The following is a 57,671-nucleotide window of genomic DNA, read 5'->3' on the forward strand; positions in this document are numbered from 1 at the left end:
ATTGGCGGGAAATGGAAAATGGTTATCATGTATTGGTTAGTAGAGGTGAAGGTAGCACGCTATAATGAGTTACAACGCATGATCGGATCAATCTCTTACAAAACCTTGAGTGTACAGCTAAAAGAGCTTGAAACAGATGGCCTGATTACCCGTAAAGAATACCCACAAATTCCCCCGAAGGTAGAGTACTCGCTTTCTGATAAAGGTTGGTCACTGTATCCTCTGATGGAAGCTATGTGTGAGTGGGGTGAAAAAAATAGAGCGATACTTAGATCATGATAAACTCGCTATACACAAAATTAAAGTCAATAATAAAGAAGTCTATTTATTCAATAAAAAATCGAACATTTTGTAAAAAAATAGGTCAAAAAATAATCATTAGCCACTGTTATTTTTAATCGACTTATCTAGATGAAAACACGCCCACTTAAGCTTAACCGACTATTAAAAAAGAAAATTCCCTTCAATTGGTATTATCTGGTCTGGTGGCTAGGCGCTATCTTGATAGGGCTTGTTGCCTTTTTGTTGTCGAGAGGGGCCATCTTTTCATTTGAGCTTTTTTCATCCATTACACAACAATACCCTTGGTGGCCTTTTATTGGTATTCCCATTGGTGGGATATTTTTAACATGGTTTATGAAAAAAGTGGGCGCAGGGACGGAGGGCAGTGGCATTCAACAAACCATCGCTGCTTTAAGAGTGACACAACACCCCGAACAGGTGCATTGGTTTGTTAACTTAAAATTAGCCACTGCTAAATTTTTTGCTTTAATTATAGGTATTGGTTCTGGCTTTGTGATCGGTTTAGAAGGACCAACGGTACAAATTGGTGCTAGCATCATGTACTCTTTTCGGCGTTTTTTACCCTTTGATAATGCCATTCTTCGCCGCCAATTGATTATGATGGGCGGTGCAGCGGGCATTGCTGCCGCATTCAATGCCCCCATGGCAGGTATTATGTTCGCTTTTGAAGAAATGTGGAAGAATGTTGAGTCTAAAACAGCCGCCCGCATTGTACTCGCTATTATCTTAGCAGGGTTAACTGCACATTTTTGCAATGGCAAAGAAACCTACTTTGGCAGTGTCAATGCTTTTATGGATATTAGTCCCAAAGTACTGCCTATCTTGCTACTTGTGGTTATTTTTGGTGGGCTTGTGGGTGGTTTATTTTCATGGCTAGTTGTTAAAGCAAGTCTTTGGCTCCCTGCAAGTGTTGTTTGTTTTAAGAAAAATCATCCCTATTACTTTGTGACTGTCTGCGGTTTACTATTAGCAATGTGTGGACTATTCGCCCCTATTTTTGGTAGTGGTGCGGAGATGACCAATCAATTGCTTCACAACCAAGTAGTTCTCCCTTGGTATTACATGCCGTTTAAATTTATGGCTTTTTTACTGTCTTCTTTAGCGGGTGTTCCAGGGGGGATTTTCTCACCCTCCCTTTCATTGGGGGCGGCAGTAGGCAATTGTTTTACAGGGCTTGTTGATCCCCAATGGCAAAGTCTACTTCTTGCATTGAGTATGATTGCTGTATTATCAGGTGTCACTCGTGCACCCCTCACAGCAACCTTTATCATTATTGAAATGACTAACGGTCATTCGATGATTTTCTCAGCCTTAATTGCCGCTTATCTAGCCAGCAATACTGCCAGAGTATTTCATGTGAGCTTTTATCACGACCTTGCACATAGGGCCATCAAAAATATGCCAAAAACTCTAGTGGCACAAGTGATTAAACATTAAGCAGGTACTATGTGCTTAACGTGGCGATATAGCGTTCACTGAGTTTATTAAGGAAGCTAAAAAGCTTCTGATTCATCTCATCATAGCTATGTGTGCGTAACTTCTCGGCGCTTTCGACAAACTTAAACTCAGCAGCGCGGCTGAGATCATTTTGTGAATGGGCAATAAGTTGCTCAACCACCTCATGAGTAAGCTCCATATGGCATTGGAAACCAAAGGCAAGAGGAGCATAAGCCACAATTTGACGAGGACACCCTTCACTGTATGCAATCACTTCTGCTTCTGGGGTTAGCCCCGGCATATCGTTATGCCAGTGACCGACAGACAGAGGAGATTCAAAATGTGAGAATAATGCATGAGCCTTGCCTGCCTCCGTGAGAGTAATAGGGAATTTACCGATTTCCTTTTCTGGGCTGTGCTCGAACGTCGCTCCTAGCGCCTCGCCTAAAAGTTGTGAGCCTAGACAAATACCGATCACTACTTTGCCAGCATTCACTGCTGTAGCAATGATAGCTTGCTCTGCTTTGGTGTTAAAATGAGGGCATTCTGCTTGGCTGGTCGCGGGGCATTGGGGCCCACCCATCACGATTAAAAAGTCGAAGGGGGCAATTGATTGGGGTAGACTATCTCCTTGGTATAAGCGAGAGTAGGTGATGTGATGTCCCTCGTTTTTTGCCCATGTCTCATAAGCACCGGGCGCTTCAAAACTTTCATGGATGATAAAGTGTATGTGCATCTTAATACTCCTAAGTTCGTCAAGGTAGGGGATATGTTTATTTTACAGTGGCATTCTATACTCAATAACTCCTGGATTATCAGCTACCCAATCGTATAAGCGGTGAGCGGTAGTATTGGTTTGTTGAGTGTGCCAGTATAACTGGGCACTGTCATGTTTTTTAGCGTCTTGCGCTAAAAAATCGATTAATTGTTTGCCAATATGTTTTCCTCGTGCTTCTAGGGCAACAAATAAATCCTCTAAATAGCAATAATCCGTCATCGCCCATGTTGATCGATGATACAAGAAATGCACAAACCCTAACATCTTATTACCTTCTCTCGCCACGGCACAATAGATTTGCTCTTTAGTATCAAAAAAGCTTGCCCATGTGGTTTGGGTAATCGCATCAGATAAATCTACCTGATAAAAAGCTTGATAACTTTGCCAATGAGGTAGCCATTGTTGATACTCATCTTCTTTAATAAAATCTACTTGAACAGCTGATGTTTGTGGCTCATAAACAATCTCCCAATGAATAATTTAAACTACTTGGCGTAAAGTTTAAGCTATTCTTATGGCCTTTATTAAGATACACTTTTTAACTATTGATAGGTACCACTTTGAGTATTGAATGAAAAATAAACAATCGACCTTTCCCACGATTATTATCAAATCAGGTGTTATTAAAGACCAGGTCTACTTCGCCATTAAAGATGCTATCTTAGAGGGGCGTTTAAAAGCAGGCGCGAGAATCCCTTCCAGTCGTGGGCTTGCAGAAATGTTATCTGTTTCAAGAAACTCTGTCTTAGCAGGGCTCGAGCGATTATTTGATGAGGGCTATCTTATTTCAAAGGTTGGCTCGGGGACTTACGTTACAGCGCTTATTCCAGATGAGTTTGTGGTTGTTCCCAATGGGTCTAGCAAAGCTTGTAACGACAGGGTCTCTAGGCTAACTATTAGTCCAGCGATGGAAGCTGTTCATTCATTATGGCAAAAAACTCAGCCTCAACTGGGACGTCATAAGCTCTTTAATGTGGGAGTGGGGTGTGTTGATCTATTCCCCCATGAAATCTGGGGGCGCTTGTTGGGTAGAGCATGGCGACAAACTAGAAAATCTTTAGGTAGTGTCGGGGATCCTAAAGGATACCTCCCTTTACGCAAAAATATCAGTGATTATGTTCGCTCTGTACGAGGCATTAACTGTTCAGCAGAGCAGGTGATTATCGTCAATGGCACACAGCAGGCCATGAACCTTGTTGCTCAAGTGCTATTAACCAAAGGCGATAAAGTGTGGCTAGATAACCCCGGCTATGATGGTGCTTTGAGTGTATTTACCGTTGCAGGAGCAAATGTTCAAAGCATTCCTAATGATGAGGACGGCATGGATATTGAACAAGGCAAACAGATCTGCCCCGACCCCAAACTGATTTTTATTACCCCCTCACATCAATTTCCGATGGGAGGAATGTTAAGTCTGCCTCGTCGCCTGTCCTTACTAGATTGGGTGGCAGAAAAAGAAGTTTGGATTTTGGAGGATGACTATAACAGTGAGTTTAGGTATACCACACATCCTATCCAAGCACTGCAGGGGCTGGATAAATATCAGCGGGTTATCTATGCAGGAACCTTTTCAAAAATGATGTTTCCCGAGTTTAGACTAGGATTTTTAATTGTTCCCCCCCAGTTAACCGAGTTTTTTACCGTGGCCAAATATTATGCGGATACATGTAGTGCTTTCTTAGACCAAGCCACCTTGGCATTATTTATTGCTGAAGGGCATTATGCCAGACATATACGGCGCGTTCGTGCAGCTTGCCTTCAGCGTCAAAAAGTACTGATTGCCGCCATACAACGTTATCTCCCCGATAAATTATCAATACATGCGGCTGACTCGGGTATTCATCTCCTTTGTTGGTTACGGGGTAGCCTAGCTGAGGCGGACGCTATCACCAAATGCCGTGAGGCAGGGTTAGGCGTACAACCGTTATCACGCTATTGCCAACAACCGATCGATCGACAAGGGCTTTTATTAGGCTATGCTGCTCATACAGAGCAACAAATAATTGAGGGAGTTAAGCAACTGGCCACTATTTTATAGCGGCCATTACTAAATCAAGTAGCAGGGCGGTCAAACCATTTATTAACGGTAGGCGCTTGATAATGGCGCATTTTCACTAATAGCTTAAGGGGTTCAGCCTCATTAATTAATAGCTGGCGGTGTTCAGGCTTCATAAACTGTGCTGCGATGACACTGTCTAAAAACTGAATAAGTGGGTCATAAAACCCTTTAATATTAAGCACGCCCGTGGGTTTATGATGAAAACCCAATTGTGACCATGTCAGCATCTCAAACAACTCTTCAAACGTACCGATACCACCGGGTAAAGCAATAAAACCATCACTTAACTCTGCCATTTTAGCCTTTCGTGCATGCATTGACTCTACCACCAATAACTGGCTTAACCCTTGATGTGTCATTGCTGATTTTTCAGCTAAACGCTCAGGGATAATTCCAATCACTTCACCACCGGCAGCCAGTGCTGCATCCGCCACAATCCCCATCAGCCCTGCTGTGGTGCCTCCGTAAACGAGGGCAATGTTGGCTTTGGCCAGTGTTTGCCCCAAAAGCGTTGCTTGCTCAGCATAAACAGGGTCATTCCCCTTATTTGATCCACAAAATATACAAATACGTTTCATTATTTTTCTCTTTTGATAAGAGCTGCTTATACTTGAACTGTAAGATCTGGCGTAGTCTCTTTGTTGAGAGGTAGACTATCTATTTATCTTCTAGATCAATAGCTCATAAAAATCATGGGTAATTGCTCTGCCACCATACATTTCTTTTTGTGCAATTAATCCATTATTCAAAATGGTTCCATTATTTTCAGTTGATATACCAAAGCTAAAGTATTTTTTATTGACATAATGATGATTAATTAAGTAGTCCATGACTAGCTCGAGAGCCATTACATCTCTACCTTGTGGTGTGGTAGTAATGTATTGTGTATGTGCGACTAAGGGCGTTTCATAAATGATTGTACCTGCCATTAATTCATTATTGATAAAGCCGCCAAACATTTTTATGTTATCTGGAAAGCTTTCAGCAAGTCGTTTTATTTCATCGGCTGAGTGAGTCGCTTTGGTGTTGTATTTTTGTTCAAGAATTTGGTTTTCACACTCGATAAAAAGCTGAAAATTATTGAATTGCTTTACCTCAACATTGGCTTGTTTGGCTTTGCTTATGCCCCATCTCTTTCCTTTTGAAAACTTTATTTTTTCAGGCAAGTAGACCACTGTTGCTACATCTCGCCTAATAAGATTCGCCTCATTAATAAATAAAGCGTAGAGATCTTCGTCAGAAGGATAGGCGTGGTAGATGGAGGGTATACACTTGTAGATTAGCTTATGAATATTTTTTTCTTTGAAAAATGATTTCATAGATTCAAAGCAAGCTAACATCTTAGCAGTTGTCATTTTTTTATTGGTAAGGATGCCGCCAAAGCTAAGCCCAGCATGGCTTGATGCTTGGTTTTCATTGTAAGAGCAGGGCATGACAGCGATTAATGTTGTATCTTCATAAAACATTAAAGAGATATCGTTAAATCTATCTGCATGATAGTCCATATAGTCACGCTGAAGCATAAACGTGGCATTTTTTGAGGATTGAACAAAGTTATCCCAATCACTTTTGTGAGGTGTTGAATATTGTTGTACGGTTATAGTCATGCTCATTTATTCTCTAAAAGCTCCGCGTATCCAAAGCCTGTTTCTCCCATTCCATTACCGTCATAAAACATATAGGTTTTATTTTGTGCTTTTATTATGACTGGATAGCAAGCCATTTCACCATCCCACCCTGATTCAGAAGGTTGTAGCGCCGATTTGTGATCCATTCTTTCCCAGTGAGTACCATCGCTAGATTCAGCATAGCCTGCTTTATACTCTTTTTCATAAGTATCAGACGTATAGCGCATTTCATACCCATGATCAATTTTTCTGACTCTGGGTCTGCCAATTCTATATTCTTGCTCATTAGGAAGAATACAAGAAACCCCTACATTATCGTTAAAGTTAATACCATCATCAGATTCGGTATAGCGGATATCATATTTAGGATAGAGAACATTATTAATTACTTGCCAATCATTACCAACAGAGTACCAAATTTTAAAAGTATTACCTTCCTTCAAAACAGAATGAATAGCCCTTATATAAAGGGCATTATCAGCTCTGTCCATAATGGGGCATTTACTGTAGCGATTAAATGTTTGCCCATTGTCCACACTAATAGCAAGCCCTGAAAAAGCAAGAAACTTGACTTTGTGAACTAGCTGAAAGCCGACATAATACATATATACTTTATTATCGACCCTAATAACATCGCCCAATATGACGTCGCTATCGTCAAATGCACCTTTTTCACCCAGATCTAGCACTGGTTTTTCTGATATAGCGATGATGTTTTTAGGATTTTTGGCATCGACATCAACATAACCAATTCTACCCGCGCCATTGTTATCCCGGATTGAACCATATACTCTGATGACATCGTCATTAAGTAGAAAAGGATTGGGTGTAAGAAAGCCCTTAACATCCCACCCATGAATACCTTGAGGGCAATAAATAAGCCCCTTTTTTTCCCACTTCATCTATGATTCCTTAACTTTACAAAACTTTTTAGCTGATAATTTTGAGGGCTGTGCAGGATTGCCAGTGTAAATAGTGTTCTCATCAGTATTTTTATTAATAACAGCACCCATACCAATAAAATTGTCTTTAGCGAGTGTTGTATTATCTGCTATTGCGCTATTCACACCTAAAAAGCTGTATTCACCAACGGTGCAGAATCCTGAAATCACAACATGTGATGTGATGAAGCAATGGTCTAATATCTTTGAGCGATGCCCAATATGGTTACCGCTCCATAAAATGACATTGTTCCCAACCTCAACAAAAGGCTGTAATGTATTATTTTCAAGGATAAAACAATTCTCCCCAATTTTTACATTATGCCAAACAAAGGCTTTAGAACTAACATAAGAGGCCAGTTGGTAACCTTTTTCTTTGAGTGATAAGTATAACTTAGTTCTATCTCGATTAAGCCTTCCAGAAGATAGCGCTACAAACGCAGTAAATTTATTAGGAGGATAATGAGTTTGAATCTCTTCAAGGCGACAGACAGGCAAATCGTAAAATGTAGGTTGTGTATAGTAAGCACCTTCGACAGCAAAAGCTACAACCTCATATTCACTGTCATGAGTAAAGTACTCATAGGCAAGGCACGCAGTTTCCCCCATACCAATTATAATTAGTTTTTTACGCTCACTCATAGGCCTATCCTTAAAGTAAAAAGCAATGACTTCATCATGTTATTATATAAGCTTTACTGTATAAATCAAATTTTACCCAGTACCGTTTACTCTAAAAAATCAAGAAATACAAGGGCTATACGAGCTTAATTAACTATACTGATGCCAAATATTTTTACATGAGCAATAGACCATTATGACATTTAAAAAAGTTGTGTTGTCTGTTAATATAGCTTAGTAAATACAGCAATATAGGTTGCTTTTAACTCGATGGAAATAAAATTTTTACCTCTACAAATGCATGGTGATGAACGGGGATCTTTGATAGCTTTAGAAGAAGGACATAATATCCCTTTTTCTATTAAGCGCGTTTATTATTTATTTGATACCACATCCGGTGTACGTAGGGGCTTGCATGCACATAAGGAATTAAAACAAGTAGTGGTGGCAGTGCGCGGCTCCTGTTTTTTTTTATTGGATGACGGCTCTGAACGTGTCAGCGTAATGCTCGATAACCCCGCCCAAGGTCTGCTAATTGACTCTTGTATTTGGCGAGAAATGTACGATTTTTCTGAAGACTGCGTTCTCATGGTGCTAGCCAATAGCCTTTATGATGAAAGCGATTACATCAGAAATTATGATGAGTTTCTTCGTGTTTATGGTGTTGAAAAAAAATAACTGCAAACGTTATAACGATAACGTAAGGATGTTAAACCACTATGATTCCTTTTCTTGATTTAAAAAAAATCAACCAACAATACCAACAAGACTTAAAAGAAGCTTGTTCACGAGTTATCGACTCAGGTTGGTACTTACTAGGCAAGGAAATACAACAGTTTGAGCAACAATTTGCAGCTTACTGTGGCGTTAAACACGCTATTGGTGTTGCTAATGGGCTAGATGCCCTCATTCTAGTGCTACAAGCATGGAAAGAGCAGGGGAAATTGACCGATGGCGACGAAATCATCGTTCCTGCCAACACCTACATTGCCTCTATTCTAGCTATTACAGAAAACAACCTAACTCCCGTATTGGTCGAACCGAACCTTGCAACATACAACCTCGATATTGAAAGTATCAAAAAGGCCATTACTCCACAGACTAAAGTTATTCTGGCAGTTCATCTCTATGGGCAACTTGCCCCGATGGAAGAAATTATTCCTCTTGCTGAAGAACATAATCTGCTCGTGCTTGAAGACAGTGCCCAAGCCCATGGTGCACAAATAAATGGCAAAAAAGCAGGTAGTTTTGGTGATGCATCAGGTTTTAGCTTCTACCCAGGTAAAAACCTAGGTGCATTAGGTGATGCAGGCGCTGTAACAACCAACGATGACGAACTAGCCAACACCCTACGTGCTCTAAGAAATTACGGGTCACAAGAAAAATACAAAAATATCTACCAAGGTAGCAACAGTCGTTTAGATGAAATACAAGCTGCGATGTTAAGCGTTAAACTCAAGTACCTAAACCAAGAAATAGAGCAACGCCAAAGAGTAGCACAAAAATACCTAACACAAATTAATAACTCCGCGATTACATTACCTTTTGTGCGTATTCCAACCGCTCATGTATGGCATCTTTTTGTGATTCGTAGCAAACACCGAGATAACTTAAAAGAATACCTACATAAACAAGGTGTAGAAACATTGATCCACTACCCAATTCCCCCTCACAAACAACAATGCTATAGTCAGTGGAATCATCTTTCACTACCTATTACTGAACAAATACACCGTGAAGTATTATCACTTCCTATCAGCCCTGTTCTTGCTGAGCAAGACATAAAAATGATTGTTGAGAAAGTTAATGAATTTACCGCAAACTAATTTAATCACTTTCTGTTGTCTTGGCTATAACCATAGTAAATTTTTAAAAGAATGCCTAGATTCGATTGTTAACATCGGCTACGAAAATGTTGAAGTAGTTGTTGTGGATGATGGCTCAAAAGACAACAGCGTTGAACTACTCGAAGAAATAAAAAAAGACTTTCCCTATCCGCTAGAGATAATAGCTCAAGCTAACACTGGGAAAATTGGTTGGAATATCAATAACGCGATCAGAAAAGCTAAAGGGCAACTGATTAGCTTTACCTCGCTAGATGATACATTTAATGCCGACGCTATGCGGACTGAAATTAACGAAATGAATGCAAATCCCGATATGGGGTTTATAGCTTCAACCAAAGCGATTTTTATTGATGACAAAGGAATGGTCGATACTAGCCGGCTTGACCTTGTATCACATGAACTAAATAACCCCACTATTGATGATCTCCTTGAGCTAGAATATCGTGAGTTCGGAGCTTTCTACATACAAGGCTCAGTTATTAGAAAAGACATCATCAATGCCATTGGTGGTTATGACGAAGACATGATAGGTGACGATATTATACTCAGAACCAAAATATTCAAATACATGCAGCGGCATCCAGAGCTCACATTCAAAGTGATTAAAGAAGGTAACGTATTCTATCGTATGCATGAAACCAACATCCATAAAAACTTAACAAGACAAATTGAAACTGTTATCGAATACCTTGATCGTTATTGGCCTGAAAGACCTAATCCAGAAATATTGATTAACTGGATGAACTACACCATTGGAAAACAAAGCTTTGAAGAGTACATGCCCCTTTTTGCAATAAATGAACGGGCAGCATCACTACTAAAAGAACAACGTATCCAACAAAAAATTAAATCCAATATTATTAAAAATGAAACTACTTTTTTTCAACGTTTTATTTTTAACAAACGAAAGAAACAACGTAAAACACGAGTGACACTGCTAGGCTTTATCAAGTTTTCCTACCAACGTGCTAAAAAAGAAAAACGTAAACAACAACAAAGTGTTCACTATACACAATACAAATAAAACACAAAGCCATAAAAAAACCATATATTTCTTATGGCTTTTCAACTAGTAAGATATTTTTCGAAACAATCTTACGCTTTTAATAAAAAAATAATCTGCTACTATAAATTCACATAATTAATTTATATGTTTTATTTTATAAGGTAATTTTTAAAAATGAAAAAGACTTTCCCTGTGTTATTAGCATTGGCATTTGCAAGTACAGCTCTTTATGCACAAGAAACTAACACACCAACGCTAAAAGATCAGATCAAGCAGCAACAACAAACAACTAAAGATCGTGTAGCGAGCGAACAAAAAAACACTAAAGAAGAGTGGAAAAAACAACACGAAGAAAGCAAAAAGAACCTTGAAGCTAAAAAGCAAGAGGCTGCTAACAAACGTAGCGAAAACAAAGAAGAATGGAACAAAAAACGTGAAGATGCTAAAAGCAAGTTAGAAGCTAAAAAGCATGAAGCGGAAAATAAGCCAACTAAAACTAAAGAAGAGTGGGCAAAACAACGCGAAGACAGCAAAAAGAACTTTGAAGCTAAAAAACAAGAAGCTGCTAACAAACGTGCAGAAAACAAAGAAGCGTGGAATAAAAAACACGAAGAAACTAAAAGCAAATTAGCTCAAGATAAAAAAGATCTTCAAGCTAAAAAAGCTGAACATGAAAGCAATTTACAAAAGTTTAAGCAACAACAAGCAGATAAATAATTTTTTAAGTTTGTAGTAGGTTAAGTAGCTGGAATAATAAATTTTTAATAGACTTGGTATTATTTTGGCTACTTAACTTTTTTTTATTAAATGGACTAATTTTTAAACCTACCGCTTACCGCGTGTTTAACCACTCAAATACCAAACTACTCAAATTACCACTCCCTAAAACCCCTCCATACCATTGCAATAGCAAATAACTTGCCTGTGCATCGCCTTGCTGTGCCCCTTGTAGCAACCAAGCGACTGCTAAGTCAGAACCAATGCCTGATTGGTAAAAGCTTGCCATATAACTTACCCCTACCAAATCGGCCTCGCTGATTGTACGTGGTTTTAATGCCTCATCTAACCAAAACTGTCCTAACTTAAGATTAGGGGCAGAGTTTTTACCTGAAAAGTACCACAAACTTAACTGCAACTGTGCTGTTCTATTACCACGCTCTGCTGCACGGGAGTAATACGCTACTGCCGTATCATAATGCCCTTGACTAAACGACTCATCCGCCTGCGCAATCATCTCATCGGGGGTTAACATTGCTAGCGTATAACAGGGTAGACACACCCCTAACAAAAAAACAAAACGTTTTATCATTGCTCTAATAACCCTATTCGTTAATATTGCAATCATTGTAAAAGAGCCATGCTTGAAAAACAAATAACCAAATAGTGAAAAAGTATTGGCTTTACTGCATAAAAAGCCAATCAAAGAAATTACTTACGAGCAGTGTTAGAGGCTCTTAACCTTTCGGCAACGGGGTTAAATTCCTCCAACATACACAACGCATCATTTAATAAAAAGGCAGACACAGAAGACACCGCACGCAAACTGTCGGCTTCACTGCTACCATACTCATGAATTGAATCCAATAACTGTAATACAGCTTTTAACCTCTCCGTGGCACAGCGATACAACGCATCAGGCGAAGCATTCGCATTATAATAAATTACCCGATCATAACCACATTGAGAAACAAGATTAAACGGAACAAAACAACTTGTCTGCTCAAGTAAAGCGCTTAAACCTGATGGTTGACTGCTTTCTGGATTAGATTTCGTTGTTCGAGATTGTTTAATTGATTTAGGTATTCTAGCCATTTGACCACTCCTGTACGTTTCCTTAGAAGAAAACCTCCCCTCAAAATTAGGGAGGCGGAACTGTGCACAGGTTGGCAGACCGAGAACCAGCGGAATCGGCACACTCCGAAGAGTGTCCCGTACACAGCCCGCCATAAAATACAGGCGAAGCTACGCAAGCCCATGCTATAGATTTTGCTACAGCCCCACTATTGTATAGGCAGGTCGTTTAATTGGAAAGGGGTTTGTTATGTTGACTGTTTAATCGGTAGGTTTGATAATGCAGATAGTTTTTTATTCAGTACAAGGGAGTGAATATGCAGTTAAAAGGTTTTGGTTTTGCAGGCTATAGAAGCTTTGGTAATGAACTAGCCCTAATTGCACCGTTAAAAAAAATAAACTTTATTATTGGTCAAAATAATTCGGGTAAATCGAACATTATTAAATTCCTACATGAGCAAACGGGAACTTTAATAAAAAATATAGATAATGAATATAAAACAACTTTTCGTAGTGAACTTCATGATAAATTTGAGAATACTTATTTAGAAGAAGATTACCCATTACAAAAAGAGGGCATAGAATATAAACTGGCTTTTCCAGTAACATTTGATGAGTTTAAAGAAAAGGTTTTTTCTATTCAGCGTGTCTTCGATAGGTTACATAATCAAGTAAGAAATAATGATCAAGAATTAGTCTATTTTGAAGATTTACTAAAAAGGCTATTTGATATTGTTTTTCCTATCTATCATTCTTTAATTTGGTCAGTTTTCAATGATGGTTTAGTAAAGAAACCGAAATTTATATATCCTAATTATGAAACTATTAAAGATTCTTTCGAACAGCGAGAATGGAGTAGTTTAATAAATTGGGTATTAGGTAAAACTTATGATCAAATAAATAAAGAATTGTTAATGGCGCTTTGTAAAAACTTAGCCTATTACCCTGTGAATGCTCAATGGCCCACTATTAAATTAATTCTTGCAATTAGACAAGTCGCTTTAATTGAACAAGAAAAAGAAGATGATTTTAGTGGCTTAGGTTTAATCAATAAGTTGGCTAAGATTCAAAATCCTCATTATACCCAACAACAAGATAAGCATAAATTTGAAGCGATTAATCGATTTGCACAAACGGTGTTAGAGAATACAAGTGCCCGCATAGAAATACCTTATGCCCGAGATATGATTTTGGTACATATGGATGATAAAACCTTACCGCTTGAATCGCTCGGCACAGGTGTACATGAGGTGGTTATTATTGCAGCAGCAGCTACGATGCTTGATGAAACCGTACTCTGTATTGAAGAACCCGAATTACATCTACACCCTGTATTACAACGTAAATTAGTTCGTTACTTAGCTGAAAAGACGAGTAACCAATATTTATTCACAACCCATTCGGCTCATCTGTTGGATGCAGTAGAGGATGCTAGTATTTTTCATGTAACGTTAAAAGAGGGGCAATCCCATGTGGAGGTGATTACCACCGATCGCCAAAAAACAGAGATTTGTAAAAGCCTTGGCTATAAAGCCTCTGATCTATTACAAACAAACTGTATTATTTGGGTAGAAGGCCCATCGGACAGAACTTATATTAATTATTGGATTAAGGGCAAACGTTCTGATTTAATCGAAGGTATTCATTACAGCATTATGTTTTATGGCGGGCGTTTAGCTAGCCATTTGTGTGGTAGTTTTCAAGATGAACAAGAAGAAGCACTAGAAGAATTAATTAGTTTGAAAAGCTTAAATACTCATGCGGTTATTGTCATGGATAGTGATAAGAGTTCCGAGGATGATGAAATTAATCTCACTAAACAACGTCTATGTGATGAGTTTAATCAGGGTAATGGTTTTGCATGGATTACCAAAGGCCGAGAAATAGAAAACTATTTAGACCATGATAAAGTAGAGCAATGTGTTTTAGCCGTACATCCACAATCAGCCGAATCGTTAGAAAGCAAAGGTGATTGGAGTAATTTGCTTAAATATATACCTAAACAGAAAAAGAAAGCAGATGCACCTACACCTACAGCAGACAAAGTAAAGGTGGCAGAGATGTATATATCGCGTAATAAGGCTGATTACAGTAAGCTAGATTTAGATGAGCAAATTTTAAAGCTGGTTAAATTTATTTTAGAATCTAATGACAAAGTATAACGATTAAGGCATGTATTTATTTAGGGAGTAGTAATGGTTTATTTTAAGCGTTTTTTTGGCAAGCTGTTTGGTTTATTAATATTTAATGGCGCACTTTATGCGATTGTGAAAATCGTTATTTATATTGTGGGTGTGCTTTATTGGCAGGGCCTGTTGAATACGTTAGGCATTGATTATAGCTTTGTTAGGTTGGATGATTATAATCTTTATACGGATGGAGCTGTATTAAGTTTAAACTCATCATTTAAAGTTATTGTTTATATTTGTTTGTTTGGGTATTGTACAGCGATTTTTCTTTTTCTATTCGCTGATATGTTTTATTGGATTCAAGGTAAAGTAACACCCTGGTTTGAAGATGAAAAATTTAGGTTTAAAGTAAAAATACTTTTTGTTTTTTTTATCATAATACTAATTGCGCTAGTAGTGTTGTATACAGGTAAGATTATTGTTGGAAGTTACCAAAAAGGTAAAGAGGATGCATTAGCCATTATCAACAATCAGCAATTAACAACATCTGATAATAAAGATAAAGAAGTTTTTGATATTAAGAAAACCATTCAATTAAAAACAGGCAAGGTTCTAACAGGAGCTTTAGTGGGTTGCTCACAAGATCAGTGTATTATTTACAGTCAAAATAAAGCCTTTACCATTGAGAAAGATAAAATAGAGTCTTTAGTGAGTGAGTTTGATCTAAAAAAATAAAATACTGGGCTGTTTGGTAAATGATAAAAGTATAAGTATAAGTATAAGTAAAAAAATTAGATCCATCATTGATGGCAAATATGTCTCTTTTAAAATTGATCGTTTAGATATTCACTTTCTGTAGTTTTAGTGATTTGTAAAAGCTACTAGCCACTTCAAACAACATTGCTGTATTAGTTCTATTTCTAATACAGCAATTTTTTTACTATCTTTATTGTTCTCGGGCGGTGGGCTGGTTAAAGATTTGTTTAAACAGCGGTACGAGTCGTTTGTTTCCGTATTCTGAGAGATGGTTATCATCAAAATATAAAGGTTTGCCATCGTGTGATACTTGGCATTTTCCATTGGGGCATAAGTAGGGAACAGGGTCAAGTAGGACTGCGCCGCATTCATTTTTTGCTTTTTCCATGCTCTCAATGATAAAGCTGTTGAGTTGGTGGTAGTTTTTTAGGGTTGTTCCTTCAACTGTGGTCGGTTGAGCAAAGAATGATTCTCTTAGGAGTTTTTCAGGAACATTGAAGTTGGCTTCAGGAATCGGCTTGAGAATGTAAACAGGGTGTTTACGGCTGATTCGGCAGATAGTTTTTACGTAGTGGTCTTGGAACTCTTGGAGGAATTCTTTGGTGGGGCGTTGATGTGGCGTTGTGAAGTAGACGATAGGCGCCATTTTATCATTGCCTAGGTTGTTGTAGAGTCGGTTTACCATGAGCACGGGTGTATTTTCGTAGTCTTTATCAAGTAAAGCGAGTTTTTCTTTGATAAGGGTTTGGCAGCCGACGCGGCGGCTGATGGTAAATTTGATGTCTTCTATAATAGGGCAACCCATGTATGCCCAAAGTATGCTTGCCCCTTTGTCATTGGCTTGAAGCAGGGCGGAGAAGGTAACGTTAGCATGGCTATCGCCAAATACAATAATAGAGGGTTTTCCTGCACCTGCTTTACACTCAGGGTATGTGCTAAGGGCTTGTGTTTGTAAGCATTTGTTGTAGGGGTTTCTGGCATCTGAAATGCGTATGATGTCTCTGATGTATGAGGGAATGATGGCGATATCGCGGGTGCCGTGTTTTTTTGCAATCGAGGCTAAGCTAGCGGCAAGCCCCGTAATAATAGCAATAATAAGGATGTATTTTATGCATTCAACCCAGTAGCTATATTTGAGTTTAACGCGTGTTTCGATGAGTTGGTAAGAGAGTGCACCCAGTAATATAGAAACAATGATTCCCCCTGTCACGTAGTAGGGGTTTGTGAGTAAGCCTGCGGTGAGCAGTAATACAACCACAGGCCAATGCCATAGATAAACGGAGTAAGAGATTTTACCTAACCATTGGAAAGCGATGTTACTGGTGATGATGTTTTCTTGGTTGGCGCTAATAATAAGCATTGCGCCGATCACTGGGAATATTGCCCAGTAGCCTGGCCATTGAATGTCATCATTTAATAAGATGAGGCAAAGTAGCAGGGTGATTAGCCCTGTGTAGAAGAATAGGCTACGGGTGTTTTTGCTGAGTGATAGGGGAAATAAGAACACCAACCCACCGGCTAGCATTTCCCACGCTCGGGTTGGCAGTAGGTAAAAGGCACTGGTGGCATCAATGGGGGTATAGATGACGGATAAACCAAAGGAGGCCAAGGCACAAATAATTAAAATACTTTTAGTTAATGCTTTAGTTAAGAAGCGATTTAGTAGCAAAATGATGGCTGGGTAGATAATGTAAAATTGCCATTCAACAGAAAGCGACCATGTGTGGAGTAGCCAGTTGTCTTGTGCGGGTAGGGCAAAGTAGTCGCCTTCTTGGCTAAATGCGATGTTGGATGTGAATTGGATGGCGCTTTTTATTCCGCGCATGGTTTCTCGGTATTCGTGAGTCAGGAAGAAGAAGAAACCAAAAACTATTAGAAATAGGCACAGAACAGCCAGTGCAGGTATGATGCGACGCGCTCTATGTAAATAGAATTCAATAATTGAAAATTGGCTACGGTCTAGCTTGGTGAATATGATACCTGTCATTAAGTAACCCGAAATGACAAAGAAAATATCTACGCCCGCAAATCCTCCAGAAAAGCCGTAAATTTTAAAGTGGAAAAGCACAACAGCAATAACCGCTATGGCTCTTAGCCCATTTATATCTTTTCTAAATTTCATTATTCATCCGTCTGTAATCTATTTATAAAAGTTCTTTGTTAAATGGAGACTGTTTGACTATAAATAGTGCGATAAGTTTTTTATTGGTCAATTTTAATTAAATTATCATAAAAATGAATGAATTCTAACTTAATAATCGATGAGTTTATAGTTGTCTGATTGAATGATAAATATGTATGTGATGACTAATGAGCAAGACGTTTAATGAGTGTATAAGAATTTTTATTATTAGTTAATTCAATTGAAGTATTAGTTGGTAGGTATGGGTCTTTATTGTGGCAATAAACTATCCACAAAAACTGTGGATAACTTTGTTAATAACAGTTTAAAAAAACTTGCTAAGCATGGTAATAACTACCTTACAGACAGATTGTTTATTTTTTAAATTATTTTAAAAATGTTTAAAATCAATAAGTTATAATTTTATAAATAAATTTTAAAAAAGTTGACAAGTCTAGCCCCGTTTTTTCAGGCGGTGTTAATAAGTCAAGTTATTTACTGTACTTTTTTTAATTTTTTAGTCTTGCTTTTTTTGTTTAGATTGTTTCTTTATTGGTGTTATGTAGTGCGATCAAAAATTGTTGTGTTATTTGTTCCTCAAATAGTTTGATAACTTGCTGTTCTGAGTCAGCGATAAGGTCATGCTCAGCAAAGAAATGATCTCGTATTTCAGTTTCTTCGTGAGCGATAGCAGGTTGTTTACAGCCCTCTAAGGGAAAGGCTGGAGATAGTGCATAAAACTCTGTTTGAAAGACTATGCCTTTGAACTCGTTATCATGTTGATATATTTCAAGTCTAAAGGTGAAGTCATTTTCTGCACAGGTGATGTTATAGCGGTAGGTAGCCATCAGTTGATAGCGCTTTAGCGTGTTCATGGACTAATCTCCTCGTTGTTTTTTTATTATAAGGGGTTTGTTATGATGGTTGTTAGCGTATTTTTTAGCTTAGGCCCATTGCCTTGGAGAATAAAAACATTGGATAAAAGTAGTTTGGCTGGTTGTAATGTTCATGCTGTAGATCATCTGCAACCTTTAGTTATCACCGTGGCACGCTCTAGCCGTTATAAAGCATTATTTTTAGCTTTGGGAACGACGTGCTTTACATGTATTTTTTTATTTGCTTATTTTTCTGGACAATTGGGCTGGGAGTTTGCTCTTTTTTTCTTTTTAATGACGGTATTCGATAGCTATTTTGTGGTTAAGTATTGGTGTGCCTATTTAGTACCTGTTGTGGTACTGGATGGCGCACAGGTGTTGATTAATAATGTGATTAAATCTATTCCTGTGGAGCGAGTTGCTGCCTTTGATTATAAGCAAGATGTGATGGGAACATTGATCTTTACCGTAGATTGTGAGGAGACTGATCTGTTATTAAAACGTCGTTTGGGTGGGCCGATGGTATTGGAGCGCAATGGTTTATTTGAGTTAAGACTCATTGTCTATATCGGTAGTTTTGCGATACAAGGTAAGCGTTTGAAACCTGAACAGGTAAAACAGGCTGTGAGTGATTATATTGAACATGCAAAGTTGCGGTTAGTTCAGGATGATAGTTCTCTATAATAAGGTGTTTATAAGTTTGATTATCACTAAACTAAACTATCCACAAAAACTGTGGATAACTTTGTTAATAACAGTTTAAAAAAACGTGCTAAGCATGGTAATAACTACCTTACAGACAGATTGTTTATTTTTTAAATTGTTTTAAAATTGTTTAAAATCAATAGGTTATAATTTTATAAATAAATTTTAAAAAAGTTGACAAGTCTAGCCCCGTTTTTTCAGGCGGTGTTAATAAGTCAAGTTATTTACTGTACTTTTTTTAATTTTTTAATCTTGCCTTTTTGATTTTTTTATTATCAGTAAGTGTTAAAGCATTAAGAGATGTTTTTGCGGTAGGGTTGGGTAAAAATATAAAAGAGGGAGATACAAGATTTTATAAACAACACCTCAAGATTAATCTCTTTAAAAAGGTGTTGTATAAGTTAGAAGTAAGCAGTTTTAAACATTCACGCCCAATATGACATGAGAAGCCTTAAACAATGCAGACACTTTGCTGCCCTTGCTGAGGGTAAGATTTTGCACACTATCATTGGTGATGATCGCCACCAGTTGTTCACCACCAGGTAGGGTGATGGATACTTCAGAATTAACCGCACCTTTGTGAATTTCACTCACTGTGCCAGACAAGCAATTACGTGTAGAGACTTTGACATTATCCATCTCTGAGGCAAGTATAATAAAAGATGACTTAATTAATGCAAATGCTTTTGTACCAACGGCCAAACCTAAGTGTAAGGTACTTTCATGAGTAATAATAGCAGTAATGATTGTATCGTCGTTTAGTTTTAATTTGACTTCATCATTCACAGCCCCTGTGTTGATCTCGCTAACTTCACCATAAAAACAATTACGTGCACTGGTTTTCATTTTAATACTCCTGCTTGAGAGAGAAGATACATGGATGGTAGAAAATATTCGTTATGATTTTATCTTTAATCCTTAGATAACGATAGTGATTTATCCTGCCAAAAATAGAAAATTAAGATGTAATATTTTTTATTATTAGGCAAAATTATTATGTAAAAGCTGATATCTAATTGCTTAAATAATTTATCCACAAAAACTGTGGATAACTTTGTTGATAACAGTTTAAAAAAACGTGCTAAGCATGACAATAACTACCTTGCAGACAGATTGCTTATTTTTTGAATTAATTTAAAGTTATTTAAAATCAATTGGTTATGAGATTGTGGATTAATTATAAAATAGTTGACGGATCAAAGCCTGTTTTTTCAGGCAATGTTAATAAGTCAAGTTATTTACTGCATTTTTTTTGATTATTTAGGCGTACTTTTTTGTTTATTTAATGCTTGTTTTTTTAAAATAGTCGATGACTTCGGTTAAATAAAAAAATATACTTACATTTCATATGTTTATTTTAATTTATTAAGCAGATATTTATAACCCTCCAAGGTGCATAAGATAACACTGCTCAACTTCAGGTAATTGCTAGCCCCGTAGAAAATGCCTTTTGTCACTGCTAGACAAATGGTTTATGCAGTTTTAGAGTTTAGAAAGTCATAACGGATTTAATAAAGGATAAAAATAAGTGCTATGTTAGCCTCTAAAAAATATCTTGTACTGCTAAGTGCATTGCTTGCTTTATGCCTTATCGTCGGCGGGCTTTTTTATTATTGGTTAAAACTTCCATATAATTATGCATCGCAAAAACGTGTGGCAGAAAAATTTGTTCAGCTAATTTTTAATAACGAGCTTGAGCAAGCGTATGGGCTTATTTTAAAAAACCATTTCACTGCAAAAGATTTTAACGAGTTTAAAAAGCGAGCTAAAACAGAAATACGGGGGCAAGACAATTATAAAATTCTCTATGCATACCCTAAACAAACCAATGGAAATCGTTTGCGTCGTTTAATAAAAGGTGAAAAAGCAGATGAACCCAAGGTTTCTATCGAGTTCGATTCAGGGGTTTTATTTCGTGTGGTTGTTTGTAAGCTAGACAATAATCAGTGGAAAGTTTGCCGCTTTGATAGCCATGCAGGTTAAATATTTTATGTTATTTGTACTCAGGCTATGCGAGGGATTATTCCTTTTTATTGCGATGAAAGAGTGTTTTCCCAATCGGTAGAAAAATTATCCACAAAAACTGTGGATAACTTTGTTGATAACAGTTTAAAAAAACGTGCTAAGCATGATAATAACTACCTTACAGACAGATTGTTTATTTTTTAAATTAATTTAAAATGATTTAAAATCAACAAGTTATAAAATAAAGAATAAATTATAAGATAGTTGACAGGTAAAAGCCTGTTTTTTCAGGCAGTGTTAATAAGTCAAGTTTTTTACTGTGTTTATTTAATTTTTTTTCTGCTTTTTTCCTTTTTCCTTGCATTTTTAAATCATTATTTATAGAACGTGGTAGGCGAGTACTTACATGAGTGTTGTAGTAAAAACACTTTATTTATGCTTGATTACTGAGTGTTTTATACAAATACGCTATACTACGTTTGTTAAAAATCAACTGATTGATTTTATAACTATTTTGGAATGATGATAAGTTAAGGATTTTTTAAATGAGTAATAGCGTTAACAGCAGTACATCAAATCATATTGATTTACAAGCGCGTCTTTCTTGGTTTGCCTACGTACGAAGCATTATTGGCTTTGTTATTATTTTAGCCATAGTAGGCGTTATAGACTATATTTTCTTTCGTAATTCTAACGCAATATTTTACTCAATACTCGGTGTGGTAACCCTAATCTATTGGGGCTTAGTTATTTTATCAACCAGGGCCGTTAAAGTTTATTCCGATGAAGATGGCGTTTGGATTTTTGCAGGTATTTTCCCTTGGAACCGCGGCTCCAGTGGTATTAAATGGCGCGATTTAGATGAAGCGGTTTATTACACAGGTTTTTTTAGTTGGCTGTTTAAAAGTTATACCATCAAGCTCACCCACCGTTACACAAAAACTAATGAGATAGTTGTTGCAGATGTTTGGCGCGGTAATAAACTGGTTAAACAAATTAATGATAAACATATGGAAATGATCAAACATCTTGATAAGCAAGATGAACTAATAGAACGATAAATAATTTTATTCATAAGGTAAGAGTGTGTAGGAGATAAAGTGCAAACAATTTTATTAAGCATTATAGGGTGTTTAAGTTTCTTACCTGTTGATTTCCCTATACAGCTAATACCTAGCCAGCTAGAGGTTATTGAGTACCAAAAAGGACAAGTTATTGTTAATAAAACGTTAAACACCTCTCAAAAATTTATTGCTTATTTCGAAAAGAATAAAAAAGGCTGGTATTCTAGCTGTGTAAGTTATGCCCCCCATTATGTATTATCCTCACCTCAAATTCAGATCAATATTAGTGAGGAAAAGGTTATTGTAAACTATCGACATGAAAAGGAGAGCTATCAACAAATTACTAAAACAGTGGATACAGACGAGTTAAAAAAAATTATTGAGCAGCCTCAATAATCAAAGATATTTACATTATTGTGAGCGTATAGATAATAGGGAAAAATAACTATGCCTACCAAGCAAAAGCTTTCTTTTCTACATAAGATAGCCGAACCAATAGAACAATGGCTTATACAATTATTTTGTGGGGCATTAGGTGGCATTATTGGATGTTATTCTTTTCTATTCATGTCTTTAATGATGGAAATTAGAGGTACGACAAATGGCAGAATCGCCATGTTTATTGGTATTGTTATTGGTACGTGCCTAGGTATTTATTTAGCAAGGCGTATTAGTAAAAAACACCGTTCAAAATTTATTATATTAGCGGGCTTTTTATTAGTTTTAGTTATGCTTCTTTGGGCAACAGCACTTTAATAGCTATAGGTAAACAAATTAAATGACTGCGGTAGAGCAATAACAAAAAATAACAAAAAAACGCTGGTATTGCATGGATTGATAGCGTTAAATGATCATAACGCTTTACTAGGAAGTTAATATGTCAGAAAAACGTCTTACCCAAGAAAAAATACTCTCACTCCTTAATTGGGCATACGACAAAGCCATTTCAGGCTACTTAAAGTTTGACTCAGCCGAACAACTGGCGCAATCCTTTAAAGACCATCGCAGCACCAATGAGCAAGTAAACTCCTTGATTCGTTGGCAAAACACCAAAAGTGCTACCGTTGGCTTTATTACAGGTTCAGGCGGTGTATTCACTTTACCCGTGGCAGTGCCTGCTAATTTTGCCACCATTCTTTTAATACAGATTAGAATGATTGCCGCCATTGCACATCTAAACGGGCATGATATCAAAGATGAAAAAGTAAGAACCCTCGTTTACATCGCCCTGTGTGGTAACTCCGTTAAAAGCATCCTAAAAAAAACGGGAATTGATTTAGGCACAAAGGTTACCGCCACTCTTATACAAAAATACCTCACCCTTGAAATGATTGCACAAATCAATAAATCGGTAGGTTTTAAACTGCTCACCAAAACCAGTACATCGGGTGTTATTAACCTAGGTAAAGCCGTGCCTGTAGTCGGTGGCTTAATCGGCGGAGGGTTTGATGCCTTTACAACCAACCTTATCGGTAATGCCGCTCGCGATATTTTTGTAACAGAACAACTAAACACAAGTGTTGATCGTGAGATTATTCATTATGAAAAAGAAAATCACTGACCTGTTCTTTTCACCTTTTTAACATTTTTATAAGCTAAAAGTTCTCCACACAATATGGGTATACCGCATGCGCTTACTCACCTAGCTACTTGATTATAGTATAACCATGGACGTTAACGTTTTTCCTACGGTAAAAAAATACAGCGAAATGATAATCAGCTTTTTGTAGCCCATGGCGTGCCTTTGCTTGATCGGTAAACCAATAAAATCTACCTAGGCCCTAAAGTTAAGGATGTGGTTAAGATCGAGTTGTAACATTTGTATTATCAGCAGGGTATTAAAGTACCTATTAAAATTAATAAATCCAATTTATCCTTAGTATCACTCATGCTTTACTAGAGACTACCTTAAGCGTTTAGATGGTTTAAAAGGGCACAACGCATTGTTAATAATAAGGTTGTGCAGTAATCGCTAACAAATTAACATAAAAAAACGCCTTTGAAGGCTGTTTTTTTGTCATCGGGAGTGTTAATTTCCGGGGGTGGCAAAGCTATGCAATAAAATATTATTCTAAAATAAGCAGGCTCTTCTAAAGTATGCTAATAAATATTTCAATGTTTCCATTAGGCGAGTATCTTTCGAAATCCAGTGTATAGGCGCGATGAATTTTGTTCTCTTCTTCAAGTTGCCAGATATTCTGCCATTGAGCAAAAATATTTTCGTGTAAATTGTCTTTTACCTTAAAAATAGAATAAGTTCCTTCTGCGATCAATGGCTCTTTAGCATTTGTAAGATATGGCATATCAGTTGCTATTGATAATGTGTAATCTCCTTTGTAATTGCTTGCATATTTATGGTAAATACCATAAATATTACCAGAGTAACCCGATAGTTTATGATGAGATTTTTTCCAAATATTTTGTATTCTTTCTATTATATTAGGGTCGCTAAAGTTATTTGTTTCGATAGAATCTATTATATACAAAGGGGTGTTTATCATAAGGCACCTTGTGATTTGTAAAATGTATCATTCATCATATCATTTACAAAATAGGTGGTAACTATTTTATTTTGTTAGTCTTGAGAAAATTTATCAATCTACATAAAAAGAGTTCACGGATTTTTTTATTACATTACCAATGTAAGCCTAAAAAGCCCTAGTTAGGGCTTTTTAGTAATTAAGGGTTAATTCACTGTTAGATAATAGTATAGCTTATTTTTAGCATGGGGTATTGTTTTATCGTTCATTAGGAACGCTGATGATTTCTACCCAGTTGGCGTTTTTACCTACGTTGGCTTTGGTTTGTGGTGATAGCCGCCCTGTTTGTTGATTAATGGAGTAGAGGCCTATGTGATTATCTTGTTGGCCTGTGACAACCATGTAGTGGCAGCTGGTATCTATTGCAAAGCTTCTGGGTTGTTTTTCTACGGGAAAAGCGCCGATATAGTGGGGTAAGCCCGTTAGTTTGTCGATTTGAAAAGCACCGATGGTGTTGCTGGTTCGCTCTGCAATGTAGAGGAAGTTGCCATTAGCGGGGAGTTTAATATCGGATGCCCAAATACTGGTGGGTTCGTCAGCTGGGGTGACTTGATCGCGTCGTTTGCTTTTGTTTAGGTGATTATATTGGCGTGGGAAGTCTGCTATTTCAGCCAAGAAGGTGAGGGCGCCATGGGGGTTAATTTTATAGCATAACACTGTGGCGGTCATTTCTGTCACGACATAAAGAAAGTGTCCGTCGGGACTGATAGCTATGTGCCTAGGCCCTGAACCTTTGGGTGTATCAATATACCCTTTGTCGATCGCTGTTAGTTGCCCGTTTTGGTTGTTGAGTTGGTATTGGTGTAGTTTGTCACTGCCGAGACTGGTTGAGTAGACAAAACTATTGCGAGGATGAACAACAACGCAGTGGGCATTTAACCCTGTGTTGTAAATAGTGCATGATTCACTGACCTGACCGTTGTTGATGGGCATAACAAAGAGTTGGTTGTCGTGATACGAAGCGCTAAGAAGGTATTTCCCTTGTCGATCGGTGGTGATATAGGCCATGCTGGCGGGGAGCCGTGTTTGTGCTATTTTTTTGAGTTCTGCGTTTGAGTGATCAATTTGGTAGTTGATGAGGTGGTAAGCTTGTGAGCGAATGGCGGCGTAGAGTTGTTTGTTGTCGGGTGATACAGCCATTGGCATGACTTGGCCGTTTGTGTTGACAGAGCGTAGGTAGCGCAGTTGATCTGTTTTGGTGTCTAGCTGGTAACAATCAATTGAGCTATCATCGGCACAGCTTACGTAAACATATGTTGACATATTATGTGTGGGTAGTGGGTGGGTCATGTCTTTCTCCTAATGCGCTCAATTGATTGTGTCGAGGGTTAACGCTTTATAAAATCATTTGTCGTCTGGCATTGCTGCCGCGAAATTGCCCCCTTGGAATTTGTAAAGCGCATGGTCTGGGTCGGTATCAGGTAGTTTAGCTAGTACTATTTCTCTGTAGTGGCCGGCATTGTCTTTAGGTGCATAGCCTAGGAAACTTGCTTTGCTGTTATCCCAGTATTGTTGATCGTTATTTGAAGCGCCATAGATGACAGCGAAGCCAACGCGTGGCGTGGTTAGGCTTTTAACAATGAGTTGGGTTAGGTCGTCAAACGATAACCAAGTGGCTAGCATACGGCGATCGGTAGGTTCTGCATAGCAGGAGCCAATGCGGATATTGACAGACTCTATTTTGAATTTATCGTAATAGTAGCTACCTAAGTCTTCAACAAAGCATTTGCTTAGGCCGTAAAAACTATCTGGGCGGTGCATTGCTTCAGTGTCTATTACTTCGGTTGATTTATAAAAGCCAATGGCATGGTTTGAGCTGGCGTATATAACGCGTTTAACGCCTTGTTTGCGAGCAGCCTCGTATATATTATGGCTGCCGACAATGTTGGAGTGTACGATGGAGTGGAAATCACTTTCTACAGGAATACCGCCAAAGTGGATAATCATGTCTACATCTTTTACCATCGATAAAACGGCATCAAAATCAGCTAGATCGCATTGAACGATTTCTTCGTGTGGCGCTGCTTTTCCCATAGCATTGATATCGGATAGTCGTAATATATCTGCATAGTCTCTTAAATTATTACGTAGTACTGTACCTAGCGCACCTGCTGCGCCTGTAATTAGTAATCGCTTAAATTGCTTCGCCATAATAAACTCCTATAATTTTTAAAAAAAATCATATGGTTAAGTTGTGATTAGCTCAATTATAAAACCTAATGTTATTGGTGGTTGGTTCATTAAACATTGTACAGGCTCAGTAATACGCGCTGTTTCAACACAAACCATTGTTTTGTAACCATCTGCGTCCATGTCATGTATCAGTTGGCATTTTTTATGCCACGGATTCCATACAACGAGATCAGATGCATTCAAATGATTAATGTGAATAGAGTGATGTATATCGTTTATTATTGTCATGGGATCAGGTGAAGTATAGATACGATCAACCATTTCATTAATAGTTAGTTGACCCTCTTTTTGCGGTATTTTACCGGTTATAAAGCGCTCTTGATAATCCACCCCTAGGCCGGTAATTAGAATATTTGAAATATTAGACACATTAAAGTAGCTGTGTAGCGCCGAAGTGACCATTAGGTTTTCAGCTTGCATTTGTAATTGTAAACCGCAAGAGTCTGAGCTTAGTTCAAGTGTAAGCTCTAAAGAAAAAGACTGGCCAATATAGTGATTAGTTTCATCTGAATTTGTTAGTTGTAATTTTAGTCTTACGCCGTCATCTTCCTCTTTAGTTTCAATTAGTTTCCAATCGAGTAACCTTGCGAAACCGTGGAAAGGCTCACCAAAATCTGCAAAATTCGGCCAGCAAATAGGAACGCCACCACGGATGGGGTTATGTTTAGTGAAAAGCGTCTTTTCACTTAACCAAATGACTCTGGTATTAGCTTGCGTTGGTTGCCAATGAAGTAGTTGCGCTCCTTGCAATGAAATAATGGCTTCACACGCTTTGTGTTTAACAACGAGTAAGCTTAGTTCTCCAAAAGTTACCAATGATAAAGCAGAACTAATTTGTTGCTTTATGGGTGAGTTTAAAATTTGCTCGATAAGCAATTTCTATCTCCTTAAATCAAAATAATGATCGTTGATAACTCCTCGGTACTACACAGTCTTTGGGGACTGTTTGGGTGTTTGTAGTATTGTCCACACGGCTACTACGGCCAAAAGATCTAAGATAGATAAGATAACAAATAAAGGGCTAAAGCCGATGGTATCAGCCAACGCGCCAACAATTAATGCAAAAATAGTGCTTGCTAGCCAAGCCGACATTCCTGTAAAACCGTTTGCTGTTGCGACTTCGTTACGACCAAAAACATCGGATGATAGTGTGATGAGTGCTCCGGATAATGCTTGGTGCGCAAATCCACCAATACATAATAAGCCAATTGCCACATAAGGGCTAGTAAATAAACCAATTAAGCCTGGGCCAATCATTAACACGCCGCCAACAGTCACCACTAGCTTGCGTGAAGTCACTAAGCCAACTTTAAAGTGTTTTTGGAAAAAAGGCGACATATAACCGCCCAATACACAGCCTGCATCTGCGAATAGCATGGGTAACCATGCAAATATCGCAATTGCTTTAAGGTCAAACCCGTAGGCTTTCATCATGAAAATAGGAATCCATGCATTAAACGTTCCCCACGCGGGTTCGGCCAAAAATCGGGGGAGGGCGATTCCCCAAAAACGTCGTGTTTGAATGATTGTTAAGATGGGCATCTTTTGCTTATTTTCGATAGAGTGTGAAGCCTCTTGGCCGGAGAGAATATACTCTTTTTCTTCAGCCGATAAATATTTTTGCTCACGAGGGGTTCTATAAATAATTAACCATGCAATAGACCAGATAAAACTTAACACACCGCATAAAATAAAAGCCATTTCCCAACTATGAAACCAAATAGCCCAAGCAACGACAGGGGGGGCTAGCATTGCACCAATGGAAGAACCTAAATTAAACCAACCCACGGCGACTGATCTTTCTTTTGCGGGGAACCATTCACTTGAAGCTTTTAGGCCTGCGGGAATCATCGCCGCTTCAGTAGCACCTACGGCTGCTCGGCTAGCGGCCAAACCAACCCAGCCTGTCGTACCAGCAGAACCCATACAGCAAATGGCCCATAACCCTGCAAAGATGGCATAACCAAAGCGAGAGCCTAACAAATCGAGTACATAACCCGCTACTGGTTGCATAATGGTGTAGCACATTGAATAAGCGGCTACGATATAAGAGTATTCTTGTGTGGTTAGCCCAAATCCACTTTCAGGTTTCATTAACTCCGTTGCAACAACGGCGACAGAATTTCGAGTTAAATAACCGAGGATAGTCCCTATGGTAACCAACGTAATCATATACCATCTTAACCCCTTGACTCTTTTCATAGTTTCTCCTTAACTTAAGATAGAGGGTTCTGTAATAATATATTTCTACTTCATGGCATTTAACTATAAATAAAACGAGATAGCATTGGGCAAGTTAATGAAAAATCACTGTATAAAATGGGCAATTACACATAATTAGGTTAGAAATGGACGACTTATTTACACTTCTTGTTTAAACAATCATCTAAAACTTATAAGGAGCTTTATCTGCAATTCCCTTGTGAAGTCTAAGGGTATTATCATGCTGGATAAATTATTAGTCTTATTTTTTTATATCACAACGTATTGCAATTATTTTCTCAAATGACAGCAAAAAATGCGAGTATTTTTTTACCTCATTGGCACAAAGTGAGTGTATCGATATAAAAAAACCGCCCTTAAAGGCGGCTTGTTGTAAGGGTAGGTCATAATGTTGAGCCTTTTTCTTCTTCTATTCAATCATACCTGTGCTTTACTCATTGCTTGTCTTGCCTATTTCCTTGTGCAATACCTTTGCATGTGCATAGTATCTTTATAATTGCGCTGGTTGACTTTTGTATGAGCATTATAGACTATTAAATTGTATTGTAGGGGTAAAGATGGATTTTAGGTTAAGAGGTTTTCGGTGAGTAATAAGCTAAAAATAATCAATGATATGATGTTCTGTGCAAGGCTCTCTTTCATCGTGTATATAAAATATATCATTATTAATATCATTGCATTTTGTGTGATGGGGGCTTTCTTTTTCTTTTCGGGGCTGAGTGCGGGCGCATTTAAATTAATCATCACGCTAGTATCGATAGTGTATTGGTTTTTTGTGATCTTGGGTGTAGAGCGGGTTAAGATTTATGCCAATAAACAAGGTATATGGGCATTTTATGGTGTTTTTCCATGGCAAAAGCGAGTGCATAAAATTGAGTGGTCTAATTTAGAAGATGCTCTCTATGTCCCTAGTGTTATAGGGTGGATACTCCAAAGCTATACGATAAAATTAGACTCTCGTTTATTAAATGAACATGAAATTACTATCCCTTATGTTTGGCGCGGTAAACAGTTTATAGAAAAAATCAACCAAGCCCGTTTAGCAAAGGCACACCCGCTAGAGGCAGAGGATCAACAATAAATGACGCCTAAAAAAGCCAATCAAACGATTGGCTTTAAAGCAAACAATATTAACATCATTGTTTTAGCATTAGGCGATAGGCATTTGGGTTTAGCTCGTGTAAGAGGGTGAGCGCATCGTTTAACAACAAGCTAGAGGCAGAGGCAACGGCGTAGAGCGTTTGAGCTTCAGCATTTTTAGTCGCGCCAAATACTTCCAATAAATGAAGGGCGGCTTTAATGCGCGAGGTAGCACAATCAAAAATCGCTTGGCGCGGTGCATTGGCATTATAATACAACACAAACTCATGCCCACATTGTGAGATAAGATTTAACGGAATATAACAAGGTGCTTTTTTAATCCCAAAGCTTGTGTTTTTTGCATGGTTGTGTGATTGATTGGTTTTGTTTTTATTGCTTGCTCGGGGTTTAGCTTTTTTGATGGTTTGCGTTTTAGCGTTGGTTTCTTCTGCGTTAACGGGTTTTTCAATTTCCATTGAGTCAGTCATTGTGTCCACTCCTGTACCTTTCCAATTGAAGGCCTCCCAAAAAAAAGGGAGGCGGAACTGTGCACAGGTTGGTCGACCGCAAACCCAAAGGAAACGGCACACCTTTCGGTGTCCCGCGCACAGCCCGCCATGAAATACAGGCGAAACTACGCTATCTGCGGATTAAAAGATTAATCGCAGCTTTGGGTTTGAATGGGCGACCAAGCCCATGCCATAGATTTTGCTACAGCCCCCCTATTGTATAGGGAGTTAATTACTCTCGACAAGTTATTTCCAATAGACTTATTTTTTATCACAACAAGATAAAGAGAAATGTGTATTTAATTTATTTTTATAATACTTAAGTATAGGATTTCTTATACTTAAGCATAGTTATATTGTGAATAATATTTTAATTTAACTTATATTGTTTTTTAAGTCTTGAGGATAAGTAAGATGCCTACTAATAATGAGATGTATTATCAAGCTATTAAAAAAGCATTAGAGGATGGTAATGCGGCGGTGATGGTAGGTGCCGGATTTAGCCTTAATGCAGGGAATGGTGAAAAATTAGCACTTTGGAAAAATATTGTTAAAGTGATGCACGATAGATTAGAGCCAGATAATAATGAGCCCGCAGAGACTTTGATGTCTAGAGCTATGCAGATAGGCCAGCAATTTGAGGAAATATTTGGACGCTCTGAGTTGGATACTATTCTTAAAAATTTAATACCAGATGATAGCGTTTATCCTAGTGACTTGCACAAAAAGTTATTAGAGCTTCCTTGGACTGAAATACTGACCACGAATTATGATACGCTATTAGAGAGGGCCGCTACTCAAATTGTAAATCCCCCTCATTATACTGTGGCTACTAGGGAAGATATTCCTCGCTCGAAAATGTTAAAAAGACGTCGTATTGTTAAGTTAAATGGTTCTTTTCCTAGTCATCGTCCTTTTATTTTTACTGAGGAGGATTTTCGTAAATATGATACTGAGTTTGCACCTTTTGTTAACTTGGTTAGGCAGGTTCTTTTTGAAAATATACTTTGCTTAGTTGGTTTTTCTGGAGATGATCCTAACTTTTTGAATTGGATCGGTTGGGTGAAGGATATGCTTAAAAAACATAAACTTCCTATTTATTTTATCACTGATAAACAGCCAAGTGTTGCTCAACAAAAACTTCTAGAAACTAGAGGTATTACGATTGTAACTTTACCTGTATTAGAAGGTAGTAAAAATGATTATGCAGGAAAATATGCTGAGTTTCTTAAAAAGATAAAGCCAGCCCCATACAATGTTAATGACTTATGGGAACTTGAGCTCGTAATTAATGAGGGATATGCTAAGAATATAGATGAAAAGAAAAAAAATTTAATAAATGTTTGTATTGCCGTTATAAAAGTGCATGAAAAATATCCGCATTGGTTGATTGCCCCTCGAGCGGAGCGAGAAAAATTACAGTTAAGATATAAAGTCCCAAAATATTGGTATTCAGATGATGTATTGGATGATTTAGTAGAAAATGACCCTATTCTTGGCGTTATCATTTTTTCAGAACATGCATGGTGTTATGATATTTTGTTACTCCCATTATATGATGGTTATGCAGAAGTGTGTTTGAAGCTATTAGAGCAAACTGTTTCAACCGATATCGAAAGATTTAAAAGTGAAATAGATAAAGAAAAAAATAAGATTCTAAAAGATCTTCAAGCAGATACCTCTAAAAAATTTCATAAATATTGGTGTTATTTGGCTTTAGCTCTTTTGCGTTGGTGCCGTGAGGAATCTAAAAGAGAGAGTTTTGAAAAAATAAAAAAACTTATCAAAGATAATCTATATGCGAGAGGTGACCCCTCTTTATGCGATGAATGTGTATATGAGGAAGCATTATTTAATCTTTATGAGGGATATAAAGAAAAAGCTTATGAGTTATTGAGTAATTGGCAGCCTAAAAGTGATGACGGCTTTATATATGTCAAGAAAGGTGCTCTGTTAAGTGAGTTAGGTGAAAAATTAAGTAAAGCTATTGCTATTTGTATAGAAGGGTTGCAAAAAATACGCTTATTAAGCAGAATAGACAGTAGAAATATGCGTTATATCTCAAGCGAAGCATGGGCTTGCCTTATTATAAATAACCTTTATTTAGCTAAATACAATGATTTTAGTGGTAATGATGATGAGGAACATGAAAGAGAAGAAATAGAAATTGAACAGAGATTATTTCAGTTGGCGAACTGTGGATATGATTCCATAGGGGAGTATGAGAAGATTATTGCTGATTTAAATCATGAAGATAGACAGCATAAAATACGCGCAGCTTTTGCATGGTTAACTTTAGCCGAACGATGTGGGCTTACTCCCATAATAAGTAATAATTCCTATGATAAAAAAAGTTATATTGTTGCGGCATGGTGGATGCAGTTTAATGATTCTATACCTAGAATAGTCAATATTCTTTTACGTATTAGGGCTAGTGAGGTTTTAAATGCTTATACGGAGTCTAAAGAGCGCTATACAACAGGTTGGTTTTCAGCTTATCAGGTTGCGTCAATTAAGCAAACTACCCTGCAGAGATTATGTGATAATTTTATAGGACGAATTAGTGATATTGTAGAGGTATATTTTAATAGGTCTGATAATTTTAATAAATTCAATAATATCAATGTTAATAAGCATAACGTTCAATCAAGCGATTTAAAATTACTATTGGGCTTATTTGAGCGATTTGTTGCTTGTATAATTGATGAAGATATTATTTGTAAGTTTGCAGAAAAGTTAATAAGTTGGCATAGCGCTGATAAATTATGGCGCTGTGGGCTTGAATGGGCTGCCTTTTCAAAAGCACTGAAGAGTTGTATTGACAGTGTTTCGATGCAGAAAAAAATTGTATTGCTACAGCGAGTTTTTTGCTTGCCTGTCTGCCCTCCCATAGATCGATTAAATAGACATGGGCAAGTGAATTTAAATAATTGGTTATTGTTTATTCCTGATATTTTGCCCAAAAATATTCCAGAAAATATTAAACCTATTCGGGCGTTAATTAATAAAGTTGATGAGCTGATAGAGATAGTTAAAGAGAAGATAAAAAATAAGTCGAATGGTGCGCAGGAGATTATTGATGAGTCAATAGGAAATACAGATCAATGGATTGGAAACTTCTTAACTCAAGATGATTATATAAACCCTATGAGTTGTGTATGGTCTCGTTTGTATAATATTAAAAACTTGAAGCTTATGCCTGAAAAACAGCAACAAGAATTAGCCGATAGTATTTTTAGGGAAGGAAATGATGAGTGGCCTTTGTTAGAAGGTATGCAAGGTTGGGTGGCTTACCAGTGGGATAAAGATAATCTAGATATACAATTACGTTTAAAAAAGTGGTTGCTCTCTCAGAAATTAAGAGGATATGTTATTGATAACCGCATCCATTTTAGCGGTAATGAAAATGAGTGGCTTGTAGATATTCAAAGGTCATTGTTAGAGATTAGGTGGTCGTCAATAGAGTTAGAGAAGGTTTTTAATCAGATAAAACACTGGTGGGATAATGAGGCATCAGTAATTTGCCAAACATTAGTTGAAGAGCAAAGAGATAGTTTTACTATTGATTTTATAGGGAAAATTAAAATTCGTTTCGAGTTAATCGATTATATTGTAGCGTTAATGTTCGATCAACAGTCTGGAGAAGAGTTGCTGAACGAAAGTGTTCAAAAAAATCACTGGTTTAACACAATGAAAGAACAGATTAAAAAGTTTGATATTCATTTTTTATTTTCTGATTTCTCAATTGCATTAATGACCAATAATGATGAATTTTTAATTAAAGTAGAAAAATTTTTAGTTAATAAAATAATTACACTCAATGATCCTACAGAAATACAAAAAATCACTAATAGGCTTTATCATTGGATTACCTTTCCGAAAGAAAAGAAATTAGATTGGTTAGTGGATACATTGGTAAGTAGCATAGCATTACGCAAGTATTTTGCTTTGCCAATAGCACTTCAAACGATTACTACTATTGTTGAAAAGCATGCTGATTGGCTGGATGAGCGATCTTTAAAAAAGGTTCTATTAGGGTTGCAATGCTTAATAGATGAAACTGACTATATTCAGCGTAAGTATTATTATCCTGATGGTGATGAAGATGAAATTGTTAATGTGCGATTTTATTGCGCAAAATTAGCCTATGTAATGAAAAGGCATAAAATAAAAAATAAGGAACAAATTATTGATGATTGGCTTACAAAAGCCAAAGAGGATCCTTTACCAAAATTGCGTTTTTTAGAAGAGTATATTTAAATTAATTATTTGGCTAGTAGTTTGTTATTATCACTGCTAGCCATAGTCCTATTCGTGTAATTAACGTTTCATCTTAATTCTTTTTAATCTAGCTAGGTTTACAACCCTTATAAACTTAAGCACATAGGAAACAGTAGAGAGTGTGTAATAGGATAAAGCAGTATAAAGAGGTGTTTTCTTAAAAAGATAGTGGAGGTTAGGTAAAGAAATATTTAAAAAAAACATTAATAATTTTTTCCTTTAACGTATTGTTGATTAACGGATTAAATGTAATTTTCTATCCGCCTATTATCCATTGGTCCTCCGATCATTATTAAATAAGGAGGAAGTCTTTTTTTTGAAAAGGCTCGCCTGCAGTTTTTCTTCACTTAGTCAGGTTTCCAACCCTGCACCCCCTGCAAAATAACCTTACGGCCCAGTATGGCTACTGGATAACCGTGTTGCCCTTGGCCGTTAGCCGAATCGGTCATGTTTTGGTGGCCTATTTTTTTAAGTAGATAACCACAATGAGGTAATTTTTATTTTTAAGGTTATTTTAATATGTCACAGGATTTTACTACAAATAACGGCATGATTACTGCCGCTTTTGCGCAGCAGTTTCATGATGCGTTTGATATTGAATCACAACAAAAAGAGTCGCGCTTTGTACAAGCAGTGTATAACCGCGGCAAGATTCAGGGATTTTCTTTTACGGTTAATGATATGGCGTCCATCGAGATGGAGCAGGTCACTGGCCGTTTTGAGGATACTAAGTGGAGTGTGCCTGAATCGGGTTCTCGTTTAGTCACGATGGCGGATTATGGGTTGCATGTTCCGATTGAGCCACGTGATTTACCTAAGTTGTTGGCTGACCCTCAAGGGGCTTATATGGCTAACTTGGTGGCGGCGAATAATCGTTTGAAGGATAAGGTGATTTATCGGGGGTTAATGGATGCAATCAAACGTAAAACTTCGCAAGATGGTGCTTACAGTGATGTCGCTTTGCCTGCTGCTCAGCGTATTTTGGCTGGTGGCGCGGGTATTACTAAGGCGAAAATTATTAAAGCTAAAGCCTTATTTCGCAAGAATGAGTGCGATGAAAAGATGGGTGAGAAGCTTTATATCGCTTATAACGCGGATATGCTCGAAACAATCTTGAATGATACGACGTTAACCAGTGCAGACTTCTTGAAGGTGGAGATGTTGCAAGATGGTGCAATAGCAACAAATTGGCTTGGCTTTAATTGGGTACCTTATGAGGCGTTGGATAACAAGGCGGGTGTGCATACTACCGTGGCTTGGTGTTCAAGTGGCGCGCATTTTGGTGCGGGTAATGATTATAAGACGGATGTGGGCGTTCGTCGTGATAAGAATAATGCCATTCAAATTTCTGTTATGTCTTCTTATGGCGCAGGTCGTGCGAATGAGAAGAAAGTGGTTGCTATTGAGTTTGCTGAGTAGCATTTTTTAGGTTAGCCGCGGCAGGGATATTTTTTCTGCTGCGGTTTTGTGAGGAGAGCTAGCAGATGTCGACAGCTAATTCGAGTGTTTCGGTGTGTTCTAATGCGCTTTTGATGTTGGGCGCGCAAACTATTAATAATTTTACTGAGAATAATGATCGAGCGCGTTTGGCGGCTAATTTGTACCCCGGCGCACGCGATGCGTTGTTGCGTGAGCACCCTTGGAGTTGTGCGGTTAAGCGGGTGGTGCTTTCGGCAGATAAGGATAAGCCTGAGTATGGTTTTAGTTATCGCTTTACGTTGCCTGCGGATTATATTCGTGTGTTGTCGGTGGGTGAGGCGAATGAGGATGTGGAGTATTTGGTGGAGCAGCGTTGTATTTTGGCGAATCGTTCCTCTCTTAAGTTGCGTTATGTTTTTCAGAATACGGATGTTTCTACTTATGACGCGGTGTTGGTTGATTTGTTGGAGCTTTCAATGGCGGCGAAGATGGCGTATGCGATTACGCAGTCGACTTCAATGGCGCAGTATCGTTATCAGGAGTTTCAAGCGGCGTTAAAAACAGCGAAGGCGTTGAATGGTTTGGAGTACCCTGCGGAGACATTTGGGCAGTCCAGTTTGTTAGAGGGGCGCTTAAATGGCTAAGGTTTCTTTGATTCAAACAAATTTTACGGCGGGTGAGTTGTCGCCTCGGTTAATGGGGCGGGTGGATGTCGCACGGTATCAGAACGGGGCTAAGCGGTTGGAGAATGCGTTGGTCGCTGTGCAGGGTGGCATTATGCGTACCTGGGGTACGGAGTTTGTTCAGCCGACGAAGTTTAGTGATAAGAAGGTGCGCTTGATCCCTTATGTGTTTAATCGCGATCAGTCGTATATGGTCGAGTTTGGCGATAAGTATATTCGGGTGTTTAAGAATACAAAGCAGGTGGCGGAGTTGGAGTCGCCTTATTCTGAGTCGATGTTGCCGTTTATTAATTATGTGCAGGGTGCGGATACGATGTTTTTGGCGCATCAAGCATTGCCTATTCATCGTTTACGTCGTTTATCTGATGAGAGTTGGTTGTTGGCTGAGGCGCCTTTTATTGTTAAACCTTTTGATGAGGTAGGGAATTATCCTGATATTGCTTTAACCCTTGAGAAGAATACAGCCAATGAGGATGTGGCTAATTTGGCAGCTGATTTCTTTTTAGCGGCGGATGTTGGTCGCAATATTATTTGTGGCGCTGGTTTGGCGGAGATTACGGCTTTTGTAAGTCGTCGCTCGGTTAAGGTGAAGATTAAGTCGGCTTTTAGCAGTAATGTGATTAAGGGAAAAAGTTGGCAGTTAGAAAGTAGCCCACAAACAAAATGTACTTGTAATTTGAAAGAACCCATCGGGCAGGAGGTGACGTTAACTTTGGATGCCGAAGGCTGGCGCGTTGAGGATGTAGGTAAGTATGTTCGTTTGAATAAGGGACTTTGTCTAATTACGAGGTTTACTAATGCGCGTTCTGTTGTGGCAGAGATTAAGACGGTGCTTTCGGCAACGGCTAAAGTACCTGCGAATGCATGGAGTTTGGAGTCAGTGGTGTGGAGTGGCGATTATGGGTATCCATCATCGGTGACGCTTCATAATCAGCGTTTATTTTGTGGTGGGAATGTTGAGAAGCCGCAAACAATTTGGATGAGTAAAACAGCAGAGTATTTGAATTTTGAGTTGTCAACGGATGATGATGACGCGGCAAGTTTTACGATTTCTTCTGATCAAATTAATCCGATTGCGCATTTAACGCAGTTGGATAACCCCGTGGTATTGACGTATGGGGGGGAGTTTTCGATGTCGGGTTCAGCATCAAAGAGTGCGATTACGCCGACGAATATTCAAATTAAAAATCATTCGGCTTATGGCTGTAATCATGTGAAGCCTATTCGGGTTGGGAATGAGTTGTTTTTTATGCAACGTTCTGGTCGTAAGCTACGTTCGATGGTGTATGACGCTTCGAGCGATTCAATGGTGGCAACAGATGCGTCTATTTTATCAGAGCATATTACTGAGGGCGGTATTGTGGATATGGCGTATCAGCAAGAGCCCGAGTCAGTTCTGTGGATGGTGCGCGCCGATGGGCAGTTGGCGACGTTGACGGTTAATGCTGCACAGGAAGTGTTGGCATGGGCGAGACAGTATACCGATGGTGAGTATGAGTCAGTTGCAACTATTCCTAATGGTGTGGCTGATGAGGTGTGGGTGGTCGTTAAGCGTGAGGTTAATGGGGAGTCTGTTCGTTATCTTGAGCGTTTTAATCGAGATGTTTATAGCCATTCGACCAAAATTTTTGAAGGTGAGCAGGCCAAACGTGTTTTTAGAGGATTGGACCATTTAGAAGGTAAAACAGTGGATGTGTTGGCAGATGGTTCTGTGATGCAGAAGCGGCAAGTGGTTGGCGGTAGTGTTACGATTGAGCGTGATGCAAAAAACGTGGTGATTGGTTTGCCTTATAAAACTACGGTTGAGACGTTGGACGTGGAGTTGCAAGGGGCTACAGGAACAATACAGGGTAGTAATAAGCGTGTGGGTGAGGTGGTGCTTCGGTTTATGACGACTACGGGCTGTTCTGTCAATGGTGATCTGTTGCCGTTTCGTCAGTTGGGTGAGAGAGTTTTGGATCAGCCTGCGCCCAGTTTTTCGGGCGATTATAAAATCGAGGCTTTGGGTTGGAATAATACGATTACGATCGAGCAGGATCAGCCGTTGCCTTTTTATTTGTTAGCGGTGATTAAGAAGGTATCGGTTAATGATTAGTGTGCGCGAGGCCGGTTTGTCTGATGTTGAAGCTATTGTGAGCTTGGGGGAGGCACTTCAACAAAATTCTTCTTATGCACATAAAGGTTTTTGTACAGAGAAAGCAGCCAAAATGGTTGCTTTGATGGTGGAAAGCGATTCAGACAATGCGTTTGTTGCAGAGGATGATGATGAGGTTATCGGTTATTTTTTGGGTGGCGTAATGGATGAGTGGTTTTCAGATGATTTATTAGGATTTGATTACTCTGTTTACGTCGTTCCTTCTAAACGTAATGGTTGGGCGGCTATTGCATTGTTTAAAGCATTTGAGGCATGGGCTAAGTCTAAAGGCGCTATTAGTTTGCATGTGGGAATTACAACAAATATTAATGTGGAAGGATGTCGTCGTTTATATCACTTCTTGGGTTATGAGGATGGCGGTATCTTTTTTGAGAAGAGGTTATAGAGATGGCAGGAAACATACAAAATACACAAGGCCAACAGGGAGCTAATGCCCAGACGGGTACTCAAAAAGCTGCAGGCTATTTGGGAGTCGCGGCCAGTTTTCTTGGACAAGGTTTGCCTTTGGTTGGGATAGCGGGAAGTCTTTTGGCTGGCTTTGGTGAGGCTTCGCAAAAGAAGGCGTGGTCTAAGTATCAGGCAAAACAAGCTAAGGCTGATGGTTTGGCACAGTTGAAAGGTGCTTATCTTGAGGCTGATAAAATTCGTAAAGCAGCCAGTACTGTTCAAGGACAAGCTGTTTCTGCAGCAGCTGGTTCTGGTGTGGTGGTTGGTGAGGGAACTGCCGGGCTTATTGAGAAAGATATCCGTCGACGTGCTGAAGAAGACGCGTTAATGGCTATTTATGACGGGCAAGATGCTTATAAGCGCAGTTTGGCGCAGGCTAAAGCCTATAAGATCAATGGTAGTAGTGATTTTAAGTCAGCTTTATGGAAAAGCAGTGGTTCGTTATTTGATGCGGCTGGGCTAGGGTTTGGTGCCGCGGGCAAATGGCTTAAAACCTATAGTGAAGGTGGCAGTGGTTCAACTGATGCTGGTGTGGGAGGAGAATAAGATGCAAATTCCTAGTGGTGATAGTTTTGGTAATCGTTCTGCCCAGTTAAAGTCAACCAATATACAAGGCCAAAGTAGTGATGGCTTAGCTCTTATGAAAGGAGCAGTAGACGGCTTTTATAATGAATTGAAAACCAGTGCATTATTGGATGCAAATAATGAGCTGTTTGATTATCAAGTAGGATTGGATACGGCCAGTAGCCAAGTGGCAGAACTTTTGGCAGCAGGAAAAATTACGGATAAGGAGATAGCCCCAACGTATCAAAAGCTGGAGGATGCTATTAAACCGCCTAATTTTGATGGCTTGGATAGGAATAGCCAAAAGCAGTATTTGTTAGATCAAAAAAAATTGTCTTATAACAATAAATTAGGGATTTCTCTGCTAATTAAAAATGCAGGTGCGGCACGAGCAGGTGCTACAGTTGCTAGGACAGTGGAAAAGGTAGGCGAGTTGGCATATAGCGGTAAAGTTTCAGCCAGCGGGGCAATACAGACTTTAGAAAATAATGAAGATTTTCAAAAAACTGGTGAGTTTGGGTTTGGGTTTGATTGGAGTCTTCAAAAGGAAGCGAATTATCAGAGACTTCAGTCGTCCTATATTTCAGGGGGGATAAAAGATGCAAATGATACCGGTAGTATTGATCAGTTAAAAACGTTGAGAGCGATGTTGCTTGAAGATAATCCTGAGACGAATTACTTAACTTCGTTGATTAAAAGTGATTACCTTAAGCAGATTAATGCATCCATTGATGTAAACGTGGGGCGATCCTATGCGAATACTTTAGTTGATGGAATGAATCAACAGGTTGAGAAAACAGGTAATTTATCTGCTGTGAATGCGTATAGTTTGTTGCGTAAGACACAAGGCGATACGGCAAAGGAGGACACTGAAACAGCCAAGTATATTGCAAATCAAATGGGTGTTAAGTTCGATCAACAACAGTTTAATAATAATCCGCAATATACTGAGCAATTAAAACAAACTTTTTTTAACCAAGCATTAGATCGTTATGGTTCACCCGCAATGGCCGCTATTTCAATACAGGTAGGCCATGAGCAAATGAACAGTTGGCTTAAAGAGTTTGGAAACCCAAGCAAAGGGCAGTTATCCGAAGCCGACTTTATTAATAAAATGCCTGATGAAAAACTAAAGCAAACGGCGTTAAAAATTAGCCAACAAAAAGAGGATGAACTTGATATCGATAGTACTTTAGCGCTTATTGATCGTAATAAAAATTTGAATGATGATCAAAAACGGATTGCTAAAGCTTCAATCAAAAGCTTTATGCTAGAAAAGCAACAAGCTCTTAAGGAAAAGTATCAGGAAAATCATCAAGCGATTTGGAATCAGTTATATGTGAAAGGAGAGCCGATTAATAAAGTAGATGCTAGTCAATTGTGTGCATTAACTGAAGAGGATCGTAAACAATTATTGGAGAAGACACCACCCACACAATTAGACTTTCAGACATATCAAGAGGCTAGGGGGCGGGTTATGGCTGGAAAACCTATTGATTTAGTAAAAGATTATTTTGGTAAGATTCCAAAAGATCAATTAAAAGAATTGATTGATCTGCAAGAGAATATAAAAAATGATCCAGCTAGACGTGATGGTGTAATTAAAACCAGTACTCTAATTAATTCTAGGATTAAAGCGGCAGGTTTTATCAATGAAAAAAATCTCAATATTTTAAATGCGTCTATTGTGGATGATGTTGAGAGTTTTGAAAAGAAGAATGGGCGTGTAGCCTCTCCAAAAGAAATTTTAGATATTACGGATAAGCAGTTTGTTTGGATGCGCTTAGATGAAGGAGCTTGGTTCGATACCCAAAAACCTTATTATCAAATGACGAAAGATGAACGTAAAGTAGCAAGAGTAGCCTCCGTAAGTAATATCCCTCAGAAAGAATTGCGTAGAATAAAAGATGCTTTAAAAATTCAAGGGCTATCTGATACAGAAGATAATATTATTGAGTTATACAGTAGGAAGGTGGGAAATGACTGATCAGAACTTATCAGAAGTTGAAGAAAAAGAACTGACAGAAGAAGGTTCTCAAGATAATCAGAGTGAAAATCCTTATCTATTTATAGCTAAAGATGTTCATAAAGAGCAGGAAAAGCGTAAACGTAAACAAATATTGGCAATTATTCGTAAACAGGATGAAGAGTCACGTCTTAGACAGAATAATACTCCTCTTGTTTCTGATGAAGAAAGAGCCGCGCGAGAAAAAAAAGCTGAACAAAGACTACAGCTTAGAGCAGAGAATTTTGGTAATGGTAGTTGGGGGAATATCCCTTTGTCTGCTGATGAAGAATCTTTAATTAAGAAAAAGTCTTCTGAAAGAAGAGATCAGATAGGAGAAAATTTAGATACACTTAGCATGGATTTAACCTCAATAGGTGCCATGCAAAAAATGATGCTACCTGATGAGTATGTAAAGTTATTGCATAACGCTAAAGTTTTAAATGTTAAGCCTTCTGTGCTGTATGGTATGAGTGCTGATGAGACAAGATGGATTGATGAAAGTGTTAAGCTAAAGGAGGGGGGGATTAGCTTTTCGAAAACACCTGTGGTTTCTCGTTATTTAAGGGAACCAAGTAAAGCGGCTATTGCCTCTGATAGTATTGTTAATATGCAATTAATAGAAGATCGTATTAGAAGACAAACTGTTTATGATTCTTTATCTAACAATGAAAAACTGCACTCAACATCCTCATTTGATAATTTTGGATATGGTGTTGGTAAAACTAATACCTTAATTAGGGGAGTTTATACTTATGGTTTAAATACAGTAGATGAGGCAGCTACTCGATTAATTGGTAATTTCTTACCTAGAGAACATAAGGATTTGGCACTTACAGCTTCTGAGATGAGGAAAGAGGCTAGGGGCATGAGTCTGTTGGAATATGCACAGGATCGCGAGAGTTGGCATCATGATATGCGGGCTAATAATGTAGGGAATATTTATGATAGTAAAGGTTTCAATGCCGCTATTAAGTATTTATCAAATAATCCAGGTCTTATTTGGACGTCAATAATGCAAGAGTTACCGACGATGCTTGCGGGAGGTCCTGCTGGAAAAATTGTTACAAAGCCATTGGAGATAGGACTTAAAAAGACCATTTTGAGTACGTTGTCTCAAAAGGTACTTACTAAATTGGCGCAAAATTCGGCAGTAGGCGCATTATCTTCTTCTACTAACTACGGTGCTAATTTAGTACAAGCATGGGATGGTAGTCACAGAGATATTAACAAAGCGATAAATGTGGCGAATAAAAAAACTTCGATTGAGGCGGCTTTTGGGGCAGCATCCGGTATGTTGCCAGATAAAATAGTTGGGGGTAAAGGGCGTTTAGCTAAAGTAGTTAACGGAGTATCAAAAACTCAGGTCGGTATAGGAATTAATACTCTTGGTAGTTATGTTGCGGCTACTTCTGTTGATGAGAATATTTCTAAAGGGGCTTTATTGGCTAATTTTCTTGTAGGTAATATGACTGCGGTTGCAGGTTCTGGAATGGATCACTTTCCAACTATAAAAAAATTTAATTCTGAAGTGGCTGAAAATAAAAAAAATATCAAAATCCTTGAGGATAGTATGGTTAATGATCCTTTAGTCAAAAGGGATCCTGATTTTATGAGATCATTTATTGGAGAGATTGTTCAGGATACAGATAGTGCTATTAAGGATGTTTATGTTTCAGCAAATAAATTTACTGAGTACTTTGAAAGTAAAGGTATTGACCCATTTCTTAAAGCAAAAGAATTAACAGGTGATATTAATAGTTTACAAGAGGCAATGGACTTAGGGACAACGCTAAAAATTCCGCTAGATAATTATTTAGTAGATATTGTTGCAGCTGGACATGGTAAGGGATTTAGCCAAGATATTAGTGAAAGCCCTAGAAGTATGACAGATAATGAATTATCAGCCTTTAATGATAAACAAACATCAGAACTTCCCCAAATTTTTGAAGAACTTAATCAAAAACTTGCAGCATTACATGATAAAACCCAACAAAGTGACGTATTTAAAGATGTACGACAACAACTTATTAATATTGGTGAAAAAGAAGCTAATGCCGAGCATAAGGCATTATTGTATCAATCATTTTTTGAGAAAATGGCAAAACATACGGATGTTGACGCGACCGCATTATATACTAAATATAAATTAGCCATCACAAAAGATAATTTAGAGAACCTTGATACAACGCATACGCGATATGCTCAAACGGGGAAAATAGAAGATTTATTTAAGCCTCATTCTGATCAAGCAGAACATTATCGAGCAATGCTCGATAATGCAGTTAATTCATTAGTTTCTCGTGATATTACACTCGACTTAGGTAATACACCCGCTGTTTTACAGGCAGTGGGTGCACCAAAGTTAACATTGAAAATAACCCGTGATGTTGTTAGAAAAGCTACTAATGGCGCTAAGCATGATGTCTCAATGGATACGATTAAGAATTTACCCGAGTTGCTAAGTGACCCTGTTGCCGTATTTAAGTCTAACACAGAGGAAAACTCGATAGTTGTATTGATTGATGCAGTTGACGGAAGTAATCGCTCTGTTATTGCGGCGATTCATTTAGATTATGCAGAAAAACGTAATATACAAATTAATAAAATAGCCAGTGTGTATGGTAAAGATAGTATCGATGGTTTTGTTAAACGAGAAGTTAAAAATGACCGATTACTCTACAGTAGAAACGAAGAGAGCCAAAACTTGGTACGATCAGACGGGCTCCAATTGCCCGTGGATGGTTCACCAAGAAGAGGCTCTGATAAGAGTGTACTAAGCCCCTCTGATATTGTCAAATATGAGCAAAGAAAAGATGGAAACACAAACGGTTTCATTGAGATTGATAACGATGGTAATGTAAGAATTAATGTTAGTAGCACGGCTAATTTATCAACATTCCTACATGAAACAGGGCATTTCTTTTTACATAGTTTAACAGATATTGCTAATATGCCAGAGGCGAAGCATGAGTTAAAGACAGATTTAGCTGTTATTCACCAATGGTTAAAAGTTGATGAAACAAAAGGTTTTACGCGTAAACAACATGAACAGTTTGCTCGAGGATTTGAAGCCTATTTGATGACAGGAAAAGCACCTAGTCCAGAATTAAAAGGTGCTTTCGAACGTTTTAAAGGATGGCTTATCGAGATTTATCGAGATGTTAGAAATTTAAATGTGCCATTGTCTGATGATGTACGACAAGTTTTTGATCGTATGCTAGCTTCTGATAAGGCGATTGAGTCTGCTAAATCTTCGACTAGGCCTTTATTTGATAATCCACTTGAAGCTAATATGAGTGCAAAAGAATATGCACAGTATAAAAAGAATTATTCAGCAATAGAGAGTAGGGCCAAAGAAAAATTATTTAAGCGCTTAGTGCTTGAGCAAAAGCGTATTGCAACGAAAGATTGGCAGGAGAAGCAAAATAATATTCGTGATGAGGTCAGTAAAGAAATTAATAAAGAGCCTGTTTATCAAGTATTAGATTATTTAGAAAAGGGTATTTTATTGGATGGTAAAAAGAGTAAAAGTTATAAAATTGATCGTCAACTTTTAAAAGACCAATTTGGGGAGCAAGTGGTTCGTCAATTAAAATCTTTGACCTCTAACCGCGATGGTGTTAGCCCAGAGTCTTTGGCCGATGTTTTTGGTTTCTCATCGGCGGCTGAGATGGTATCGGCTTTGCAAAAAGCACCTAATAAACATATGTTGATTAATCTTGAAATACAAGCTCGCATGGCTAAAAAATATGGCGATACATTAAATGATGGTTCAATTACGGAAAAAGCTATAACTTTATTAGAGAATGAGGATAAAGCAAACATTTTAAAGCAAGAGATAATCGCTCTTTCGCGAGAGGGTTCAGCTTTTGAAAAGTCGCAGCTAGAAGGTGATAATATAAAATCTATATATGATGTAATGTTAAATGATGAATATTTAAACAATATGGCTGAGCAGGTTTTATTACGAAAGACAATAGAAGATATTAATCCCGACTTATATTTAGTTGCTGGCCGTAGTGCTAACCAAGAGGCCTATGATGCGATTAAAAAGAAAAATACAAGGTTGGCAATGGAGGCTAAACAGCGAGAGTTGTTAAACCATGTTTTGTATATAAGGGCGCTTGAATTAAAGAATAATTGCAAAAGGAACATAGAGAATGGATATATTAAACAGCAAATGAATACAGGCGTTGGCGATTAGCTTTTAGGTAGAATCATGAATGTAATACAACTAAAAAAACTACAAGCTTTGCGTAATAAGTTATTTGAGGCGATGGTATTTGATACTAATCCTGAAAACTGGGTGGCTTATGGTAAGCCAGCTAAAGATTTAACCAAGCAAGAAAAAGATGAGGCGGCTTGGTGCCGCCGTCAGGCTGCGAGCGCCATAGCATTATGGGAGAAAATAGATAAGCTAATTGTTCAACATTCTGAATCTAACAAGGTCGCCAAAAATATTCAAGAAGGACATGAGCAACTGGATTTAATCGCCATAGAACAAGAGGCTGATAGTTTATTGACTCAAATCGGTATTGATCGGGCTGATTGATAGTTGTTAAGGTCTGTAAGATGGATGTGTCGTGGTAGCCAAGAGAAATAAGAAGAACCTAACTGGGTACGATCAGACAGGCTACAATTGCCCGTGGAACATTTCCCCAGTATAGGTTCTTTATAAAAGGCTAAGCATTGTGCAGGTATTTGTCAAGCAACGTTATAAAGTGAATGGCTAATTATTGTGATGTTCCAATAACTCAATATTTTCAAACTATGCTGATCCTTTTGGAAGCTATTGTGTGTTAGCCGTTTTGTAAGAGGTATTTATGGGTGTAAAAAAGGTTTCTTTCTTAAGTTTTTTTTTGGTCTGGGCGAGGCGACAGAACTGGCAAGTGCCGTTGGTGCATGTGAAAGCATGCCATTGGTTGGAGAATGCAGGTGATGTGGCGGTATTGCGATGTTTTCGTGGGTTTGGTAAAAGCAGTATTTTAGCTATTTATAATGCATGGCGGTTTTATCAAAATCCACAGTATCGGATACTTCATCAATCAGAAACTGATGGCACTGCTTATAAAACGAGCCGTGATACACAATATATTCTACGTCATCATCCTCTGACAAAAGACTTAATACCTTTGCAAGGCAGTGTAGGGCAGTGGTGGGTAAAAGAAGCCAGTGATAGTCGTAATGCTAGTTTGTATGCTAAGGGGATCTTATCTAACGTAACTTCTGCACGCGCTGATGAATGTCAAAATGATGATGTGGAAGTTCCTAATAATACGCAAACACCAGAAGCACGAGAAAAAATGCGTGAACGCTTAGACGAGCAAACCCATATTCTTGTCCCTAGGGGACGTAAATTATTTATTGGAACTCCTCATACTTTTGATAGCTTGTATGATCGATTAGCTAACAAAGGGGCTGACTGCTTAACGATCCGTATGTTTGAACAAGAGTACCGTATTGGAACGGCTACTAAAAAACGCTATGCCTTACCATTTAAACCTGAGTATGTTTTTTATGGAATAGGGCGGGGAGCTAAAGTATTGCAGATTAATAAAGACTATCAATTACAAGGCAATACACTGATTTTTAATACCCCTCCTAAAGTACTGATTGATTGCTATGCAGGTATGGCTTGGCCTGAACGATTTACGCTTGATGAGTTAGAAAAGCGTCGCCGTGAAACAGAAACGGTCAATAAGTGGGACTCTCAATATCAACTTCATGCTAAACCTATTACAGATACACGTTTAGAACCAAGTCGTTTAAGGGTATATAAAGATTATCCAGTACTACGAAAAGCCAATGATACGGTTACTTTGTGGTTAAATAATACTCAAATTGTCGGAGCGATTGCTTACTGGGATTGTGCTTTAGGTAAAGTTAAGGCGGATGCTTCAGCACTGAGTCTGGTATTAACCGATGCGCAAGGGAAACTCTACTGGCAGCTTGCAACAGCTATGTTAGGCGATTTGGTGGAGTTTGATCAAGCAAGTAATGTAGTTGGTGGACAAGTTAAGCAAGTTAAAGACTGGGTAGTTAAATACCATATCCCTTGCGTAGTCGTTGAAACTAATGGTGCTGGGGGCTTTGTGCCGCCAATCTTACGTAAAGCACTCAGTGGAACAGGATGTGCTGTGCGTGAGCAGCATGTATCCACCAATAAACAAAAACGTATTTTAGATGCATTAGAGCCACCACTATTATCAGGTTTCTTGTGGGCGCATGAGTCTGTTTTTAATTCGCCGGCTATTGAGCAAATGCAAAATTTTAATCCTGAATTAACTTATCAAAAAGATGATTATTTGGATAGTATTGCTGGCGCTATTTTACAAACGCCAGTACGTATTGCTATAAGGGTAGAACTGACTAAGCCAGCTAATAATCAATGGCGATTACCTAATGCTAATATAGAAGTTCAATCGGTGTATTGAGTTAAGTTAGATCTACTGGAGATATTGATAACTCTCCGCAAGTTAGCAGGTATATTTTTTTAACAACATTACTAGCGCCAATGATTGCGCTTTCTGTTATCTGCAGATTTAAGTGTATAGTTGTATTCGCCCCAATAGATACTTCTTTTTTCCTATTATTATGTGAGGTTGGAAAAAAATTATTATTGCAATATTGGATGTTTTTACATCGGATAGTTTATGGTTCATTATGTGTTCTCTAAGGAGAATAAAAAATTTAAACTAGGTTTACTCTATTTGTTTGGAAAACAAAGTACTTTTATTCAATAACATAGACACATAATTAGATCATTGAGTAAAAGAGGTTTGTATGGCAGTAACAACGTTTTTAAATTATAAAGAGTATTTGGCTGAAGGCATTAGTACACGATTTTGCATTCCATTTTTATTATTAGATCGCGCTGATTTGAATGTTATGATTGATAGTCAGTTAGTTGTTTCAGGTTATACCATTACTGGATTGGGGAATCCAAGTGGTGAGATTATTTTTGACGAGCCACCTAAGGGTATTTTGTTGCTACAGCGAACAATTAGTCTGTTAAGGGAAACTGATTATCAGGAAAATGGAGATTTATTAGCCGAAACATTAAATCGTGATTTTGATCGACTTTATTTAGCGATGCAAGGCGTTTCTCAAAATATTTCTCAGTCTTTAAGAGTTCCTGATCCAGAGGGAGTTCCTATTTTGCCTCTTTCTAATGAGCGAGCTAATAAATTACTTTCTTTTGATTCTCTTGGGCAACCAGAGTTAGTTGAAGCAAATAGTGGTTCAGCAATGGAGTTAGCTCAACAGTTAAAAAATTGTGATAGTCAAAATAAAGGTGGTGGATTGATTGGTTACAACGACTTACTGTCTTACCCCACAAAAACGATTGGTTGTGCTATGAGTAGTTTGACTAAGCGATTTGATGAGTTTGAGGGGAATAGTGTACCTTTATTTGCTGTATTTTGGTGGCCATCGCGTGAAAGTATTCCAGCAGGCTATGTGGCGGCAGATGGACAAGAGCTTTCTCAAGGGATTTTTCCTGACGCATTTGAGGCAATAAAGCAAGCTAAAGTGCCTGTCGTTAGCGAGTTAGATTGGAAAAATAACTCAGTAAAGAGAGGTGCTTATGTTGCTAACTCTAGCGATGGAATGTTTAGAGTGCCAGATTATAATGGTATGTACACTGATAGCATTGGTGCTTTATTCTTAAGAGGGGATAATGGAAGTGTTTCTAACGGTGAAATACAGAAAGATGCAATTAGGAATATTACCGGTACGGTTAGCCAAGCTTCATCCTATAGTCCGACAGGTGCTTTCTATGCAGGTACAGGGGCAGGATATACAGCAGCGAATTATACAAGTGGTACAATCACTGAAATGGATGTTTCTCGTGTAGTTCCTGTGGCTAATGAAAACAGGCCTGTTAATATTTGTGGTTGTTGGGTGATTAAGTTGTTTTCGAGTGTAATAAATACCGCCAGTGCGAATATACAACAGATAGTGACAGAAAATGCGAAGTTAGCCACTAGACTAAGTGTACTGGAAGGAGCAAAAGCGACTAGCCGCTTTACTATTATATATCCTAATGAAGGAACTGAAGAAAATCCGGCTAATGTCATCAATAACAAATATTATGAAATGGATAATCCTTTTCCGGGGTATCATGTAATATGTATAGCTGAGTTACTAATTAATGGCAATTGGGGAGATCCTGGTTGGATTATGATTTATGCAACAGCTGGTGGTAGCTATGGCGTGAAAGCATCAATGCTTAATATTGACAAAATAATTGTAAGAACAGGTAGTGCTAGGATTACGGGGACTCCTACTGATACAGGCGCCGCACATTCTAATGGAACACCCATAGTAACTACTGCCCCTTGTCGTGTTAAAATTTGGCGGGTTGTCTAAGAATTATAGAATGAAAGCTAGCCTCTTTAAGTCTATTAAAGAGGCAGTTTTTAATTAAAACAATTCCATCGGAGCTACATCATCGCTTGATGTAGGCAGATTAGTATTATTATCGCCCTGAATATTGTCTTCTTTTTTGAAAAGTTCATTGAACGTTCTTCTTGAGCTGTCCGAGGCTAGTCTCCCAGTGTCTGCATCTATTTTGAGTTGTATAATTCCAGCAGGTTGGGTTTGTGTATGCATTGGTTTGTCTTTCAATGCAATACCCATATAGTCTATCCAAATAGGAAGCGCTAAAGTCCCACCATATTCACGGCGTCCTAAAGTTTTTGGTTGGTCAAAGCCTACCCATACAACGGTGGTATAATCAGCATTATAGCCTGCGAACCAAGTGTCTTTTGTATCATTGGTTGTTCCCGTTTTCCCCGCAAGATCAGTTCGCTTTAGTACTAAGGCGCGAGTTGCTGTCCCTCGACGAACCACATCCTGAAGAATGCTATTCATAATAAATGCAGTGCGTTTATCAATCACTGATTCAGCAACAGCTGGAATTTTTACATCTATTGCTTCAATAGGAATTAATTTTCCTTCTTGTGATTTTTCTTTGTCTGTCAGTGTTTCTGTTGGAATAGTAGGAGGAGTCGCCGCAAATATAGTAGTATTATTCCGATCAATGATTTGATCAATAATATAAGGATAAGTCTTATATCCGCCATTAGCAAAAATAGTCCATGCTTTGGCAATTTGTAATGGGGTAACATCTGCTGACCCTAAAGCTAAAGAAAGTGATGGAGGAAGGCTAGTTTTGTCAAATCCAAACTTTGTAATATAATCAAGGGCAGTATCAATGCCTATGCTTTGCAATAGTCGTATGGTGACAAGATTTCTTGATCTATATAAACCCTCTCTCAAAGTGATCGGTCCTAAAAATTTATTACCATCATTTTTAGGTTTCCATTTTTTATTATCAGAACCATCATCAACGACAATTGGCGCATCATTAATCATGCTTGCTGCTGTAAAACCTGTATCTAGTGCTGCGCTATAAATAAAAGGTTTAAAGCTAGAACCAGGTTGGCGTTTAGCTTGTATAACACGATTATAGTTACTTTGCTCAAATGAGAAGCCACCGACTAAGGCTTCAATAGCGCCTGTTTGTGAGTTAAGGGAAACTAAGGCTGATTCAACTTGAGGTATTTGACTAAACTGTGGTGTATTTTGTGAGTCACGCTGAATACGAATTAAATCTCCAATAGCAACGACATCTTTCGGTGTTTTGGGTATTGCACCTATGCTGTTGACAGAAAGATAAGGGCGAGCCCACTTCATGCTTTCCCAATTTACTGTTTCGTATTTCCCTTGATTATTTAATATTGTAATTGATTGATCTTCAATAGATGAAACGATGGCCGGCTCTAAGTTGGCGAGAGTCCTTTGCTCTTTGAGCGTTTTTAGCCATTGATCTTTAGGTAAAGCTTTTTGCTCTGCTCCGCGATAGCCGTGGCGTTTATCATAGCCTAATAGTCCTTTACGTAATGCTGAGTTAGCTGCTGTTTGAAGTCTTGATGGAACAGTAGTGACCACTTGATAACCATCAGTATAAGCCTTGTCCCCATATTGATTAACCATTTCAGCTCGAACCATTTCAGCGACATAGGGCGCGGCTAACTCAGGAATTGCATCATGTCGTTTAGCTGTTTCTGGCTCTGATTTTGCTATCTCATACTCTTGTTTGGTAATCATTTTGAGACTATACATTCTAGAAAGAATCCAGTTTCTTCTGATTAGGCTTCGCTCAGGGTTAACGATTGGGTTATTTGCAGAAGGTGCTTTAGGTAAACCAGCTAGTGTCGCCATTTGTGCTAATGAAAGATCTTTTACAGACTTGCCATAATATATTTGGGCCGCAGCTTCGATACCATAAGCACGATAGCCTAAAAAAATTTTATTAAGGTAAAGCTCTAAAATTTCATCTTTTGTTAGTTCTTGTTCTATTTTTAGGGAAAGTAATATTTCAGTTGCTTTTCGAGTATACGTTTGTTCACTTGACAAAAAGTAATTTCGTGCTACTTGCATAGTAATAGTACTACCACCAGATTGTTTATGTCCCGTTGTAACAAGCTCGAAGGCAGCTCGGAGTAGACTTTTGAGATCTATCCCGTAGTGATTCCTAAAATTATCATCTTCAGCGGCTAAGAGCGCATTAATGAAGTTTTGGGGGATTTCTTTGTAAGCTATGGGGGAACGGCGCATTTCTCCAAATTCAGCAATTAATTTATGGTCTTGGCTATAAACCCGCAAAGGAATTTGTAATTGAACATCCCTGATGGCATTGATTGATGGGAGATTGTGGTTTAAGTAGAGTACCGCACCACTAATGGCGAGAGGAACTACACAGATAAATGAAATAACAAACCACCAAATAATTTTATATAAACGTATCAAAGTTAATAAATTCCTAGCAAATATGAGTAATATTTTGTTAAAATTATTGAGCTGAAACAAAACTTGCGTCATATTATAGCTTTTTTGAATAAAGAACTCTATGAATACAGTAGTAAATTTTGTTATTTATCTATAGTATAATATGCAATTGAAATTTTCCGTAAGTTGCGGATGTGTATAGGGAAAACATCGTGCTATTTAAAAAGAAAGTAAAAAAAATGTTGGGGATTGATATCGGTTCTAGCTCGGTGAGAGTTGTAGACCTCGATCAGTCTGGGAATTCTTATGTACTTAATGGCTATGCAATAGAAGATCTACCTTTAGGTGTGGTTTCAGATCGAACTATTCACGATGTTGAGGCCGTAGGGAAAACGCTTGAAAAAGCAATTAAGTCTGCACGTGTTAAAGCGACACAGGCTGCTGTGGCTGTGGGTGGATCATCTGTTATTACTCGTGTTGTAGATGTCATTAAAGGTGTAAGTGATGCTGATGTGGAGGTTCAGTTACAATTAGAAGCTGACCAATATATTCCTTATCCATTGGACGAAGTATCCATTGACTTTGCACGTTTAAGCACTATTTCACCTAATGATGATACCAAGGAAGAGGTATTGTTAGCCGCGTGTCGTAAAGAAAGTATAGAAGTAAGAGAGTCAGTTTTAGCCTTCGTTGGCTTGACTGCAGGTGTTGTTGATCTTGAGTCTTACGCGATGGAGCGTGCAGCCTCTCTTTTACCTATTGTTAAAAAAGCAAGTACAACAATTCCTGTTGCTGTGGTTGATATTGGATCAACAATGCTGAGTTTTAATATTATCTTTAATGATCATATTATTTATAATCGTGAGCAAATGTTTGGTGGTAGGCAACTAACAGAAGAAATTCAGCGCCATTATGGATTAACCTTTTTAGATGCTGAAAGAGCGAAGAAAAAAGGTGAGTTGCCTGATGATTATGAAGAGTCTGTATTAAAAGGATTTATGGATCAAGTATCAGATCAAATAGCACGCTCCTTACAATTCTTCTTTGCGACAGGGCAATACACCAGTGTTGATGGTATTGTTCTAGTGGGTGGTGGTGCTAGAGTTAAGCAGTTGACTAGCTACATTCAAAATAAATTAAATATACCCACACAAACCGCTAATCCTTTTGCAGACATGAAAACATCTTCACGGATTAATGCATCTGCTTTGGCTCAGGATGCCCCCGCATTAATGATTGCTTGTGGACTAGCAATGAGGAGTTTTGACTAATGGTACGTATTAACTTATTACCATGGCGTGAACAACAAAGAGAAGAACGTAAACGCCAATTTTTTATTGCGTTAGCTATTACAGGTATTGTGGGTGTTTTTTTGGTTTTTATTGCTAATAAATATTATGAGTTAGAGGTCGATAACCAAAATATAAGGAACCAATATTTGCAAGGGCAAATTAAAATAATGGAAAATAACTTAAAGGATATTGAAGACCTTAAGAAAAAGAAATCTGAGTTGTTATCTCGAATGAAGGTTATTCAAGGGTTACAGTCGAATCGACAAATATTAGCGAGATTGTTAGATCAATTTGTTAGGACTTTACCCGAAGGGATATTTTATACCTCTTTAACAAAAACGAATAAGAAAATTGTTATTGATGGGATGACTGTTTCTAATAATCGTGTTTCGCAGTTAATGAGAAATTTTGAAGGTTCGCCTTGGTTAGCTAATCCAAATTTAACAGTTATTTCAAGGCTTAATCAAAAAGATCCTAATGATAAAGCTGCAAAGTTTACTTTGCTTATTGATGAAACTGAACCTAAGGATGGAGAGGCTATACAATGAAATTTGACTTGAAAAGTTTGGATTTAAATAATTTAGATCCAAAGGCTCCAGGTACATGGCCTACACCGGTAATGGTTTTGGCTTGCCTTGTGGTATTGATTTTTATTCCCTTTTTAGGCTATCAGTTCTATTTAAGTGATATTCGTTCCTCTCTAGATACAGCTAAAAATCAAGAACCAAAGCTTAAAACTGAATTTGAGACAAAAGCTGCGCAATCTGCAAGCTTAAATGCTTATAAAGCACAAATGATTGAAATTGAAGAAAGTTTTAGCGGACTACTTAAGCAGCTTCCAGCGGATACGGAAGTGCCTGGTCTTATTGAAGACATGACTAAAGCAGGGTTGACGAGCGGATTAGAGTTTTCAGAAATTAAATTATTACCTGAAGTCAATCAACCTTTTTACATAGAGCTACCTGTACAAATTTCTGTAACAGGTAATTATCATTCATTTGCAAATTTTGCAACTAAAGTTTCTGCTTTGTCACGTATCGTTACATTGAATGATTTCTCAATTAAACCCGTTGTTGTGGGCGACTCTTCGAATTTAGTTATCACTGTGCAGGCAAAAACATATCGTTATCGAGGAGAAGGAAAATGATAATGATAAAGTTTAAGTATCTTTTATGTTTTGGACTTTTATCAAGTTTGTTGGTTGGGTGTGGTAATCAAGGTACTTCAGATCTTGAAGCATACGTTGAAACAGTAAAAGCAAGAGCTGCTCCGAGAATAGAACCCTTACCAGAACCAAAAGTCTACTTGCCTTTCTCTTATAGTGCTACTTTTTTAAGAGATCCTTTTCAAAGTCAAGATGTTATTCCTGATAGGACTGAGGACGACTCAAGAGAAAAGTGTACATTGCCTGATTTAACTAGACCTAAAGGCTATTTAGAAGGTTTCGATATTAGTGCTTTTGCTATGGTTGGGACGATAGAGAATGACAAAGAATACTATGCTCTAGTGAGAGTAGGGGGGAGTGTTCATCTTGTAAAGGTTGGAGATTATATCGGTATAAATCATGGAGAAATCATGTCTATTGATGATTTTAGGTTGATGGTTTTAGAAAAAATTTCTAATGGTGAAGAAGGCTGTACTGAAAGGCCATATACTTTAGAGCTAAAGAGTTAATTGTAAGGATATAACAGATGAAAAATAATACCCTAATTAAGCACATTGAAAAATCACAAAGTGCTCGTTTTAGTCGATTAGCTATGGCTTTATTAAGTATGGCTGTTACTCCAATGCTTTTTGCTGCAAACTTAAAGGATATGGAAGTAGCTTCTTTACCGGGGGAGCAAGTCCAGCTTAAGCTAATCTTTGATGAACCCGTAAAATTGCCATCAGGTTATACGATTGATCAACCTGCTCGTATCGCTCTGGATTTGCCTGGTGTGACAAACCAAGTTAAAGAAAAAAGACGAACAGTAGATATTGGAAATGTTAAAAATCTAACCGTGGTAGAGGCAGGTAATAGAACTCGCCTTGTCGTTGGGCTAAACTCCTTAGTTCCTTATACTTCTCGCGTAGAAGGTAATAATGTTTATATTTTATTGGGCGATAGCAACACTAATACAGCTACAAAGCCAGCTACTTTGACAGTAGCAACATCAAGCGTCAAACCAACTACTAGTACAGTAAAAACAAATACGACATCTATTGTGCCTAGTATTAGTGGTGTAGATAAAATAGACAGTGTTGATTTTAGACGTGGTGATGGTGGTGAAGGCGATATTATAATTCAGTTATCTAATAGTAACATCAGCCCTGAGATTCAAGAGCGTAATGGTCGCATTGTACTCAGCTTTCCTAAAACTCAGTTACCTGAGGCTCTCCGCGTACGTTTGGATGTGACAGATTTTGCTACACCTGTTAAATTTGTTAACTCAACATCTGATGCAAATGGCTCAACGATTACTATTGAACCAAGAGGGAATTACGATTACTTAGTCTATCAAGCCAATGATAAATTAACGGTAAGTGTTAAAAGTATTTCTGCGGAAGATAAACAGCGCCATTTAGAAGACCAAGGTATTTTTAAAGGTGAGCGTTTGTCTTTAAACTTCCAAAATATTGAAGTGCGTAGTGTGTTACAAATTTTAGCGGATTTTACTAAACTAAACTTAGTTGCGAGTGATACTGTTACAGGTAATATTACGCTACGGTTACAAAATGTTCCTTGGGATCAAGCATTAGATATTATTATGCGTACCCGTGGCCTTGCTAAACGTCAAGAAGGTAATATTCTAATTATTGCTCCAGCGGATGAGTTGGCGGAGTCTGCACGCCGTATTTACGATGCACAAGAAACGCTAAAGGCAACGCAACCACTTCGTCGTGAGCTTATTCAAGTGAATTATGCTGATGCGACGGCTATTATTGGTTTGTTCCAAGCCACGATGTCACAAACAAATAGTATTCAAACAGGGCAGACAACATCAGGTGCCGGTACTTACTCAGCGAATATGACTATGAATGACCGTGGATCACTCACCGTTGATAAAAGAACCAATACTATTCTAGCTTATCAAACGGAAGAGCGGCTACAAGAGCTAAGACGTATCGTTGCCCAGTTGGATAAACCCGTGCGTCAAGTTATGATCGAAACGCGTATTGTTGAAGCTAATGTATCTTTTGCTAAAAGCCTAGGAGTTCGTTGGGCCGCCGATATTGGTAAAACAGGTAACCTTCATTCTTATGGTGGTGCGGATGGACGTTATAATAGTAAAAGTGGTAGTGATGGTAACTTTGCTAATACAGGTACTAATATTGGTTTTGACGAAGATAAAAATGCGTATACAATTCCAGCAGCAGCACCTGTTGTTGACTTAGGTGCGGCAAATGCTACTTCAGGTTTTGGTATTGGCTATATTACAAAAAACCTAATGCTGGATCTTAAACTTAATGCGATGC

The 57,671-nt window shown here is 38.0% G+C and carries 50 protein-coding genes (2 of these 50 cut by a window edge); 32 read left to right on the forward strand and 18 right to left on the reverse strand.

Translation table 11 applies throughout. The features are described 5' to 3' along the window. Together DM558_RS02005 and DM558_RS02010 are read left to right on the forward strand one after the other, a co-directional pair. On the forward strand, positions 1–279 hold the 3' portion of the coding sequence (locus tag DM558_RS02005; RefSeq protein ID WP_127161818.1) for a winged helix-turn-helix transcriptional regulator. It extends 69 nt beyond the left edge of the window; only the last 279 of its 348 coding nucleotides appear in the window; the start codon falls outside the window, past its left edge; it ends in the stop codon at positions 277–279. Between the two features lie 132 nt (positions 280–411). Then, positions 412–1,740, forward strand: a complete 1,329-nt coding sequence (locus tag DM558_RS02010; protein ID WP_127161819.1) for a chloride channel protein — start codon at positions 412–414, stop codon at positions 1,738–1,740. A gap of 7 nt (positions 1,741–1,747) precedes the next feature. Here the strand turns inward: DM558_RS02010 and DM558_RS02015 are convergent, their stop codons facing one another. Then, the gene (locus DM558_RS02015; protein WP_127161820.1) at positions 1,748–2,476 is read right to left on the reverse strand and encodes a type 1 glutamine amidotransferase; all 729 of its coding nucleotides are present in this window, start codon (positions 2,474–2,476) and stop codon (positions 1,748–1,750) included. Positions 2,477–2,518: 42 nt separating this feature from the next. After that, positions 2,519–2,998 (reverse strand): GNAT family N-acetyltransferase, encoded by a 480-nt coding sequence (locus tag DM558_RS02020; protein WP_323368285.1) that lies wholly within the window; start codon positions 2,996–2,998, stop codon positions 2,519–2,521. Positions 2,999–3,089: 91 nt separating this feature from the next. Between DM558_RS02020 and pdxR the strand changes: the two genes are divergently transcribed. Then, positions 3,090–4,556 carry a MocR-like pyridoxine biosynthesis transcription factor PdxR gene (gene pdxR, locus DM558_RS02025; RefSeq protein WP_127161822.1) on the forward strand — a complete coding sequence of 489 codons (1,467 nt, stop codon included), beginning with the start codon at positions 3,090–3,092 and terminating at the stop codon, positions 4,554–4,556. Positions 4,557–4,570: 14 nt separating this feature from the next. On the opposite strand, the gene DM558_RS02030 is transcribed toward pdxR, so the two are convergent. The 4 genes from DM558_RS02030 to DM558_RS02045 form a co-directional block, all read right to left on the reverse strand. Beyond that, positions 4,571–5,155 carry an LOG family protein gene (locus tag DM558_RS02030; RefSeq protein ID WP_127161823.1) on the reverse strand — a complete coding sequence of 195 codons (585 nt, stop codon included), beginning with the start codon at positions 5,153–5,155 and terminating at the stop codon, positions 4,571–4,573. A 90-nt stretch (positions 5,156–5,245) separates the two neighbouring features. Next, positions 5,246–6,190, reverse strand: a complete 945-nt coding sequence (locus DM558_RS02035) for a GNAT family N-acetyltransferase (protein WP_127161824.1) — start codon at positions 6,188–6,190, stop codon at positions 5,246–5,248. Next, positions 6,187–7,107: a glycoside hydrolase family protein gene (locus tag DM558_RS02040; RefSeq protein WP_127161825.1), complete on the reverse strand. Its 921-nt coding sequence runs from the start codon at positions 7,105–7,107 to the stop codon at positions 6,187–6,189. The genes DM558_RS02035 and DM558_RS02040 overlap by 4 nt, the downstream gene beginning before the upstream one ends. Continuing rightward, entirely contained in the window at positions 7,108–7,788 is a 681-nt protein-coding gene (locus tag DM558_RS02045) for an acetyltransferase (RefSeq protein WP_127161826.1), read from the reverse strand. Positions 7,789–8,037: 249 nt separating this feature from the next. Between DM558_RS02045 and DM558_RS02050 the strand changes: the two genes are divergently transcribed. The 4 genes from DM558_RS02050 (at position 8,038) to DM558_RS02065 (ending at position 11,337) form a co-directional block, all read left to right on the forward strand. Beyond that, positions 8,038–8,445 (forward strand): sugar 3,4-ketoisomerase, encoded by a 408-nt coding sequence (locus DM558_RS02050; RefSeq protein ID WP_127161827.1) that lies wholly within the window; start codon positions 8,038–8,040, stop codon positions 8,443–8,445. Between the two features lie 41 nt (positions 8,446–8,486). After that, the gene (locus DM558_RS02055) at positions 8,487–9,593 is read left to right on the forward strand and encodes a DegT/DnrJ/EryC1/StrS family aminotransferase (RefSeq protein WP_127161828.1); all 1,107 of its coding nucleotides are present in this window, start codon (positions 8,487–8,489) and stop codon (positions 9,591–9,593) included. Next, the gene (locus DM558_RS02060; protein ID WP_127161829.1) at positions 9,574–10,638 is read left to right on the forward strand and encodes a glycosyltransferase family A protein; all 1,065 of its coding nucleotides are present in this window, start codon (positions 9,574–9,576) and stop codon (positions 10,636–10,638) included. Before DM558_RS02055 ends, DM558_RS02060 begins: the two co-directional genes overlap by 20 nt. 156 nt (positions 10,639–10,794) lie before the next feature. Beyond that, positions 10,795–11,337 (forward strand): hypothetical protein, encoded by a 543-nt coding sequence (locus DM558_RS02065; protein ID WP_127161830.1) that lies wholly within the window; start codon positions 10,795–10,797, stop codon positions 11,335–11,337. Positions 11,338–11,452: 115 nt separating this feature from the next. On the opposite strand, the gene DM558_RS02070 is transcribed toward DM558_RS02065, so the two are convergent. Continuing rightward, the gene (locus DM558_RS02070) at positions 11,453–11,929 is read right to left on the reverse strand and encodes a tetratricopeptide repeat protein (RefSeq protein WP_127161831.1); all 477 of its coding nucleotides are present in this window, start codon (positions 11,927–11,929) and stop codon (positions 11,453–11,455) included. A gap of 119 nt (positions 11,930–12,048) precedes the next feature. Further along, positions 12,049–12,432, reverse strand: coding sequence for a hypothetical protein (locus tag DM558_RS02075; protein ID WP_127161832.1), 384 nt, complete (start codon positions 12,430–12,432; stop codon positions 12,049–12,051). A gap of 296 nt (positions 12,433–12,728) precedes the next feature. Between DM558_RS02075 and DM558_RS02080 the strand changes: the two genes are divergently transcribed. Then, entirely contained in the window at positions 12,729–14,573 is a 1,845-nt protein-coding gene (locus DM558_RS02080) for an AAA family ATPase (RefSeq protein ID WP_127161833.1), read from the forward strand. A 33-nt stretch (positions 14,574–14,606) separates the two neighbouring features. Continuing rightward, positions 14,607–15,275, forward strand: coding sequence for a SurA N-terminal domain-containing protein (locus DM558_RS02085; protein ID WP_127161834.1), 669 nt, complete (start codon positions 14,607–14,609; stop codon positions 15,273–15,275). A gap of 211 nt (positions 15,276–15,486) precedes the next feature. Here DM558_RS02085 and DM558_RS02090 read toward each other — a convergent pair whose 3' ends face one another. Both DM558_RS02090 and DM558_RS02095 read right to left on the reverse strand, forming a co-directional pair. Beyond that, complete coding sequence (locus DM558_RS02090) at positions 15,487–17,418, reverse strand: acyltransferase family protein (RefSeq protein ID WP_127161835.1); 1,932 nt, start codon at positions 17,416–17,418, stop codon at positions 15,487–15,489. A gap of 536 nt (positions 17,419–17,954) precedes the next feature. Beyond that, positions 17,955–18,293 carry a hypothetical protein gene (locus DM558_RS02095; RefSeq protein ID WP_127161836.1) on the reverse strand — a complete coding sequence of 113 codons (339 nt, stop codon included), beginning with the start codon at positions 18,291–18,293 and terminating at the stop codon, positions 17,955–17,957. A gap of 42 nt (positions 18,294–18,335) precedes the next feature. Between DM558_RS02095 and DM558_RS02100 the strand changes: the two genes are divergently transcribed. After that, positions 18,336–18,977 (forward strand): hypothetical protein, encoded by a 642-nt coding sequence (locus DM558_RS02100; protein ID WP_127161837.1) that lies wholly within the window; start codon positions 18,336–18,338, stop codon positions 18,975–18,977. A gap of 438 nt (positions 18,978–19,415) precedes the next feature. Here DM558_RS02100 and DM558_RS02105 read toward each other — a convergent pair whose 3' ends face one another. Then, positions 19,416–19,844, reverse strand: a complete 429-nt coding sequence (locus DM558_RS02105) for a TOBE domain-containing protein (protein WP_127161838.1) — start codon at positions 19,842–19,844, stop codon at positions 19,416–19,418. 687 nt (positions 19,845–20,531) lie between these two features. Between DM558_RS02105 and DM558_RS02110 the strand changes: the two genes are divergently transcribed. The 5 genes from DM558_RS02110 (at position 20,532) to DM558_RS02130 (ending at position 23,588) form a co-directional block, all read left to right on the forward strand. Further along, on the forward strand, positions 20,532–20,981 hold the full coding sequence (locus DM558_RS02110) for a hypothetical protein (protein WP_127161839.1): 450 nt from the start codon (positions 20,532–20,534) through the stop codon (positions 20,979–20,981). Between the two features lie 527 nt (positions 20,982–21,508). Further along, on the forward strand, positions 21,509–22,024 hold the full coding sequence (locus DM558_RS02115) for a hypothetical protein (RefSeq protein ID WP_127161840.1): 516 nt from the start codon (positions 21,509–21,511) through the stop codon (positions 22,022–22,024). 39 nt (positions 22,025–22,063) lie between these two features. Then, positions 22,064–22,423: a hypothetical protein gene (locus tag DM558_RS02120; RefSeq protein ID WP_127161841.1), complete on the forward strand. Its 360-nt coding sequence runs from the start codon at positions 22,064–22,066 to the stop codon at positions 22,421–22,423. Between the two features lie 51 nt (positions 22,424–22,474). Beyond that, positions 22,475–22,783, forward strand: coding sequence for a hypothetical protein (locus tag DM558_RS02125; RefSeq protein WP_127161842.1), 309 nt, complete (start codon positions 22,475–22,477; stop codon positions 22,781–22,783). Positions 22,784–22,904: 121 nt separating this feature from the next. Further along, positions 22,905–23,588 (forward strand): EcsC family protein, encoded by a 684-nt coding sequence (locus tag DM558_RS02130; RefSeq protein ID WP_127161843.1) that lies wholly within the window; start codon positions 22,905–22,907, stop codon positions 23,586–23,588. 529 nt (positions 23,589–24,117) lie between these two features. Here DM558_RS02130 and DM558_RS02135 read toward each other — a convergent pair. The 5 genes from DM558_RS02135 to DM558_RS02155 all read right to left on the reverse strand — a co-directional run bounded on the left by DM558_RS02135 (position 24,118) and on the right by DM558_RS02155 (position 28,962). Continuing rightward, positions 24,118–24,528 carry a GyrI-like domain-containing protein gene (locus DM558_RS02135; protein WP_127161844.1) on the reverse strand — a complete coding sequence of 137 codons (411 nt, stop codon included), beginning with the start codon at positions 24,526–24,528 and terminating at the stop codon, positions 24,118–24,120. Positions 24,529–24,765: 237 nt separating this feature from the next. Continuing rightward, the gene (locus DM558_RS02140; RefSeq protein WP_127161845.1) at positions 24,766–25,857 is read right to left on the reverse strand and encodes a lactonase family protein; all 1,092 of its coding nucleotides are present in this window, start codon (positions 25,855–25,857) and stop codon (positions 24,766–24,768) included. A 54-nt stretch (positions 25,858–25,911) separates the two neighbouring features. Beyond that, complete coding sequence (locus DM558_RS02145) at positions 25,912–26,718, reverse strand: NAD-dependent epimerase/dehydratase family protein (RefSeq protein ID WP_127161846.1); 807 nt, start codon at positions 26,716–26,718, stop codon at positions 25,912–25,914. A gap of 36 nt (positions 26,719–26,754) precedes the next feature. Further along, positions 26,755–27,636, reverse strand: coding sequence for a D-hexose-6-phosphate mutarotase (locus DM558_RS02150; protein ID WP_127161847.1), 882 nt, complete (start codon positions 27,634–27,636; stop codon positions 26,755–26,757). A 48-nt stretch (positions 27,637–27,684) separates the two neighbouring features. After that, positions 27,685–28,962 (reverse strand): MFS transporter, encoded by a 1,278-nt coding sequence (locus DM558_RS02155; RefSeq protein ID WP_127161848.1) that lies wholly within the window; start codon positions 28,960–28,962, stop codon positions 27,685–27,687. A gap of 604 nt (positions 28,963–29,566) precedes the next feature. Here DM558_RS02155 and DM558_RS02160 point away from each other — a divergent pair. Continuing rightward, complete coding sequence (locus DM558_RS02160) at positions 29,567–30,064, forward strand: hypothetical protein (protein ID WP_127161849.1); 498 nt, start codon at positions 29,567–29,569, stop codon at positions 30,062–30,064. 55 nt (positions 30,065–30,119) lie between these two features. On the opposite strand, the gene DM558_RS02165 is transcribed toward DM558_RS02160, so the two are convergent. Further along, positions 30,120–30,551 carry a hypothetical protein gene (locus DM558_RS02165; RefSeq protein ID WP_127161850.1) on the reverse strand — a complete coding sequence of 144 codons (432 nt, stop codon included), beginning with the start codon at positions 30,549–30,551 and terminating at the stop codon, positions 30,120–30,122. Positions 30,552–30,986: 435 nt separating this feature from the next. On the opposite strand from DM558_RS02165, the gene DM558_RS02170 reads away from it, so the two are divergent. The 11 genes from DM558_RS02170 to DM558_RS02220 all read left to right on the forward strand — a co-directional run bounded on the left by DM558_RS02170 (position 30,987) and on the right by DM558_RS02220 (position 50,499). After that, positions 30,987–34,832 carry an SIR2 family NAD-dependent protein deacylase gene (locus tag DM558_RS02170; protein ID WP_127161851.1) on the forward strand — a complete coding sequence of 1,282 codons (3,846 nt, stop codon included), beginning with the start codon at positions 30,987–30,989 and terminating at the stop codon, positions 34,830–34,832. A gap of 540 nt (positions 34,833–35,372) precedes the next feature. After that, positions 35,373–36,272 carry a phage capsid protein gene (locus DM558_RS02175; RefSeq protein WP_177412499.1) on the forward strand — a complete coding sequence of 300 codons (900 nt, stop codon included), beginning with the start codon at positions 35,373–35,375 and terminating at the stop codon, positions 36,270–36,272. Positions 36,273–36,337: 65 nt separating this feature from the next. Then, the gene (locus DM558_RS02180; protein WP_127161852.1) at positions 36,338–36,916 is read left to right on the forward strand and encodes a hypothetical protein; all 579 of its coding nucleotides are present in this window, start codon (positions 36,338–36,340) and stop codon (positions 36,914–36,916) included. Continuing rightward, positions 36,909–39,050 (forward strand): hypothetical protein, encoded by a 2,142-nt coding sequence (locus DM558_RS15575; protein WP_164731222.1) that lies wholly within the window; start codon positions 36,909–36,911, stop codon positions 39,048–39,050. Before DM558_RS02180 ends, DM558_RS15575 begins: the two co-directional genes overlap by 8 nt. Beyond that, on the forward strand, positions 39,043–39,495 hold the full coding sequence (locus DM558_RS02190) for a GNAT family N-acetyltransferase (RefSeq protein ID WP_127161853.1): 453 nt from the start codon (positions 39,043–39,045) through the stop codon (positions 39,493–39,495). The genes DM558_RS15575 and DM558_RS02190 overlap by 8 nt, the downstream gene beginning before the upstream one ends. 2 nt (positions 39,496–39,497) lie before the next feature. Beyond that, a complete protein-coding gene (locus DM558_RS02195) occupies positions 39,498–40,103 on the forward strand; it encodes a hypothetical protein (RefSeq protein ID WP_127161854.1) in 606 nt (201 codons plus the stop codon). Position 40,104: 1 nt separating this feature from the next. Beyond that, positions 40,105–42,108 (forward strand): hypothetical protein, encoded by a 2,004-nt coding sequence (locus DM558_RS02200; RefSeq protein ID WP_127161855.1) that lies wholly within the window; start codon positions 40,105–40,107, stop codon positions 42,106–42,108. Then, the gene (locus DM558_RS02205; RefSeq protein WP_127161856.1) at positions 42,101–46,333 is read left to right on the forward strand and encodes a MuF-C-terminal domain-containing protein; all 4,233 of its coding nucleotides are present in this window, start codon (positions 42,101–42,103) and stop codon (positions 46,331–46,333) included. The genes DM558_RS02200 and DM558_RS02205 overlap by 8 nt, the downstream gene beginning before the upstream one ends. A 15-nt stretch (positions 46,334–46,348) precedes the next feature. Further along, positions 46,349–46,681, forward strand: coding sequence for a hypothetical protein (locus DM558_RS02210; RefSeq protein ID WP_127161857.1), 333 nt, complete (start codon positions 46,349–46,351; stop codon positions 46,679–46,681). A gap of 271 nt (positions 46,682–46,952) precedes the next feature. Further along, positions 46,953–48,563, forward strand: coding sequence for a phage terminase large subunit (gene terL, locus DM558_RS02215; RefSeq protein ID WP_127161858.1), 1,611 nt, complete (start codon positions 46,953–46,955; stop codon positions 48,561–48,563). Between the two features lie 349 nt (positions 48,564–48,912). Continuing rightward, complete coding sequence (locus tag DM558_RS02220; protein ID WP_127161859.1) at positions 48,913–50,499, forward strand: hypothetical protein; 1,587 nt, start codon at positions 48,913–48,915, stop codon at positions 50,497–50,499. Between the two features lie 54 nt (positions 50,500–50,553). On the opposite strand, the gene DM558_RS02225 is transcribed toward DM558_RS02220, so the two are convergent. Continuing rightward, entirely contained in the window at positions 50,554–52,941 is a 2,388-nt protein-coding gene (locus DM558_RS02225; protein ID WP_127164787.1) for a penicillin-binding protein 1A, read from the reverse strand. Between the two features lie 221 nt (positions 52,942–53,162). Between DM558_RS02225 and pilM the strand changes: the two genes are divergently transcribed. The 5 genes in view from pilM to pilQ are tightly spaced (at most 17 nt apart) and all read left to right on the forward strand, a layout consistent with a single transcriptional unit that may run on beyond the window. Further along, positions 53,163–54,194 (forward strand): type IV pilus assembly protein PilM, encoded by a 1,032-nt coding sequence (gene pilM / locus DM558_RS02230; protein WP_127164788.1) that lies wholly within the window; start codon positions 53,163–53,165, stop codon positions 54,192–54,194. After that, the gene (locus DM558_RS02235; protein WP_127161860.1) at positions 54,194–54,763 is read left to right on the forward strand and encodes a PilN domain-containing protein; all 570 of its coding nucleotides are present in this window, start codon (positions 54,194–54,196) and stop codon (positions 54,761–54,763) included. Before pilM ends, DM558_RS02235 begins: the two co-directional genes overlap by 1 nt. Continuing rightward, positions 54,760–55,362: a type IV pilus inner membrane component PilO gene (locus DM558_RS02240; RefSeq protein ID WP_127161861.1), complete on the forward strand. Its 603-nt coding sequence runs from the start codon at positions 54,760–54,762 to the stop codon at positions 55,360–55,362. Before DM558_RS02235 ends, DM558_RS02240 begins: the two co-directional genes overlap by 4 nt. Positions 55,363–55,364: 2 nt before the next feature. Next, positions 55,365–55,889, forward strand: coding sequence for a pilus assembly protein PilP (locus tag DM558_RS02245; protein WP_164731223.1), 525 nt, complete (start codon positions 55,365–55,367; stop codon positions 55,887–55,889). 17 nt (positions 55,890–55,906) lie between these two features. Further along, positions 55,907–57,671: the 5' portion of a type IV pilus secretin PilQ gene (gene pilQ / locus DM558_RS02250; protein ID WP_127161863.1), read on the forward strand. The gene runs 494 nt beyond the window's last position; the window shows 1,765 of its 2,259 coding nt (coding positions 1–1,765); the start codon lies at positions 55,907–55,909; its stop codon lies off the right edge, out of view.

Source organism: Entomomonas moraniae (assembly GCF_003991975.1).
Classification (GTDB): domain Bacteria; phylum Pseudomonadota; class Gammaproteobacteria; order Pseudomonadales; family Pseudomonadaceae; genus Entomomonas; species Entomomonas moraniae.

What these genes read in the sequence shown, in the direction of transcription:
- DM558_RS02010 (WP_127161819.1), top strand. Translation starts at nt 412, where the DNA reads ATGAAAACACGCCCACTTAAGCTTAACCGACTATTAAAAAAGAAAATT.
- DM558_RS02015 (WP_127161820.1), bottom strand. Translation starts at nt 2,476, where the DNA reads ATGCACATACACTTTATCATCCATGAAAGTTTTGAAGCGCCCGGTGCT.
- pdxR (WP_127161822.1), top strand. Translation starts at nt 3,090, where the DNA reads ATGAAAAATAAACAATCGACCTTTCCCACGATTATTATCAAATCAGGT.
- DM558_RS02030 (WP_127161823.1), bottom strand. Translation starts at nt 5,155, where the DNA reads ATGAAACGTATTTGTATATTTTGTGGATCAAATAAGGGGAATGACCCT.
- DM558_RS02035 (WP_127161824.1), bottom strand. Translation starts at nt 6,190, where the DNA reads ATGAGCATGACTATAACCGTACAACAATATTCAACACCTCACAAAAGT.
- DM558_RS02040 (WP_127161825.1), bottom strand. Translation starts at nt 7,107, where the DNA reads ATGAAGTGGGAAAAAAAGGGGCTTATTTATTGCCCTCAAGGTATTCAT.
- DM558_RS02045 (WP_127161826.1), bottom strand. Translation starts at nt 7,788, where the DNA reads ATGAGTGAGCGTAAAAAACTAATTATAATTGGTATGGGGGAAACTGCG.
- DM558_RS02050 (WP_127161827.1), top strand. Translation starts at nt 8,038, where the DNA reads ATGGAAATAAAATTTTTACCTCTACAAATGCATGGTGATGAACGGGGA.
- DM558_RS02055 (WP_127161828.1), top strand. Translation starts at nt 8,487, where the DNA reads ATGATTCCTTTTCTTGATTTAAAAAAAATCAACCAACAATACCAACAA.
- DM558_RS02060 (WP_127161829.1), top strand. Translation starts at nt 9,574, where the DNA reads ATGAATTTACCGCAAACTAATTTAATCACTTTCTGTTGTCTTGGCTAT.
- DM558_RS02065 (WP_127161830.1), top strand. Translation starts at nt 10,795, where the DNA reads ATGAAAAAGACTTTCCCTGTGTTATTAGCATTGGCATTTGCAAGTACA.
- DM558_RS02070 (WP_127161831.1), bottom strand. Translation starts at nt 11,929, where the DNA reads ATGATAAAACGTTTTGTTTTTTTGTTAGGGGTGTGTCTACCCTGTTAT.
- DM558_RS02075 (WP_127161832.1), bottom strand. Translation starts at nt 12,432, where the DNA reads ATGGCTAGAATACCTAAATCAATTAAACAATCTCGAACAACGAAATCT.
- DM558_RS02080 (WP_127161833.1), top strand. Translation starts at nt 12,729, where the DNA reads ATGCAGTTAAAAGGTTTTGGTTTTGCAGGCTATAGAAGCTTTGGTAAT.
- DM558_RS02085 (WP_127161834.1), top strand. Translation starts at nt 14,607, where the DNA reads ATGGTTTATTTTAAGCGTTTTTTTGGCAAGCTGTTTGGTTTATTAATA.
- DM558_RS02090 (WP_127161835.1), bottom strand. Translation starts at nt 17,418, where the DNA reads ATGAAATTTAGAAAAGATATAAATGGGCTAAGAGCCATAGCGGTTATT.
- DM558_RS02095 (WP_127161836.1), bottom strand. Translation starts at nt 18,293, where the DNA reads ATGAACACGCTAAAGCGCTATCAACTGATGGCTACCTACCGCTATAAC.
- DM558_RS02100 (WP_127161837.1), top strand. Translation starts at nt 18,336, where the DNA reads ATGATGGTTGTTAGCGTATTTTTTAGCTTAGGCCCATTGCCTTGGAGA.
- DM558_RS02105 (WP_127161838.1), bottom strand. Translation starts at nt 19,844, where the DNA reads ATGAAAACCAGTGCACGTAATTGTTTTTATGGTGAAGTTAGCGAGATC.
- DM558_RS02110 (WP_127161839.1), top strand. Translation starts at nt 20,532, where the DNA reads ATGTTAGCCTCTAAAAAATATCTTGTACTGCTAAGTGCATTGCTTGCT.
- DM558_RS02115 (WP_127161840.1), top strand. Translation starts at nt 21,509, where the DNA reads ATGAGTAATAGCGTTAACAGCAGTACATCAAATCATATTGATTTACAA.
- DM558_RS02125 (WP_127161842.1), top strand. Translation starts at nt 22,475, where the DNA reads ATGCCTACCAAGCAAAAGCTTTCTTTTCTACATAAGATAGCCGAACCA.
- DM558_RS02130 (WP_127161843.1), top strand. Translation starts at nt 22,905, where the DNA reads ATGTCAGAAAAACGTCTTACCCAAGAAAAAATACTCTCACTCCTTAAT.
- DM558_RS02135 (WP_127161844.1), bottom strand. Translation starts at nt 24,528, where the DNA reads ATGATAAACACCCCTTTGTATATAATAGATTCTATCGAAACAAATAAC.
- DM558_RS02140 (WP_127161845.1), bottom strand. Translation starts at nt 25,857, where the DNA reads ATGACCCACCCACTACCCACACATAATATGTCAACATATGTTTACGTA.
- DM558_RS02145 (WP_127161846.1), bottom strand. Translation starts at nt 26,718, where the DNA reads ATGGCGAAGCAATTTAAGCGATTACTAATTACAGGCGCAGCAGGTGCG.
- DM558_RS02155 (WP_127161848.1), bottom strand. Translation starts at nt 28,962, where the DNA reads ATGAAAAGAGTCAAGGGGTTAAGATGGTATATGATTACGTTGGTTACC.
- DM558_RS02165 (WP_127161850.1), bottom strand. Translation starts at nt 30,551, where the DNA reads ATGACTGACTCAATGGAAATTGAAAAACCCGTTAACGCAGAAGAAACC.
- DM558_RS02170 (WP_127161851.1), top strand. Translation starts at nt 30,987, where the DNA reads ATGCCTACTAATAATGAGATGTATTATCAAGCTATTAAAAAAGCATTA.
- DM558_RS02175 (WP_177412499.1), top strand. Translation starts at nt 35,373, where the DNA reads ATGTCACAGGATTTTACTACAAATAACGGCATGATTACTGCCGCTTTT.
- DM558_RS02180 (WP_127161852.1), top strand. Translation starts at nt 36,338, where the DNA reads ATGTCGACAGCTAATTCGAGTGTTTCGGTGTGTTCTAATGCGCTTTTG.
- DM558_RS15575 (WP_164731222.1), top strand. Translation starts at nt 36,909, where the DNA reads ATGGCTAAGGTTTCTTTGATTCAAACAAATTTTACGGCGGGTGAGTTG.
- DM558_RS02190 (WP_127161853.1), top strand. Translation starts at nt 39,043, where the DNA reads ATGATTAGTGTGCGCGAGGCCGGTTTGTCTGATGTTGAAGCTATTGTG.
- DM558_RS02195 (WP_127161854.1), top strand. Translation starts at nt 39,498, where the DNA reads ATGGCAGGAAACATACAAAATACACAAGGCCAACAGGGAGCTAATGCC.
- DM558_RS02200 (WP_127161855.1), top strand. Translation starts at nt 40,105, where the DNA reads ATGCAAATTCCTAGTGGTGATAGTTTTGGTAATCGTTCTGCCCAGTTA.
- DM558_RS02205 (WP_127161856.1), top strand. Translation starts at nt 42,101, where the DNA reads ATGACTGATCAGAACTTATCAGAAGTTGAAGAAAAAGAACTGACAGAA.
- DM558_RS02210 (WP_127161857.1), top strand. Translation starts at nt 46,349, where the DNA reads ATGAATGTAATACAACTAAAAAAACTACAAGCTTTGCGTAATAAGTTA.
- terL (WP_127161858.1), top strand. Translation starts at nt 46,953, where the DNA reads ATGGGTGTAAAAAAGGTTTCTTTCTTAAGTTTTTTTTTGGTCTGGGCG.
- DM558_RS02220 (WP_127161859.1), top strand. Translation starts at nt 48,913, where the DNA reads ATGGCAGTAACAACGTTTTTAAATTATAAAGAGTATTTGGCTGAAGGC.
- pilM (WP_127164788.1), top strand. Translation starts at nt 53,163, where the DNA reads ATGTTGGGGATTGATATCGGTTCTAGCTCGGTGAGAGTTGTAGACCTC.
- DM558_RS02235 (WP_127161860.1), top strand. Translation starts at nt 54,194, where the DNA reads ATGGTACGTATTAACTTATTACCATGGCGTGAACAACAAAGAGAAGAA.
- DM558_RS02240 (WP_127161861.1), top strand. Translation starts at nt 54,760, where the DNA reads ATGAAATTTGACTTGAAAAGTTTGGATTTAAATAATTTAGATCCAAAG.
- DM558_RS02245 (WP_164731223.1), top strand. Translation starts at nt 55,365, where the DNA reads ATGATAAAGTTTAAGTATCTTTTATGTTTTGGACTTTTATCAAGTTTG.